Genomic DNA, 44,110 nt, shown 5'->3' with positions numbered 1-44,110 from the left:
AACCCCCAGCTAACTCATGGTCGGGGCGACAGGATTCGAACCTGCGGCCTCTTGGTCCCGAACCAAGCACGCTACCAAACTGCGCCACGCCCCGAACACAAAGGTAATTCTACACAAATACCTAAAGGAAGTCAAGCAGAGGACAAATGAAAACTGCTGAACAAAGATAGACATAACTCAACAGTTTATTTTATACAGCCTATCAAATCGCTTTCTCACTTCCTCCGAGATGCAGCAGGTTTGGCTTTTATCCAACCTAATTCCTCGGAGATTTTCATTGCTGTCAACCGTACTTGATAGATCATTTCAGGCATGCGCGACTTTTGAAAGCGCAGTTCTGGTCCGGCGAGGCTTAGTGAACCTACCACTTTGTTCTCCCACGAAAAAATCGCTACAGCCAGCCCGACCGTTCCTTCCGTCGTTTCTCCGTAGCTGACTGCATAACCTTGGTCTCTAACCGATACCAATTCTTCGGTGATCCGCTCCACTTCATCGCATCGAAAAACCTCAGGGATTTGGCGGAAGACCTCCTGCTGGGTTCGTAACGGGAGGTGAGCTAAAATCACTTTTTTAGAAGCTCCCCGGTATAAGGGGAGTCGCATACCGATCGGTTCCATTACTCGCAATGCGTGCGGAGAGTTAACTGCTTCCACGTAAACCCCGTAGAGGTCTTCTCGTACAGTGAGATAAACGCTTTCTTTTGTGGTTCGAGCCAGTTCCTTCATAAAAGGCTTGGCTAGAAGGCGAAGGGAGAGGTTATTCCAGACGATAAACCCAAGTTGTACCAGCGTAAGCCCCAGTTTATATTTTCGGTTTTGTTTGTTTTTATGAACGAGACCATGTTAAGCCAATGTGGCCAAGATACGACAGCCATGGCGGGGGCTAACAGGAAAAAAGGAGGTTAGCCACATGTGCGGCATTGCCGGTGTGTTATATAAAAAACCGTTTGGGCCCCGTAGGGAGAGCTGCTGAATCTGGTTTTTGGAATCCGCCACAGGGGCGAGGACTCCTGCGGAGTCGCTCTTTTTGAAGCACCTCAAGCCGACAAATCAGCGTCTTTTGACAGGGCAAAAAAGGGCTTGGAACGAAACCTAGAAGTTCGCTGTGACTCCTTACTTCCCGACGCAACAGAGACTTCCATCACTAAAGTATCTCCCCACATCTCTGCAGGAGTCGAAGCTTTGATCGATCTCATTGACCACGTCCTAAAGGCACGTTCTGGACGTATCTACAATTGTCACAGACAGGGGAACGGACTGAGCTTTCGCATCGAATATGGCGGTTCCCTGACCGAATTATGCTATGCCCTCGAAGCAGCACAGGTGCAAACCATCAGTCTAGGACGGCAGCTTCGAATTCATAAAGATCTGGGAACCGCCGATCGGCTCAATCAATTATACAGTTTTCAGGAACGCATCGACTCCCACGGCATCGGACACGCCCGATTGGCTACGGAAAGCCGTGTGTCCCCAGATCGTTCCCATCCCTTTTGGGCTTACGGTTTCTCCGATGTAGATGTACATAACGGACAATTGACGAACTATTGCAAACTGCGGCGCCGTTTTCAGCACCTCGGTTACCGATTTCGAACCGATAACGATTCAGAACTTATCGCGATCTACTGCCGCCCACTACCTGCAGAAGGGATTAGAACTGTTCTCCGTCTTAGAGCGCAGTCTATTTGAATTGGACGGGACCTTCACTTTCCCGGTGGCCACTTCAGAGCATATTGGTTTCGCCAAAGATAATTTGGCGGCTAAACCACTGGTCTACATGGAGATGGAGGACCGGGTCCTTTTAGCTTCAGAAGAAACATCTCTGCGCACAGTTGTCCCTGATCTGAATGTTCCTGTAGAAGAGCCGCCGCCATTTTCCATCGGCGCCTGGTCAGTGACGGGAGAAAAAGCTGTATATAAAGTACCGAACCGGGCGGTGATATAGAGATGAAAATGCTTGATGCCAACCAGATGAGCATCACCAATATCAACCGAAGCCTTCGCGAGGCCGGAAAGAAGGGGGAGCCTGTCCTTGTAAGCAACACCCTTGCCCGGCATCACCTGGCCGTGGGTATCTTGGCACCTGTACAAGTCACCTTTGTAGGGAGTGTCGGATACTATTCCGCCAGCCTCTCTGACGGTCCCTCTATTAGGGTAAAAGGCAGTGCCGGTTGGTTTGCCGCTGATAATTTCATGGCCGGCCAAATCGTCGTCGAAAAAGACGTGGGCAATTGCGCCGCCCCGGGCATGCGCGGCGGCAGTCTTATCGTACGGGGAAATTTAGGCTCCCGGGCCGGACAAGTGATGAAATCAGGCACCATACTTGTCGGCGGCAACGCCGGGTTTATGACCGGTTTTATGCTTTTTGACGGACGTATCGTCATCGTAGGTGACACCGGGGAGCTCTTAGGCCACTACATGATCGGCGGTCAGATTTTTGTAGCCGGTCAGATCGCGAGTTTGGGTACCGATGCTGTAGAAGCGGAGGTAACGGCTGAAGATAGTGATTTTCTCTCCGAAATTTTAGAACGATATGAGTTCCCTCATCCCGGCCGATTTCGCAAAATTATCTCCGGCCGGAAATACCACCACATCAAAAGGGGGTGACTTCCTCGGGGGAGACCTGGAACAAAGAGATCATCCGGCAAATCTGAGCGAAGGCCGCCACCGGTCACCATCAGGTCTCCGGCTTCGGCGCAAGGCGGTCCTTGCCGTCATTCAATGATCTAACTTTTCTACCGGCCGGACTTAGCCGCATGGTCATCGACGCCTATAAAGAAGAGTGCCGCACCCACACGGTTTTGGGTGCCCGTTTTGCCAACAAACCTCTTTAGTTGGATCGAGACGCTTTAGTACGGAACGTACATATACACCAGTCGTTAGGGATTCCCGTTCAACTTCTTGACCCGCAGCAAGTTAAAGAAATGGTCCCGCAAATCAATGTGGACGACGTGGTGGTTGCTGCCTACGAGCCTGAATCGGGGTACGGAGATCCAGTCCTGACGACCAACGCTGTGGCCGATGCCGCACGCCTCCTCGGTGTCGAATTTCGGCTGCAGACAGAAGTGACCGGGATTTTACAAAAAAGTGATGGTTCTGTACGGGGTGTTGTCACTGCATCCGGGGAAAAGATCATGTTGCCTATCGTTATCGACACGGCCGGTGCATGGGCCGGAAAAGTGGCCGCATTAGCCGGCAAAGAGATTCCTATCCGTCCTACCCGGGAACAAAAGCATGGCCGCCCTATCGCCCTTTGGCCATATCCAGCCTCGGAAACAGCCCGCTTATGGCCAAAGTGAGCTATATAGGACTCGCTGAAAGAGGAACTGCTGAGAATTATCGGATACTAGAGGATGTCATCGGCCATATCGCCAAAGGGATGCCTCTGGAAGAGGCCGAAATTATCGTATCTGGTGGACGAGGCATAGGCGGAGCGGAGCAGTTTTCGCTCGTCTTTGATCTGGCCCGTGTCCTCGGTGCTCATGTAGGAGCGAGTCGGGCTGCAGTTGATTCCGGTTGGATTGCTTATGAGCATCAAGTGGGACAGACCGGAAAGACGGTACACCCCAAGGTTTATATCGCTTGCGGCATTTCCGGTTCTGTCCAGCATCAAGCCAGCATGAAAGACTCCGAAGTGATCATTGCCGTCAATAAGGATCCATTGGCACCTATTTTTCAAATTGCTACATATGGGATCGTTGGCGATGTCCATGAAGTCTTACCAAGATTGACGAAAGCTTTTCGTTCGGAGAAAGAAATGTAAACTTCCCTCCCGATATGGTATGATAACCGGGAAAAGAGGAGGGAGTACTTTGACCCAACATCCGGAATGTTACGTCGCTTTATTTACAGCTGACCCGGTTAAAGTGGAGACCTATACTGATACATACGAAATGGATGTCACTGTGGAAGTGTCCGGCCAAGGTTATCAACGCCAGCCGGTTAAGTTTGAGTTTACCCAAACCGGTGACGGATTTATGGCACGAAATCTGGATTCGATTCTCTTTCCAGAAGCCCTGACCGACTGGGGCGTCGTCACCCATATGTCCGTCCTGTTTGAGGAAGATCGCGGGTTTTGTACCCCTTTGGCCCAGGGATTGGAAATCATCGCCGGTGATACCATAGAGATACGCCCTGGAGAGCTGGCCTTACTCATTCCCCAGCATACCTGCAAGCATTGCCAACAGAAGGCCTCCCAAGCTAATCAAGAGTGAGGAGTGTCTAGTGGATATAATAGAAGTCACCCTTGTCGATGAACTAAAGGAATGCCTGGCCATCCGCAAAGACGTCTTTATCCTGGAACAAGCCGTCCCGGAAGAACTGGAAGTGGACGATCACGATCGCTCTCCCTTGTCCTGTAAACACCTGTTGATCCGCTTGGACAGGAAGGGTGTCGCCACGGGTCGGCTCTGCCCTTATGACGAGGAAACAGCGAAGTTGCAGCGCATAGCCGTAAGGAAGGAACACCGAGGCAAAGGGATGGGGGCGATCATCGTCCAAGCCTTGGAGGAGAATGCCCAACGGGAGGGATACCACCGGACTCTCCTTGATGCCCAATTGCATGCACAAGCTTTTTATGAGAAATTGGGCTACGAAAAAGTATCCTCTGAGTCCTTCTTAGACGCCGGCATATGGCACGTTCGCATGGTGAAGGTCTTGCCTTCCCAAGAAATATAATAAAAAAAAGCGGGCTGGCCCACTACGCGGGTCAGCCCCTTTCTAAATCCTCCGTTCGAAAGATGAAGTGCTCCAAAATGATCACCGCCAGCACACCGATGACAAAACCGTTGCCCAAGATAGGCCGGACCAAAGCTGGGAAGCTAGCTGTAACCGCAGGCGGCAAAAAAGAAACGACTGTCGCCAACATCATCGGCAGGCCAACGATATAACCGTTGTCCATGCTCAAGGGGTCTGTCGACTCGAAGACGATCCTCAATCCCGTCGCCACTTGGGAACACATGATATATAGAAGCAAAGTGCCGATCACAACCGGTGGGATGTTACCGAGGTATTGAATCAGCTTCGGCGAAAAAGCAATGACGAAGAGGAAAACACCTGCCGGTACGAGTGTGAATCGGGAGGCACAGCTTGTCGAGGCGATGACACCAGGGCTTAAAGAAAAGTTGACGGGACCGATAATGCCTAAAAAACCGGAAAGCACATTCACCAAACCGGTCACCGTTACACCTCGGGAAATGCGCACCGGCATCCTGTCGGCCAGAATCATCTTGCCAACCGATTGTATAGACCCCAGATCATTGATCACCAAGGCAACGTAACATAGCAGCATAGATACAATCAAAGCCGGTTCCAACGAAACATGAAGAGTCACATCGCGAAAGAAAGAGGCCACGAAGGGTACTTGTGCAGACTCGGAAGGAACTTGAGGAAACAGTAGGTAATAAATCAAAGAACCGCCGAGCATCGCCCAGATAATGAGCGTCGATTTCCAAAGCCCAGACAGCCTTTGACTCACCGCCACCACAACCAGCAAAAGCAGCAAAGAAAACAGCAGATGTTGGAGGGGAGAGCCTTCGGCTTCAGGGGCAATGACGAGGTTAATTATGGTGGGGATAAGTGTAAAGGCGATGAGCAACAAGATAACCGCCACGACCCGAGGCGTAAATAGATTCTTTAGATAGGTAAACCAGCCGGTTGCACTGAGTACAGTCAGCAGAAATCCACAGATCATCATCGATGAATAGATTGCATCCATGGGACTTCCTGTGTTCGTTATAATGCCTACAAGTAAAATCGCTGCAGGCCCGGTGACCAGTGGTAGTTGATGTCCCCAATAGACCTGTATGAGGAGCATCACTGCAGTGATAAAAAACAATTTTTGCAGATAGGTGATTTGGTCCATGGGATCGGTAAAATGAATTTGGGCAACGATCTTTCCCAGAATGATGATCAACGGCACCGTAATGGCCAGCCACTGAAGGCCATAGATCAGGTTTTGCCAGCGGGGAGGACGATCTTCTAATCCATAGCGGTACGAAGGTACATTCAATAAGGTCATCTCCAAATCAATTACTTCATGAGCGATCATGACTTTTTTATTATACCTTACCGGAGGCAAGGATTATATTACCTAATCATCTGTCCTGTTTTGGTTAAATGATGATCCACATGGAAAAGGAGGAGCGTCAATGGGGATCACCGTGCGTACCTACACACTCGACGACTTTGAGGGACTCCTCGATCTGCAGAAGGAAGCCTTCCCGCCGCCCTTTCCAGAAGAGTTATGGTGGAAGCGGGATCAAATCGCCGCTCATGTGAGCACGTTTCCCGAAGGAGCCATGGTGGCTGAACTGGATGGAAAAATCGTCGGATCGGCTACGTCTTTGCTGATCCACCATGAAGGCAAACCTCATACCTGGGCAGAAGTCGCTGACGACGGATACATTCGCGGCAGCCATGATCCGCATGGGGACAGCCTCTACGGCATTGACGTCTGTGTTCGTCCCGCCTACCGGGGCCGCGGCGTTGCCCGCGCCCTTTACGAATCCCGCAAAGAACTGGTCATCCGCCTTGGCTTGAAACGTTTTTTAGCCGGCTGCCGGATCCCGAACTTCCACGAGTATGCCTGTCGAATGTCCTGTGAGGAATATGTTCAGCAGGTGGTGCAGGGGGAAATCACTGATTTGGTGCTCACCTTTATGATACGGCAAGGCTTGCGACCCTTACAGGTGTTAGATGATTACTTAGACGATGAAGAATCGCTAAACAAAGCTGTGTTAGTGGAGTGGACGAATCCCCATCTTCCTGTTCCTGCAGGAAAACCCTCGAGATAAAGAGAATTTTGTAAGCTTATCCTGTAGCCTAAAATTGCACTAATGTATTCACACGGAGGTGACCCCATGCGCTGGGTCTTTCCCAAGCAGCAATCGATTCCCCCTTATCCAGGACTTTCTCCTTTTCAGTCGGCCCTGTTGTGGCGACGGGGTATCAAACCGGATGATGCGGAGGCCTTCATCCGCTCATCCATTGACGATATGCACGACTCCCTTCTATTAAAAGACGCCGGAAAAGCAGCGCAGTTGATCCGCCAGGCGATTGATAATCAAACGCCTATTACCGTATACGGCGATTACGATTGTGACGGTGTTACCGGGACCGCCTTGATGGTGGAAAGCTTACGCAAACTCGGCGCTCAGGTGGACTGGTATATCAACAGCCGCTTTGTTGACGGTTTTGGCATGCACCCGAATGGCGTTGAGGAGATCGCCCGGCGGGGAGGGACCCCTCGACTCATCGTCTCCGTCGATAACGGCATTTCTGCCGTCACTGCGGTCCGGCGGGCCAAAGAACTTGGCATGCAAGTCGTGGTGACCGATCACCATGAGCCGGGAAGCGAACTTCCTCCGGCTGACGCCATCGTCAATCCCCGGCAAGCCGATTGTCCCTATCCCTATAAAAGTCTCGCCGGCGTTGGTGTCGCCTTTAAGGTGTTGCAAATCTTGTTTAAAGAGGCCGGCTGCCCTCGTGAGTTGCTTCGCTCCCTCGATCTGGTGGCTATCGGCACCGTTGCTGATGTCATGCCGGTGACCGGAGAAAACCGGATTTTCATAAAAAACGGGCTGAAGCTGATCAACTGGGGAGAGCGGGCTCGGACGGGCTTACGGGCCATTAAGGAAGTGGCCGCTCTACACCGGGAAGTCAATGCGCACTATCACTTAGGCTTTATCTTTGGCCCGATGCTCAATGCGACGGGTCGGCTTGACGGCGTCCCGGAGACGGCGGTAGACCTGCTGCTCACCCTGGACTATGCACAAGCCCGGGCATTGGCGATGGAGTTAAAGGATGTAAATCAACAGCGGCAGGAAATGACTCGCCGGCAGACAGACAAGGCGACTCGGCTGGTCAATCAGCGGGATTCTTTTATCGTCGTCTATGACCCGGAATTTCATGAAGGCATCGTGGGCTTAATCGCCTCACGGCTCAAAGAGGAGTATTACCGGCCTGTGCTCATCCTCACCGACAGCGAGGATGCAGGCATATTGAAAGGTTCTGTCCGGAGCGTAAAAGGCTTTTCGGTTAAGGAACACCTGATCGACGACTGTGCCGACTTGCTGACGAAAGGCGGCGGTCATGAGATGGCCGCCGGCTGTTCGTTGCCTCGGGAAAACCTACCCCAATTGAGGGAGCGTTTAAACCGAGCCGCTGGCAGCGTTTCTCCGGAACTGTTCACACCCTTTGTGGAGATCGATTACCTCCTGCGACCGGAAGATTTGGATATGGTGCTGATCGAAGAGATCGAGCGATTCGCCCCTTATGGCGTTGGATGTCCCCGGCCCAACATCTTGCTGGCCCCCTTTTGGCCCGAACAGGTTCGGTTTATGGGCCGGGAAGGAAATCACTTGCGCCTGAGCGGAGGCGGAGTTCAAGTGATCGGCTTCAACCAAGCCGAAGAATACCGTCAGGCTGGCATTGATGGTCCCTTGGCCATTTTAGGCCTCCCTGAAATCAATGACTACGACGGCATGATTCAGTTTCGCATGCGCGATGAAGGTTGGCAGGCTTACGGGGAAGTTTTCGCGGCGAATCAATAAGCTCTTCACATATAATGACCGCCGATCTTTTCTGCCCGGTCTCGGGCCAACCCTGCTGCGGTTAAGGAAGAACCCCGTAGGATGGCCGATGTTCCGAAGGACTCTCGAATCTGGTCGATGACCCGGCTGGCTCGATCTTCCCGGTCCATATCGCGAAACAGTTCCTGTTGAAGCGTTCCGCCTTCGTTGAGTCCGGAAATGTCTACAGTAAGACTGCGCACAGGCCGGCCGTCCCAATGCTGCCGAAAAAGGGTTTGCACTTTCTCATAAACTTGACCTGATAAATTGGACGGCGCCGGCAGCGTCGTCTGCCGATAAAATCCGCGGGTTAGATCATAGGCCCGCACTCCGACGGAAACAGTCCGGCCCGCTTTGTTCAGTCGCCGCGTTCTTCGACAGACTTCATCGGTCAATTCCAGCAGGACCAGTTCAATATCGGAACTGTGGTGATAATCCCGAGGAAGAGTCACCGAATGGCCGACGCTTTTCGGTTCTTCCAAGGTTCGCTGGATAACCGGTGAACCATCGATTCCCCAGGCGAGATCATGATAAATTTCACCACGGATGCCAAAGCGCTTGATGAGGTAATGGACCGGATAGTGAGCTAGGTCACCAATAGTGATTAAGCCCATGTTGCGAAAATGGCGCTCCATGCGGGAACCCACCATGAACATTTTTCGGATCGGTAGAGGGTGAAGTTTCGTCTCGAGATCATCGCACGTCCAAAGCGCCACGCCGGAGGCGCTTTTCTTTGCTTCCACGTCGCAAGCCATTTTAGACAAGAATTTGTTCTGGCCGATACCGACAGAGCAGGGAACCTTCACCTCGTCCCAGACTCGTTGCCGAAATCGCCGGGCTGCTTCTACAGCGTCACCCCAAATGTGTTCCGTGCCCCGCACGTCGATAAAGAGTTCATCGACGCTGTAGGGCTCGACAAGGGGAGAGATAGTCCGAGCGATCTGCTGGATCTGCCAGGAAACTTCCATATAAAGACTCATACGGGGGCGGACACATATCGCCTCTGGACAGACAGCCCGAGCTTCCCCTACGGTCATAGCCGTCTTCACACCGTAAGCTTTGGCCTCCCGGGAAGCAGCCAGGATAATCCCGTGCCGTCGTTCCGGATCACCGCAGACGAGCACCGCTTTTCCCTGCAGAGAGGGGTTGTGGGCTACCTCCACGCTGGCGTAGAAAGAATTCATGTCTGCCAGCAGAACTGTAGGTTTCACGGCTCACTCACACCCATCGTCTCCTCTGTGTACGATTTCTTCTTTGGAACATATATTCCTAGAACATTAGTTTTATTATACGAACGTTCGTTGGGTTTGTCATGGAGATTTGTTCGGTTTTCAATTGCCAAATTATGGTGCATAGGGAAAATAAAAAGGGCGCCTCAAAGGCGCCCGGAAAAATCGGTAAACTATGAACGTTTGGAAAATGGCTTGTCCTATGCCGGAAGGTAGACGTACTCTTCGTGGTACCGCGGAAAGATGATCTCTTTACCAGCGAGGCGTCCATCGTTTGCGACGACGAGGACCTTGTCTTCCAAGTATTGAAGCACGGTCCAGGTCGTTTCGGTCCAGGGGATGAAAATTCGCATGGGAATCCTCCTTCTAGCTACACATGATGTCAAAAATGTTCCCAATAGAACCTGTACATTTATTGTACAAGCTTAGTGTAACACTGATAAAAGCATATGTAAATGATATGATTGGAAGTATTCCTATGAATCGGATATAATGGCGGTATAGAGGAAGGGAGGAGACGCTAATGGCTCTTTGTGACAAGTGTCACGAATGTCGCCGTGACAAACAGGACGAACTGGAGCGCTTTCGTGAAAAATTCGTCGAGGGCGGTGTCGTCGAAAAGTCGCCTGAATGTAAAGAATGCGACAATGTAGAAGGAGAAAATCTGGAGCTTTGCTTAATTTGCGGCGCACCGATTGACAAAAAGAAACAGTAAAAATCTAAAGGAGGCGACAGCCTCCTTCGTTTATTATTGATTTTCTTGCCATGCCAGGGGTAAGGAATTATAATGGCATGGAATCCTAAGGGCAAGGAGGGTGATGCATGAAAAAACCTACAAATCCCCGATTGACGCTTGGTTTGGGTTTATTTTTGTTGTTTATGTTGACGGCAGGGGTCTCATACGGATTATTTAGCTTACAATCTTCCGAGAATAACGGGGTTACCTCCGACGGCCCGCTAACACAGGCCGAATTAAAAAAGCGCATGAATGTGTTGCTGTTGGCTATCGATAAACGACCCGGTGAGAGTACCGGTCGGACCGATACTATGATACTGGCCAGCATCGACCGTCAGGATAAGAAGGTCTTCCTTTTATCGATCCCTCGTGACACACGCGTAAAAATTGATGGGCACGGTTTGGACAAGATCAATTCGGCCCACATGTACGGCGGCGTTCCTTTGGCGGAGAAGACTGTGGAAGATTTGTTAGGTATCCCTGTCGATTACTACGTGAAAACCGATTTTGACGGTTTTCGTGAAATCGTCGATACGCTCGGCGGTGTAGAAATTGACGTTGAAAAAAACATGTATCATAATGAAGGAGATTCTGGTGATTTAATTAATTTAAAAAAAGGCGTACAGACATTAAACGGCAAAGAAGCCTTGCAGTACGTTCGTTTTCGTTCGGACGAGCTCGGCGATATCAGCCGTACTCAACGGCAGCAAAAGTTCTTGCAGGCCTTGGCCAAATCGGCCCTTCAAATGAATACGGTATGGAAACTGCCAGCTTTGGTGCCGCAACTATCGAAAGTGGTGGAAACCGATCTCGGGGTCGGCGATATGGTTTCTCTGGCCATGATGGCCAAAGACTGGAAGTCTGAGAACATCATCGCACACACCTTGCCAGGCAACTTTATGACCTTAAACGGGATCAGTTACTGGTATGTTGACCCTGTAAAAGCCAAGCAGGCGGCTCTGGACTTTATGCGCGGCATCATTACGACGAAAGTGATCGACGAAGGGACTATTGTCTTAGAGGAAAAACCGCGGGCCAAATCGGATGACAGCGAAAAAGCCGACGATAAGAAAGCAGACGAGAAGGCCGATCCAACAGCTGCTTCTGACGGCAAAAAGACGACTGGCGAAGGCTCACTCAAGCCGGGAACGTCTAACGGGAAGACGGACAGCCTCAACGGAAAAACATCTCCTGAAAACCCGCTGAATCCGAAGAATCCGAAAGCGCCTCCCAGTAACCAGCCTCCGACGGGGAATCATTCAACAGGCACCGTTACGAATCCCCCGAACAATAGCAATGGCTATCCCGATATTAACATACCCTCCACGGGAACACCTTCTACAAATAGTCCTACTACCGGCAATTCCGTCGAGCCGACTAACCCCTCCACAGCGGCGCCCAACCGTGTCATCCCTGGCGCTCCCCCCGTTCCGTCAGGCGTTCAGTCCCCTGACAACGGATTAGTAAATGAATAATGACTTCAAGGAGGTTTCTTCTGTGGAATCGATGATCCGTGACATCTCTCTTGCTCCGAAAGGCCAGTTGAAAATTGACTGGGTGGCCCAACACATGCCCATCCTTAACCAGTTGAAGAAGGATTTTGAAAAGCGCAAGCCCTTAGCCGGTAAACGAGTGATCATCTGCCTGCACTTGGAAGCGAAAACGGCCTACCTGGCACTGACTGTTAAGGCAGCCGGTGCGGAAGTGGCTGTATGCGGCTCTAACCCACTGTCGACGCAAGACGATGTAGTAGCTGCACTCGTGCAAAACGGCGTCACCGCCTATGCCTGGTACGGAGCTACCGATGAAGAATATAAAATGCATCTAAATAAAGCCCTCGATTTTCAGCCGGACATTCTCATTGATGACGGCGGTGACTTAGTGGCTACGCTTCACGCCGAACGGCCTGAGCAAGCCAAAAAAATCGTCGGCGGAGCCGAAGAGACGACAACCGGTATTTTGCGATTGAAAGCGCTCGCTAAGGAAGGCCACTTGAGTTTCCCCATGATGGCCGTCAATGACGCCCAAATGAAGTACCTCTTTGATAATCGCTACGGAACCGGTCAGTCTGTATGGGATGCTATCATGCGGACGACTAACCTGGTCGTATGCGGGAAAGTCGTCGTCGTCGGCGGCTACGGCTGGTGTGGAAAAGGCGTGGCAGCCCGGGCTAGAGGCCTGAATGCCCGCATCGTCGTCACTGAAATCGATCCCGTTAAAGCAAACGAGGCGTTGATGGACGGTTTTGAAGTTATGCCGATGGTGGAAGCGGCGAAAATCGGTGATGTCTTTGTCACCGTCACCGGCAACCGGGATATTGTCCGTCGAGAACACTTGGAAGTCATCAAAGACAAGGCTATTCTCTGCAACGCCGGCCACTTTGACGTAGAAGTAAATAAAGAAGACCTTCGGGCCCTATCTACGAGCGTTCGTATCGCCCGGAACAACATTGAAGAGTACACCTTCCGCGATGGACGCAAAGTCTATCTCCTCGGGGAAGGTCGACTGGTGAACTTGGCTTGCGGAGACGGCCACCCTGCTGAAGTGATGGATTTAACCTTTGCCTTGCAAGCGATGTCTTTGGAATACGTCTTCACCAACCGGGAACAGTTGGAACCGAAAGTCTATCCCGTTCCCGAAGAAATCGACCGCAAAATCGCACAGCTTCGTTTACAAGCTCTCGGTGTATCCATCGACGAATTGACGGAAGTCCAATCGAAGTACCTGAACAGTTGGCAGGAATAACCTCGCCGACGTGGAATAAGAAAAAAGGCCGTCACTAGACGGCCTTTTCGCATGAGCCGAGGGAGAGGAGAACAACATGCTTGTATTCTTCGATGTGGACGGCACTCTAACGGAAGGACCTAACGTATGGGAGTATATTTACCGTCGCTTAGGGATTTGGGACAGAGTCGGAATCCCCATTCAAGAACGTTTTTTGCACGGTAAAATCACTTACGAAGAATTTGCCCAAAGGGATGCCGCCCATTTTGCCGATACTCCTGCCCGTCTACTTCAAGACTGGGTCTCACAGATTCCGGTTCGCCCTCAAGTGAACGAAGTGTTGCAGATGTTACAGTCACAGGGACACCGAATCGTCTTTTTATCAACCGGGTTGACCTTGTTGACAGACCGATTGGCCAAAGAATTTGGGGTATTCGACGCTGTAGCCAATGAACTGGAGATAGTGGAAGAGAAAGCTAGCGGAAAGGTTTTTGTCCATGTCTCTGCTGATGATATTCATCGGGATAAGGGAGCATGGGTTCGTCATTTTTGTAAAAAATATCGAGTGAGTACGGAACAGACCGTAGCTGTTGGCGATTCGGCAGGGGATATCCCGATGTTCCGTCAAGTAGAACTGCCCATATTATTAGCACCTGCTGACAGCGGCGTCGACCCAAAAGCCATTCAAAAAGGGATCCCCGGCATCGTCGTAACGGAAACATTGACGGAAACAGGCCAGGAAATACTTGATTTTGCCCAGCCGAGCCGTTACTGGCTGGGTTGGAGGAGATATGCCCGCTAGGACTCTTTGGCGTCATAAAACCTTTCCCCTGATCACCTTTCGATCGCCCCAAGAAGCGATGGCTACCGAGGATATCCTTAAAAGCATTGAACTTTGTTGCCTTGTCGTCCCGACGCCCCGTGAACTCGCTGAGGGGTGCGGCCTGTCGTTGCGTCTATTTCCACAGGATGTGGAACGATGCGGTGAGGTTTTAGCTCAGCAGACCATTCAAGCGAAATTTTACGAATGGAATGATAAGGAAAATAAATGGCAACCTTTCGTCGGAGCCGTAAAGATGATAGAATAAAGCTAAGTCCGTCATGCCCCTGGCAAAGCGTTGTACCATGGAGGTTTATTTGATGAATCATAAGGCGGCCATCCCCAATGCCTTTACACTGACGAACTTGCTGCTTGGTATTCTTTCCATCGTCTACACAATGGATCAAAATTACCGCATGTCCGCCATCATGATTCTGTTAGCAGCCATATTGGACGGCATGGACGGCAAGGTTGCCAGAAAACTGGATGTGGCCTCTCCCTTTGGGAAGGAATTGGACTCGCTCTCTGATCTAGTTTCCTTCGGTGTGGCCCCGGCGATCCTGATCTATGCGGCTCAACTCAATGAACCTTATGGGATCGTGGGATTGACCGTCGCCATCATTTTTGCCTTGTGCGGCGCGATCCGCTTGGCCCGTTTCAACATCCTTAACATTACGACCCATTTCCTCGGTATCCCTATCACTGTCGCCGGCCCCTTGATGGCTCTCTTCAGTTTAGCGGGAGATCATTTGCCCGACTTGTTTTTTCCGGTGGCCATGCTTCTCTTGGCGGGTCTGATGGTATCCAATCTCAAGGTGCCCAAGTTTTAGTACCATAAAAGTAAAACCCCTGGCCCAACACCAGGGGTTTCTTTTCAAGATCTATAAAGAGAAGGTGGAAGTCCCTCTTCGCTGGTTAGGCTAGTCGGGAAGGGACCATCTTGCCGACAGGGGACTTCCACAACCATAGTATGACCGTCGACAGGATCCTTCATACAGTGAGGTGAAAAAATTTTTCATGCAAATCCCTTATTGCGAACATTGTGGCTCCACCGACACGCAGGGAGCCATCTGTGGCCACTGTGATTCCATGTATTGTTACGACTGCATGGAAAAAAAGCAGATCAACATGTTTGTCTGCAAAAAGTGCGGCCGTTTTATCTGTGCCGCCTGCCGTACCGGTATGGATGATTGTACACAGGTTCCGACGAAAACTGAACGCTAGCATAATGAACAAGGCCGTCGCATAGACATTACTACCACATTCTGGGAGGAATTCTATGTTCACGGCCTTGGTGCTTTTTTGTTGCGCCTATTTGATGGGCGCCCTCCCTCTGGCATACTGGGTGGGGCGACTCGGTTACTCTCTGGCAGTGGACGATTACGGACCCGGTTCGGTTGGACCGGTTAAGTTGTTACGACTGGCCGGCGCTGAGGCGATGCTATTGGCTTTTCTTTTAGAAGCAGCCAAAGGCGTATTTATCGGTTGCCTAGCGACCTGGTTTCAAGTTCACGAAACCAATGGCTGGGTGGCCCTTTTGTTTCTTGCGCTCGGCCATGGCTGGTCACCGGTTCTGTCCGGCCGGGGAGGCAACATCTGGGTACCGCTCAATGGCTTTTTGCTTTGGCTTACTCCTGATTTGGGCCGTCTCTCGGTAGCGGTGGCGTTGTCCTTTCTTCTATTGACACGTTCACCTAGTTTGAGTGCTAGTGCAGCTATGGTGGCCTTGCTTCTGTTCGGCAGCCATTTGTCGACGCCCTTCTTCTTTGTGCTCTCCCTAACGGCTGCTGCTGTTTTTTTTCAAACTTGGCTGATCCGTTGTCACCAAATGCCCCTGTCCAAAATATGATATGAAAGGAATGGGAGTAGGAGGGACAATTAAAAGGAGTGAACCGACATGCGGGTATATTTTTTACGATTGCCCGGTTTCTTGCGTTCTTTGTTGCTGAAAATCATGGGATAGTCACACATGAAAACGGGGAGAGGCTTGGCCTCTTCCCGTTGGCTTTTTCTTGCCCCTGTGATAAGATACGAAGGGGCAGTTCATTCTTTCCAAGCAATTCCGGAAATACCGCCGACGGTTCCACCGACGAGCGCATAGGCGAGTTTTTTCCACCAAGTTGTTACCGTGTATGCAGGCTCAGGCACAAAATAGCCGATCGCGATGGTGACGAGATAAAAGCTCAGACCCGCGAGCAGACCATAAATCCATCCCTTTGCTCCCGCTCTCCGAGCAGCCGCCCAACCGGCACCTACTGAACAAAGACCATAGGCTGTATGTACAACGGTCATGTTCATGCTATGGTATTCGGATATTTTGGGTAATTGAGTCAATAAGACGAGCAGGATCGATATGCCGAGCGATGCGGCCACTGCATATCCGGTTCCGATAAGCACAGGAACCAAAGACAATGAACCAGACTCGTTCTGATCTGTCATCGAGTCCACCTCCTCGCCTACACTGTATTCATGATTTAGCCGATTTAGGACGAGATTTCCCGTATCGGAGGATTGATTGTGGCAAAACCCTTTTCAACAGCCAATAAAGTCGTCGTCGTTTTTCTTGGTGTTATCGTGCTCACGTCCTTTTATCTGTCAACACACCGGGTACCAGCACCGCCCTTAGAACAAGCCGTTGCGATCGATCCCCGGGATGTACATATTACGGTCACCGGCCAAAGCGCTTTGACGGCCTCGGAAGTTCGTTTGATCCTAGCGGTTCAACAGGGCGGACGGACAGCGAACGATGCACAACAGGCCATGAACAAATCCCTGGACAAACTCACCGCTAATCTTACCGATAATGGTATTCCCCAGGAAAACATTCACCTCGGCGATAGGCAAATCCAACCTCAATGGTCTGCCCCCGGTTCGTACCGCACGCCGATCACTCAGGGGTATATCGCATCGACGACTGTTGAAATCAGCGGCATCGCCGTCGATGAGCAGAATAACATCCTCAACGTGGCCTTAGCTAGCGGCGCGAATCAGTTAGTAAAAACAGTGGCTCTTCCTGGAACGGAAGCGAAGAAACAGGCCGTCAAAGCAGCTCTCAACGATGCTGGTGAAAAAGCCAAGGTGATCGCCACCTCTATGGGCAGGGAACTGGGGGAAACGGTTTCTATCGAACAGACGGAACAGGGAAACACCCTCCAATTGGTGGTGCAGTATCGTTTAAAATTTTGAGGTTTGACACACGATTCTCAAGATAAGTATAATGCCATTAAAACCACTTCACTGTGTCAGGGGGCCAATCAATTTGGACCGGTTTCACGATTTGTGCGATAGGCTCCACCAAAAAGAATACAAACTTACGCCGCAGAGAAAGATCATTCTTCAAGCCCTGCTCCTCGATGAAGACGGCCACCTTAGCGCCGAAGACCTTTACGGCATCGTGAAACAGCAGCATCCGGAAATCGGGCTCGCCACTGTCTACCGGACCTTAGAACTACTGGCAGACATGGATATCCTACAGAAAATGGATTTTGGTGATGGTCGACTTCGCTATGAACTTACCGGCGATGAAGCTCACCATCATCACCATCTTATCTGCACTCAATGCGGAAAGGTCTACGAATTTGAAGATGATCTGCTTGATTCGCTGGAACAAGCGATTCAGAAGCGAAAGAACTTCAAAATTGTCGATCATCAACTGAAGTTTTTTGGCATTTGCCATCACTGTCAAAACCAAGAAACCAGGGATTAATTCCCTGGTTTCTTTCCGTCTTTCATCCTTTGAATGAACTGTTCTCTCAACTCGTCTTCGTTGGTAAACCCCTGTACATCCGGAAAAACTTCCAAGGCCGCATCGAGTAAAGCCCGCAAAACCGTCTCCTTATCCATGAACTCTTTGGCCTCTTTGTAAGGGACAGTGCTGACTTTTTTCAGCCAATCGACTTCGTCTTCATAAAGCGTTACGGTGAATCGGATTTTGGGACCACTATGTTTTTTCGTTTTGACCACATTGGGAGCAGGGTGAACTGTTTTCTCATTGGTGGGATCTTGGACTTGGGCGACGACCGGAAGGATCGAGGAAGCGGAGAGAGGGGCTAGAGCCTCGTCTTCAGTTCCCGCCTTGGCTTGTTGCCTTGTCAGTTCCCACTGCTGCCGAGCTAACCGCTCGATTTCCGGTTCCTGTTTAACGGAGGGATTCGTCACTGCCCGAGAAAACCAGCGAATCGCGTCATTATAATGGCCTACTTGCCGGTGTAGTTCACCAATCAAATAGGTGATTGTCACCGTATTTGACTTGGTAGATCGATCATTTTCAAAAGCCTGTTCATAGTAATGGAGGGCCTGTTCCGTATACATCCGGTCTGTATCATGATCTCCTAACTCCCGGGCGATCCAGGCTGCACGCAGCGACAAGGCCCCTTGAACACTCTGAGAGTAGCCGCAGATTTGTGCGGTTCGAAGGGCTAATTGAAAGGAACGCAAGGCCACCTCCGCCGTGCGACAGCCTTGAAAATCAGGTTCCTGCTGTTGGGCGTCGAGAAGAGATCGGCGAATGGTCACCATGTTTCCGGTAAGGTTATCAAAACTGTTGTCGAGGGCCGCGTAGTTACAGGCCGGACAGACGTATACTTGATAATAGAGCGGGTTTACTCCCTCAAAGATCACACGAAAATCGGCTTGCCGCTCTTTCGCGCGAATCGAGGAACTGCGAGTTCGAGTAACTGAAAAAGATCTACCACAGACCGGGCAGGTCTTCTGTAATGAGAAAAAGGCGTTTTCCGTTGTCATCCCAATACCACCTTTGTTCTACGTAAAAGTACCTCCATGGATAGTTCGGGTTATAAAGGCCATTTCCTGCCGAAATTATATTTTCCCTCATCCTTTTTCAATGGTACAATGAAAAGATGAAGCAACGGTTGTTACAGGGAAGGAGTCGGAGTGGTGTTAAAGACCTATTTTTTTTCAGAACCCTTAGGCTATGATGGCACACAATTGCGTTCCCTTTGGGCCTATCGTCATTTTCATATCATGGGAGATAGTATCACAGCATTTCGCGGCCCTTGTAAGGTGGGCCTAGATAAAATGGTAGATTTGGAAGATGTCCTCGTCGGTGATACGATCTATAGTCCTGAAATGTTGCATTTTATTATCGAACATTTTGATATGGACCTGGAGAAAACAGTCTACCGTCAGCGGCTCTTCATGACTATCATCAAAGAAGATCTGGAAGAGGTATACGGTGGCTCTTTAATCCGGCGTGGAGATGACCTGTACTGGCGGGAGAAAAAGTTATCCGTGTCCATCGCTACGTTGACTCCAGTTTCGACAATGATTCATGTGGGATTGAACCTGCGTACTGAAGGTACTCCCGTCCCCACGGCTTCTTTGGAACAGATTGGCGAAAAAGACCCGGAGGCCTTTTCACGGCGGTTAATGAACCATTACGCCGCAGAGGTGGCTGATATCTATATGGCTCGGTGCAAAGTACGAGGAGTTGAATAAATCATTGCAAGCGGCCCACCTCGTAGAACTGATGACTTCTGCCCAAGGGGAAGGCCCTTGGATCGGTTGCCGCCAGATTTTCCTGCGCTTTTTCGGTTGTAATTTGGACTGTTCTTATTGTGACACTCCCGGAAGTGGACCGAGACCTTCCCACTGCCGGGTAGAAAGAGCACCGGGCAGCGGTCTGTTCGAATACTGGGAAAATCCCCTTTCTGTATCTCTAATCGAAGATTTTCTGGTTCAACAATGTTCCAAACCCGTTCACTCGGTTTGCTTGACCGGTGGCGAACCGCTTCTGCATGCTGAATTTATCAAGGAACTGATTACTCGAAGGAGATACCTAGGCATCCCTTTCTATCTCGAGACGAACGGAACGCTTCCGGACAAGTTAGCTGTTCTTATCGATCTTATCGGTTACGTCAGTATGGATATAAAAGTCCCCGAGTCAGAGGATTCGCCTCGTTGGGCTCTTCACCGAGATTTTTTACGACTCGCTGCCCGAAAACAGGGTTATGCCAAGATCGTCATAACTGACACGACAAGCGATAGGCAACTTTTACGAGCCTGTGAAATGGTTCGCCGGGAAGCCCCCGCATATCCAATCATCTTGCAGCCCCTCACAAACAATGACGGCACAATCTCACTTTTGCCTTCCCGCCTCTTAGCTTTACAAGAAAAGGCAATGCAAGTGCACAATGACGTTCGCCTTATCCCTCAAACCCACAAATTTTTAGGAATTTTATAAAGAATCGCAGGTGTTTAATAATGGACTTGAAAAAAATCGAAACAGCAGTCCAGATGATCCTCGAAGCGGTAGGGGAAGACCCGCAGCGCGAAGGCCTCGTAGACACGCCGAAACGGGTCGCCCGTATGTACCAGGAAATCCTTGGCGGATTGGAAGAAGACCCGTCCCGCCATTTGGACGTTCTCTTCATGGAAGAACATGAAGAAATGGTACTCGTCAAAAACATTCCCGTCTATTCCATGTGTGAACATCACTTACTGCCTTTTTACGGGCAAGCCCATGTCGCCTATATCCCACAGTCTGGTCGTGTCACCGGGTTGAGCAAGCTAGCCCGGGTTGTCGAAGGCTTTGCCCGGCGTCCTCAGCTTCAGGAGCGGCTCACTTCTCAGATCGCAGATACAATTATGCGAAAACTAGACCCGCAAGGGGTGTTGGTCGTCATCGAAGCTGAGCACATGTGCATGACGATGCGGGGCGTAAAAAAACCGGGCTCCCGAACGGTTACCTCAGCTGTGCGAGGTGTTTTTAAGTCGAGTAAAGCTACAAGAAGCGAAGCCTTTGCCTTGATTCGTGACTCCCGAGATCTTCCCTGAGGAAGGAGGAGCAAGGTTATGGCACACTCCCTCTTCGTCTATGGTACCCTCATGGATCGAGAAACGATCGAAGGACTTTTAGACCATAAAGCATGGGAACCCGTCCCGGCCTTCTTGACAGGCTACAAGCGGTACCCTTCGTCCTACGGCTACCCCTTTATTCTACCGATGCCAGAAGCTCTCGTGAAAGGAACCCTATGGGATGGCCTATCCGAGGACGATCTGCGGCGGATCGACGAGTACGAAGGATTATTTGATGACATTCCCATGTATTACCGGGAAAAAGTCACGATTCGGATAGACGATCAGCCTGTGGAGGCTTGGGTCTATGTAGGTAACCGAGAGGTTTTTGCTGATGATATTCCCGATCCGTCTAGGAAGGCAGGAGCTTCTGAGAAAAAGGAATGTCTCTTTACGGTTGAGCCGCTTCCGAACCTTGAATCCTATTCCAGTCCGAATCCGTTTCTCCTTGGTGAAATAGCTTCCACAGAGAAACTCCTGTCAGGTAAAGAACCTACTTTTAGCGGAAACAACGAAAAGGATATAGAGCCGATCGCTGAGGAAACATTGACGGCTCACCCTGACCTGTTTAAACTCGTGGATTTTTTAAATAACACCCTTTCTGATCGTTCTCTCCGGTTTACGCTGAGCGAAAATGGAGATACGATGACCATTTCCGTATTTGCGATATAAAAACGGCTCAGAATCACGAAAACTATCCTTCAACATTGCTACAACTTTTTGATTTATTCAACAAAAAGTATGTAAAATCAGTAGTTTTGGAACAAACTCCGGTAGATGAGGTATAAACTGTAGTAAAACTCTTCCATTTAAATGGCAACTGGAGGTCATAGTTATGATCCCCTTTGAGTTTTGCTTATGTTGTTACCTCGATTTACAACCGGAACAATGGGAAATCATAATGAAGCGGGAATCGGGACTGATTCTTCGATGCCCTCGGTGCCGCGCCTACCATTCCTGGGGACCTGGGACTCAACTTTGGGTCTCTCCTTGCAATAGGGGCTCCGGAGTGAATCGACTGGAGGAACAGCTTTGCGAATTCTACTGACCAACGATGATGGGATACATGCACCTGGAATCCATGCATTATGGCACATCCTGGAAGATTGGGCTGAGCTCTTTGTCGTAGCCCCTGATTCAGAGCGGAGCGCTACCGGGCACGGGATTACGGTGCATCAGCCCCTGCGAGTGGAAAAACTCACCTTTACAAACCCTCATTTTCACGGCTGGGCCGTCAACGGGACGCCGGCCGATTGTGTTAAGCTGGCGCTCGAAGAGCTCATGGACGCTCCTCCTGATATCATCATCTCAGGTATCAATCGAGGAGCAAACTTGGGAACAGATGTACTTTATTCCGGTACCGTGTCAGCGGCGATGGAAGGGGCCATCTACGGTTTCCCGGCTCTTGCCGTCTCCGTAACTGGGTGGAAAACGACCGATTACGGCCTAGCGGCAGAGACGACCCGTTTCTTATGTGAACAGCTCCTTGAAAAAGGCCTTACGCCAGAAACGTTTCTCAATGTGAATGTCCCTGATCTGCCTCGAGAGCAAATCCATGGCATCGGGGTCACGAAGCTGGGTAGCCGCCGCTACCAAAACATCTTTGACAAACGTACCGACCCCCGAGGGAGAACGTATTACTGGATGGCTGGTGAGGTGAAAGATGTCGATGCGGGGGAAGGGACCGATATTCGGGCCATCAACGACGGGATTATCTCGGTGACGCCGATCCATTTTGATTTAACAAATTACTCCATTATTCAAGAGGTCGATCAGTGGCTTGGCGAGACCCAGAGGCCCTTTTTGGAATGGATCAAAAAACGGGAAGGCCTGTAGCCTTCCCATCAAGTCAATTTATTCGCCTGGTCCTGAGCCAGAAGGGCTTCCGCTCGACGTACCATAGCTTTGACCATGTTGCCGCCGATTTTCCCGCCGACTCGGCCACAATCGGCCGCAGATAGGGCACCCCAGTATCCGTCCTGGATTTTCGGAGTTAGCCCCAGTTCTTCGGCGATCTCATACTTAAATTCATCGCGAACATTTTCGGAAAATATCTTTTCTCGAGGAAAAAACTGGGCCATCGTTATACCTCCTTTTTCCCAAAAATAGTGTCTACGACTTTGTAACCGTCTATAGCGAGTAAATCATGGTTCAAGGCCCCATTCCTAACATGGAATGGGGCCTTACTTTTTCCGAAAAAATCCAACGAGTAAGGTCCCCCCGGGAAACGTTTGCAGGTCTTCTTTGGTCAGGGATCCCAACGGGAACAAGAGAAGAAAATACAACAGCAATGCCAACAAACTTGAGAACCCTGACAAGAGCGGCGAGGTGCAGCCAACATAACTGGGTACATGCAAAAAGATATGGTACGTACCGACCATCGCCACTGCAGCTAGGACCGGTCTCAGCAGATGAAGCAAGTCTTGACAGGACATGCCCAATTTTTGACGGAACCACCAGATGTGCAAAAAAGCTGTCACCAGATTCGTCACGGTATATCCCAAGGCAATGCCGTTTATACCGAAGGACGGTAGGGAAGCGACGTAGATGAACAGGAAAATCCGTAAGGCCGAAGTAATTACCGTAACCACCAATGGAAACATGACCTGCCCCATGCCTTGCAGGATTCCGGTTGTTGTGCTGTAAACGTACAGAAAAAAGGCGCCTACCGTCAGTATCTGCAGTGGTAGACTCATCCCATGGATGCCAAAAAGGGATGCTGTGACCTCTTCACCGACCAGTAAAATGATTGCCACACAAGGCCAGCCGATAACCGCTGTCAGGCGCAGCGCTTTTACCGTGCGGTATCTGACAGCCTCAGTTTGTCGTAAAGCCCAGCTTTCGGCTATCCCCGAAACGAGACTGGTTGACAGCGGGATAGTGAATACAGTGGGAATCGTAATCAGCGGTGCCAATCCACCTACAAGGCTGCCAAAGGCGGAAGTCGCTTCGGAAAGGGTCATGCCGGATAATTGCAGACAACGAGGAATCAAAAAGGCGTCTAATGTCAGCATCAAGCAGCCGATGATCCGTGAACCAGCGACTGGATAGGCCAGCGGCCAAAGTGAACGCAGCGCAAAACGGCGACCAAAGGTAGCCGGCATTGACTTGCTGTGCCAAAAACGCTTTAATCGCTGGAAGAAAAAAGGGCCTGATAACCAGAGCAATGCGGCCAATCCGAACAATTCACCGAGTGTAATCCCTAGAGCGATACCAGCAGCGGCATAGGCGATCCCCCGAGGGAGCAGCCACAAAGCCAGCGATAAACCACTGGCAATCCGGACCACTTGCTCGACCATCGACGCGATGGAGGGAGGTTCCATAGATTGCATCCCTTGGCAGAAGGCACGAAGACCCGATGCTAGACAGATAAAAAATATACTAGGGATAAGCACCCAAAAGGCCGCTTCGGCACGGCGGTCAGCGACGACGCCGGGAAACAAAAGCGGAGGCAGGATTGTCGCTGCCCCGGTAATGATCACTCCTCCTACAGCAAGCAATACCATTGATGTGCTGACCATCTGCCGGACATTGCCCCATTGACCGCGAGCTGCTTCCTCGGCGACACGCTTGGTCAAAGCCACGGGTATTCCTGCCGTAGCCACAACGAGCAGCAATATGTACATGGGATATATCATCTGAAAGAGTCCGACCGTTTCCGGGCCAATATATTTCATCATCACAATCTGGTTAAAAAATGCCAAAAACCGGTTTAAAAGGGTCGCTCCAAAGAGGATTAGCGTCCCGTAGGTGAGTGCGGTGGCCATAATCATCCCCCTCAAAAAAATTCCACCAAGGCCAGCCACCGGGAAAGGAGTTTCAAGCTTTACGTGTAATTAATAAAATAGTTCGAATTATTGCAAGCAAAGGAGGGTCCAGTTTTGACGACACCGAGGGAAGCCATCCGCAATATAGCTGTACTCGCCCACAACGGAGCAGGAAAAACCTCTTTGGTGGAATCGATGCTGTTCAACGCAGGGCTCATTACCCGCAAGGGTAAGGTGGAAGACGGGAACACGATCACCGATTTTTTGCCCGAAGAGACCAAGCGTAAAGTCAGTATTCAAGCTGCGCTAGCACCAGTAAAATGGAACGGCGCCAAGCTCAACATCATCGATACGCCCGGCTACAGCGACTTCTTCGGGGAAGTGGCTGGTGCCATCTCGGTCGTCGAAGGGGTTTTGGTAGTCCTTTGTGCAGTGAGCGGTGTACAAGTACAGACAGAAGTAGCCTGGAAGCAATGCCAAGAAAAAGGTCGAGTTCCCCTCATCTTCATCAACAAACTGGATCGGGAAAACGCAAACTTTGACAGAGTCTTAGATCAGATGCGTGAGTTAGGCGGCCCCCAAATCCTGCCGTTACAATGGCCCGTGGGATCTGGACCGCAATGGCAAGGAATGGTGAGCATCCTCGACGGCGCCTTTATTCCAGCTAATCCTAAATTCAAAGATATGCCTGCCCTATCCTCGGAAGAATCGAACTCTCTAACCCAGTGGCGAGAAAAGTTAATCGAAGCGGCCGTGGAGATCGATGAAGAGCTAATGATGCGCTATCTGGAAGGGGAAGAACTGACCGTCGAAGAGATCCGCCCTGCCTTGGTCGAATCGATCAAAAACGGAAAAATCGTACCCCTTTTAGGGGGTTCCATCCATGCCGACAACACCATTAAGGTTTTGCTGGATAAACTGGTGGAACTACTTCCGTCGCCTCTTGACGAACGAGGAGAGGTCCCTGCCGAGAAAGCGCCCCTAAAAGCACAAGTCTATAAGACTGTCATCGATCCCTATTTGGGCAAAGTTAACTATGTACGGATTTACCAGGGTGTCCTAAAAAGCGATACGCCCCTATATAACATAACGGCACAGAAAGATGAAAAACCGATTCCACCGTTGAGCATGATGGGAAAAAGCCAGCACTCGCTCGATTCAGCTGGTCCCGGAGAGATCATCGCCCTGGCGAAACTGCAACATACCCACACGGGCGACACCTTGTCCGCCAAAGGTGCATCGATGGAACCGCTGCCCGCCATTATTTTTCCCTCTCCCGGCTTGTCCATGGCTTTTCACCCCGCTACCAAAGCCGATGAAGATAAATTGGGCAGCGGATTGCAGCGCCTCTTAGAGGAAGATCCTTGTATCAAAATCCACCGGAATACGGAAACTAAAGAGACGATCCTGACCGGGATGGGTACATTGCATTTAGAAGTTTGTGTGGAACGACTGCAACGAAAATACAGTGTCAATGTTACAACCAGTTGGCCGAAAGTGGCTTACCGGGAGTCCATCCGTAAAACAGCAAAAGCAGAGGGAAAACATAAAAAGCAAACGGGCGGTCACGGTCAGTACGGCCACGTCTGGCTGGTGATGGAGCCTACGTTAAAAGGTGATTTTGAGTTTACCGAGTCAATTTTCGGTGGAGTTGTTCCTCGGAATTTTATCCCTGCTGTCGAAAAAGGGGTCCGTGAAAGTTTGGCCGAAGGCGTTCTGGCTGGTTACCCTGTCACGAACATCAAAGTAAACCTGGTGGACGGTTCATACCACCCTGTCGATTCGTCAGAACTTGCCTTCAAAATGGCGGCCCATTTAGCCTTCAAAAAGGGGATGGAGATGGCCGACCCTTATCTGCTCGAACCGGTCATGCAGGTGGAAATCGACGTACCTGAGTATTATCTCGGCGACATTCTCGGCGACATCAATGGCCGGCGCGGCAGGGTCCTAGGCAGCGACATGGTTGGCAACCGACAAGTGATTCAAGCACTCGTACCCCAGCAAGAACTGGTTCAATTCCCATTACAACTGCAGGCCATTACCCACGGTCGAGGAACTCATCGTGCTGAATTCCACTCTTACCAGGAAGTTCCGGCGCGGCTTGCCCAAACGATCAAAGAATCTACCAAGAAACACTAGAGTGCGAAACTAAAATAAGTTCTCCCTAGGGAAGCCCTGGCCTCGGACCGGCAAGGCTTCCTTTTTTATGCTATTCTTTTTTCCAATCCCCTTTTTCCCGTAGAAAAAGGGTTTTTTAATGCAAACATTGAATACTGTGTAGAAAACTCCGTCATGGGACAGGGGAAAAGGATATGAAAATAGATCTCCATCTCCACACAAGGGCCTCCGACGGTCTTCACTCGCCGCTCGAACTGCTCGATATGGCGGCGAAGGCTGGCTTAACTCATATATCCATTACTGACCATGAATCTGTGAACGGCTGTCTCGAAATTATAGCGGCAGCGCAACATCGTGGAGTCCGTGTCATCCCTGGCGTGGAACTGTTGGTCACCTATCAAAGCGAAGAGGTACATCTGCTCGGCTATGGCGTTAATCTGCGTTGTGAGTCCTTCAAGAGCCGCCTAACAGAACTACGAGAGGCTCGAACCGGTGTGGCGAGACAGATGGTGCAAAAACTACAGGAACAAGGAGTCGCCCTGTCTTGGCAAGACGTGCTCGACGTGGCCAACCCCGGAGTTGCGGTGAGCAAAGGACACATCGTCTACGCCTTATATAAGTGCGGATTGTTAAACCGACCCGGTTCAGAATTTATCAAACATTATTTGAATCCTAAGGGTTTAGCCCATGTGGAGTATTTATCTCATTCCCTCGCCGAAGGGGTTGAACTCATCCGGTCTGCCGGGGGAGTGGCTGTCATCGCCCACCCTGGGCTTATATCGAATCAATTGATTCTACCGGACATGCTCGAACGCTATCCCGTCGGTTTAGAAGTCTTTTACGGTTACTATGGGCCAAACCGGGAAAAGTGGGTTCAGCAATACCACGATTTGGCATTGGAAAAAGGGGTACTGATGACCGGAGGAACGGACTACCACGGACCCTACGCCCCCTTTAAACCGGGAGGTGTCCCAATACCTGATTGGGTAATAACTGATTTAGAAGCGGCCATAGCTCGTAACCCCTATACACCTGCTTGATTAGAACCGCAGGAGTGTGACCTGCCTTTGGAACTACGTCAGATTAAATGGGCGATTATATCCATTGTCAGCTTTATGGTCTTTGGAACGGTCGGCTTTATGTGGCTTGAAAAAGACTTTACCATGCTCGATGCGGCCTGGCTGACTGAGACAACCTTGTTGACCGTGGGATATGGCGATCGTTTACCCAAAACGGTGAGCGGCCAGATGTTTGCCTTACTGATCATGCCGCTCGGTGTAGGCATCGTCGCTTATGCTATCGGTATCATCGCCGGTTCGGTGGTGGAAGGTCAGTTGTTAAACTTTTTGGGGAGACGTGCGATGGAAACAAAAATCTCCAAATTGAAAAATCACATCATCGTCTGTGGTGCCGGCCGGGTTGGATGGCAGGTAGCAGAGCAATTGGCCAAAGACGATGTCCCATTCGTGATCATCGATTCCCATATCGACATACTGCAGCAATATGGCCAACAGAATTTGCTTTTTATTCAAGGTGACGCCCGGGAAGACGACATCCTTCGGCAGGCCGGCATTGACCATGCCCGCGGAGTCGTAGCGGCTTTGCCGACCGACGCAGATAATGTCTATATCGCCTTGACGGCCAAAGGTTTAAATCCTGATATTCTTGTTGTTGCCCGGGCAGACCGCTTGGAGTCGGAAGATAAGTTGTACCGCGCCGGGGCCGATAAGGTCGTCTCGCCGGCCGTCATCGGCGGTAGGCGAATGGCCATGTCCATTCTTAAACCGGCCAGTGTCGAATATGTCGATACGGTGCTGCATGACAAAGAGCACGAAATTGACCTAGAGGAAATCGTGCTCAGAGAGCATTCTCCCTTAACCAATAAAACGTTAGCTGAAGCGCAGCTTCGGGAAAAAACGGGAGCCATGGTGGTCGCCATTCGCCGAGGTCAAGAACTGATTTCCAACCCCCGAGCCTCCCAAATGTTACTTCCCGGTGATTTGCTCATCGTCTTCGGGACTCGAAACCAACTGACATCTTTTGAACGGTTGGCTTCGGCGCCGAAGAAACTATAATACTAAACAAACTAGTTGAGATTAGAGCGAGGAGAGTGCGAGATGATCTGGAATCGCCCCATGGAAGCGATGAAACGAGCAGACTTAGAGAAACTACAAATTGAACGCCTAAAAAAGACGGTAGAACGGGTATACCACAATGTACCCGCCTATCGTGAGAAAATGCAGGCTGCCGGTCTGACTCCGATGGATGTTCAAAGTTTGGAAGACCTTCGACGGCTTCCCTTTACAGTAAAACAGGACCTTCGTGACCATTATCCTTTCGGACTCTTTGCCTCTCCGATGAGAGATATCGTTCGGTTACACGCCTCCTCGGGGACAACCGGAAACCCCATCGTCGTCGGTTATACACGGCGCGATTTAGATAATTGGTCTGAATTGATGGCTCGTACTCTGACCTGTGCCGGCGCCGACACCGATTCAGTGGTGCAAGTGGGATACGGCTACGGGCTTTTCACAGGCGGTCTGGGGGCTCACTACGGTGCTGAAAAAGTCGGAGCCACCGTCGTACCTATCTCCGGCGGCAATACGAAACGACAGATCAAACTGATGCAAGACTTCGGTACGACGATTTTGGCCTGCACACCGTCGTACGCCTTATTCCTCGCCGAAACTCTGCAGGAGTCTGGAATCCCCCGGGACAAGCTTCGCTTAAAAGCAGGCATCTTCGGTGCTGAACCTTGGACCGAAGAGATGCGTCGGGAACTAGAGTACCGTCTGCAGATCACGGCTATCGACATTTATGGGCTCAGCGAAGTTATGGGACCGGGTGTAGCCAGCGAATGTCCCGTGAAAAATGGGTTACATATCTTTGAAGATCACTTTATTCCGGAGATCATCGACCCCGTAACCGAAGAACCCCTGCCTTACGGGGAGAAAGGCGAACTTGTTTTCACGACGATTACCAAAGAAGGTTTTCCGGTCATTCGTTATCGGACCCGGGACATTTCGGTCTTACATGTGGAACCTTGTGCCTGCGGCCGAACTCATGTCCGCATGTCCAAGGTCAGCGGACGGACGGACGATATGGTCATCATTCGCGGTGTCAACGTCTTCCCGTCACAGGTGGAAAGCGTTCTGCTCAGCTTAGGGCTTACAGAGCCGCACTATGTGCTGGTCATTGACCGGGTAGGTACACTAGATACACTCGAAGTGTGGGTGGAAGTATCGGAGAAGATGTTCTCCGACGAAATCAGAAGTATGGAACGGATCGAACGCACCATCCAGCGAGAATTGGAAAGCCTCCTAGGACTTACGGCGCGAGTCCGTCTCGTCGAACCCAAATCGATTGAGCGCAGTGAAGGAAAGGCCAAACGAGTCATTGATCGCCGTAAGCTATCATAACCTGAATATCTGAGTATACTAGAAAGGGGACAATCTTATGAAAGTTCAACAGATTTCTGTCTTCTTGGAAAATAAATCAGGACGTCTCGCCACCTTGACCCGTACACTTGCGAACGAAAACATCAATATTCGGGCTTTATCGATAGCCGATACGACTGATTTCGGTATCCTACGCCTGATCGTAGATAAGCCGGACGCCGCTTACCTTGCCTTGAAACGGTCCGGTTTCACCGTCAGCGAGACCTCCGTCATCGCCGTTGCCATTCCTGACCATCCCGGCGGTTTGGCTGGCATCATGGATGTTTTGGCAGGAGCAAAAATTAACATCGAATACCTTTATGCCTTGCCCGAAAAGACACCTGATAAAGCGTTAGTGATTTTCCGCGTGGAGCGCCTTGATGACGCGATTCAGGTGCTGCAATCACACGGTATCGGCGTATTGAAAGGCGAAGAAGTTTACGGTTTATAATGGAGTCAGCCCGTTTCAACGGGCTTTCTCTTTTTACTCTGAACTAAAATTCTCTCTGACGATTCGAGAAAGGGGACTATTAAAACTAGTGAACAAGCGGCGATACTTGGGATTCTTAGTATTGTTCGTGCTATTCGTTGTCTTGCCTATACTCACATCGATATTAAAGCTCTATGTAGACTGGCTTTGGTTTAGCTCGGAAGGCTATTCCGGTGTATTTACAACCCGTTTTCTAACGTCCTGGGGGTTGTCCCTTGCTGTTGGCACAGCGGCTTTTCTCTTCTTTTATGTCAATCTGCGCTTGACCAGGGAAGTGGTCAGCAAAGCTCTGCAATTCGCCCGAAACATGGAATCTCATCCACGGCTGTTTTCCTTAAGTGATTGGCTAAAACCTGAGTACCTCAACAAAATCTTTTTGCTCATCAGCTTTCTGGCAGCTCTAGTCGTGACTCAGTTGACTTCTGGCGAGTGGCAGAGCCTTTTGCTAGCGTTGCAAAGTGAGAGTTTTGGCATCGCCGATCCCTTGTTTCAGCGGGATGTAGGATTTTATCTATTCCAGTTACCCTTCTGGGAATTGATTTACCACATCGCCCAAGCGACTCTGCTGCTGACCGCCTTTTCGTTATTCATCGTATACCAGGTGTCCAACACACTCGGTTTTGGCAAAGTAGGGTGGGGTGAACTTCCCCGCGCCCGTTTTCACTTGGCTGGTATCGGGGCTCTGTTTTTCCTCGGCAAAGCTTTGGGCTATCAATTAGATATGTGTAATCTCGTCTATTCCCCCCGAGGGGTTGTTGTCGGCGCCAGCTATACCGATGTACACGCTCAACTGCCTGCGTACCAGATACTCACTGTTGCTGCGGTGGTTACGGCGGCCCTGCTGCTTTTTGCTGTGGTCAGACGGAGGATCCGGTGGGCCCTCTACGGTGTCGGTACACTCGTGGCACTGTCTCTCGTGGTGGGTCAGATTTATCCCGCCTTGGTTCAGCGGTTCAAGGTAGAGCCGAATGAATTCGTCATGGAAAAACCCTATATTGATATGAATATCCAGTACACCAAGTTGGCCTTTGGACTCGATCGCATTCAGCATGTGCCTTTTTTGATGAAAAACGACTTGAGTGCTGCCGATATCAATGCGAATAATGATACCTTTTCCAGTATCCGCTTATGGGACTGGAGACCTCTTCAACAGACCTACAGCCAACTTCAGGAGATTCGCCTGTACTATAAGTTCAAAGGTATCGATATCGACCGGTATATGGTCGATGGACAAAAACGGCAAGTCATGTTGGCGGCTCGAGAGTTAGATACTACGGCACTGCCCGATTCGGCAAAAACCTGGATCAATCAACGTCTGCTCTACACGCATGGTTATGGAGTGGCCATGAGTCCCGTCAATGAAGCGACCTCTGAGGGACTGCCGAAATTCTTCTTAAAGGACGTTCCACCGAAAGCGACGTCAGAGAGCCTGCAGATAAACCGCCCGGAGATCTATTTTGGTGAAACGACCGGCGACTATGTGATCGTTAAAACGGCAACCAAAGAATTCGATTATCCCTCCGGTGACGATAATGTCTACTCAACCTATCAAGCCGATGCCGGTCTGCCCGTAGGCTCTTTTTGGCAAAAACTCGTCTACGCTGCCTATTTCGGTGACCTGAAACTGCTGTTGTCATCGGAGATCTTACCGGAAAGCCGGGTGCTCATGGAGCGGAATATCGTCGATCGCTTGCAACAAGTGGCTCCCTTTTTACGTTTTGACGATGATCCTTACTTGGTTATTCAGGACGGCCGTCTTGTCTGGGTGGCTGACGCTTATACCGCATCGAACCGCTACCCTTTTTCTCAACCGGCTGCTGGGGCAGGCAATTATATTCGTAACTCAGTCAAAGCGACTGTTGATGCCTACACCGGCAAAATGACCTTTTATTTAAGCGATCCGGAAGATCCGATCATTCGCAGCTTTACGGCTATCTTCCCAGGCATGTTCCAGCCAATGGAAAGCATGTCTCCGTCGTTGCGGGAACACATTCGCTACCCGGAAGAGTTGCTTAAGATTCAAAGCCGTGTATACGCCACCTATCACATGGAGGACACTGGCGTATTTTATAACCGGGAGGATGAATGGCATCTCCCGCAAGTTCGGTCTGGAGAAAAGGAACAACGGGAGATTGAGCCTTACTACACCTTGTTAAAATTACCTGGTGACAATCGTCCAGAATTCACCTTGATGACCCCCTATACACCTTCACGGAAAGACAATATGGTCGCCTGGATGGCTGCTCGTTCTGACGGTGAGAATTACGGAAAACTTCTTGTCTATACCTTTCCCAAACAAGAGTTGATTTACGGACCGGCCCAAATCGAGGCAAGGATCGATCAGGACTCCGAAATTTCCCAAAAACTCACCCTTTGGAATCAGCGAGGGTCATCGGTGATTCGCGGTAACTTGCTGGTGTTGCCTGTGAACAATTCGCTCCTGTACATTGAACCGCTCTTCCTTCAGTCGGAGCAGGGAAAACTACCGGCCTTGCGACGAGTCATCGTCGTCTTCGGTGAACGAGTTGTCATGGAGGAAAACTTAAATACGGCGTTACAACGAATCTTTGGCAAAGGCATATCAACAGGAACCACGGGAGAGGTCGTCCCGGGGCAGCAAGCCCAGCCGGGGCCTGACATTGTGGTCCCGGGACAACCAGCGTTACCTCCATCGGGGGATAATCGGACCGTAGCTGAACTCGCTACCCAAGCCCGTCAACTCTATGACGAGGCAAACGAACGGCTCAAAGCGGGCGACTGGAATGGGTACGGGGAAAAGTTGCGGGAACTGCGTAATTCTCTGGAGACACTGGAGAAAAAGACTCGATAGACTTGGAGGCATATTTTCCATTTCACAATCGCCACTGAGAGTGGTATAATGACGACAAAGCAATGTACCTGCGATGTACGTAAGCCCCTGAATGTTTCTAACCTACATGAAACATTAGGGATTCAAGACCAGCCGCAGCTGTCAAGCCAACTTTTGCTTGGAAGGCAAAAGCGACTGTGAGATGCCCACCTGCGAGTAGCAGGTTTAGAAACCACGGCGCGACGGCATAGGCGGGTACATTGCTCTAATACAAATGGAATCAATAGGAAAAGCAGGTCTGTGGGACCTGCTTTTTTTACGTTCTGCTCGATATGAACATACAAAAAGTCATTGCGATGGAACCATAACCCCGAATAAGGGACATCCTAATCTACGGAGGTGATGGGCTATCTTTGAACAACGGCGGAAGAGTCGGGAGCGGCAGGAGGCAGAAGACCTGGTAATGCTGTGTTCTATTCACGATAGCTATGAACAATCGTCGCGAGACCTATGGTTATTCTTACGACGAGTAACTGCCGCAGCTATTCCTATGCCGGCAGAAGTTCATGAGCTTTTGGAAGACCGGTTGGAGACAGCGATGGTGGTAGCCGAATCAGCGAGGAACGAGCTCGAACGTCGGAGAACCCATTAACCTTCCCTCAGGCGATTTCGTCAGTCGACGAAATCGCTCTTTAAATGGCTCCCTAAACTGTATGTTTACGGAGGAATTAAATCTCGAGCCCTGCTTCTAATTCGACCGGCAGCCAAACATAAAAGGTGGTCCCCTTACCGATAGTGCTTGTCACTGTGATTTTACCGCCTTGGAGTTCTACAAACTCCTTAGCAATCGCCAGACCTAGACCGGAACCGCCCGTTTGACGACTGCGGCTTTGGTCTCCCCGGTAGAAGCGATCAAAAATATGGGGCATATGTTCCGGGGCAATACCGGTACCTGTATCGGAGACAGCGAGTTCGATGCCGTCTTTGTTCATTTCCCTCTGGAAGCGGACTATGATTCGAATGGTCCCACCGGTCGGGGTGTAACGGACTGCGTTATGAAGCAAATTCAAAAAGATTTGTACAGTACGGTCTGGATCGAGATAGAGAAGGGCAGACCTCTCTGTAAGGGGTAAATCGACTAGGAAATCGAGGTTCGATAGTTTTGCTGTTTTTTGAAAAGATTCCTCGATCCTTTCGAGAAGATCGCCCGCATAGATCAACTCTTTTTGGATGGAGAGTTGACGTGTCTCTGCTTTACTCAAGTCATGAAGGTCTGTAACGAGACGGTTCATCCGGCCAATCTCCTCCTGTAAGGAAGAAAGGGAATTGGAATCCCAAGGGATAAATCCGCTCTCCAACGAATCCAGAATACCTTGACTGACCGCTAAAGGAGTTCGCAATTCATGGACCACATCAGCTTGCAGTTGCCGTCGGAGTTGCCTGTCCTTTTGTAGGCGATCGGCCATCGTATTGAAATCAGCGGCCAATTTACCCAGAACTTCTTCTGACCGCACAGGTACACGGTATTCCAAATTCCCTAGGGCAATGTTATGTGCCGCTTGGGCTAGCGTTTCGATTTTTGATGAGAAGAAACGAGATACCAAATAGGCGAATATGAAAGCGATAACAGAAGAAAGGAATGCCGCTAGAAGGTTATTGCGAGTCACTGGCAACAAGAGAAAGCTATGCGTGATCTCAAGTAAACTGTTCGCTTTCGGAATGAGCCAAAAGGTACCCATCTGTTTTCCGTCTACGTTGATAGGATAGCCTTCATCTTTCCTATTGTTTTTCAGTTCTTCTCCTATCAAGGTGTGGCCTTGATCATCTACTAAAACCACATCCCACCAACCATCACCAGCTAAGGTGAAAGAATGATTATGGTTTGAGTCTATCGGTGACCATAGGGGACCATGGGCATGGGGTTCTGTAAATACGAGCTGAAGTTCTCGAGGTAAGATCATTGGCTCAGCCACACCACCAAAAGAGCCCTCTTTTCTGTAATAGTCCTGTAGATTTTTTGTTACCGATTCAGAAAGAGAGTTCTTAAAAGTTGAATTAAAATGTTCCAATACTTGTTCCGTCGAGTAATGACTGATCACAATATTAAGCAACGAAGTCAACAGGATGAAAAGAAAAAAAGACATCAGTATTCGGCGTAGGATCATGGTCTTTCTCCAAAACGATAGCCGATGCCGAAAACCGTCTGTATATAACGCGGTTTTCCCGTTTGGGCTTCGATTTTCTTGCGTAAGTTAAAAATGTGTGTATCTACCGTACGTTCGTAATTCTCAAAAGCCTCTCCGATAGCACCTTCGAGAAGCTGTAATCTCGTAAAAGCGCGACCGGGTTGACGGGCCATCATCGATAAGAGCTTAAATTCGGTTGGCGTCAACGGAATTTCTTGCCCGTTTTTCTCTAAGCGAACGGCATCCAAGTCGAGCGCTAAGTCGCCGTAATGGAGCATATTTCCACTGACTGGTGCGGCTCGATGTCGGCGCAAAACGGCTCGTATACGGGCAACCAATTCTCGCATACGAAAAGGCTTAACGATATAATCGTCAGCACCTTGTTCTAGACCTGACAACACATTTTCTTCATCGCCTAAGGCTGTTAGCATGATGACCGGCACAGCACTTTCCTGACGAACGATTTTGCAGATTTGAATGCCATTTAGCTCAGGCAGCATGATGTCCAACAGCAGGAGGTCAGGGCTTTCTTCCCGTACTATCTTCAGCGCCTCGAGACCGTCGGCGGCCGTAATAACCGAAAATCCTTCACTGGCGAGGAAATGACTGATGTTATCGCGCAGCTTTACCTCATCTTCTACGATTAATAGTTTCGTCAACTGACTCCCCCCGAACTCGTGATAGTGCCTTCGATTTGATATGCGTTTTAGATCTGTATAGACAAAGTTTCTAGTATTTTTAGTATAAACCAAATGGCGGAAATATGGAGTGGATTTGTTTAGCCGTACTTGAATCTAATACCCGTGGGGGTATATAATAATGGCCAAATGGCATCCGTTGATTTCATTGCAATTACGAGGAAAAATAAGATTATACCCCTGATAATAGCTAAGTTTGTCGTCGCCATTTGAGAAAACATGAAGGAGTGGTACCCCATGTCAAAAGATTCTTCGTTTGTAGTTACACTGGGCTTTAACAAAAACAATGAAAATTACGTCACTGTAGCCTTAACGGTGGCCTTAGCCGCCCAGAAAAAAGGGGAACAAGCGTGCCTGTTGTTGCTGGTTGACGGTGTTCATTTAGGGAAAGAAGGCTATGTGGACGATATCAATATCGGCGAACCTTTCCGCCCGGTCCGCGATCTTCTCGCAGACTTCCTGGAATCGGGCGGTCAATTAAAAATCTGCGGTGCCTGTTTGCATCACAACAAGATTGCCAATGATGAACTGCTTGCGTCCGCTGAAATCATCACCGGCAGTGATATCGTCGACCTGCTGAACAATGCTAAGTCGACACTTCAACTGAACTAAGAACATAACTTTCCTGCCATAGTACGAAAGAAAGGCTGGCCCGAAGCCAGCCTTTTTCCTTTTTTAGTATCTGTTTAGATCATCCTGTATTCTGTACGATGTTAGCTTTCTTCCGCTAAGAGAGATTCTGTTTGCTTTCGCCCGATTAACTTATATCGCTCAGCCAGCTTACCATACCAAGCGGCAGCTTGCACCTGCAGGATGAAGGCCAATGTTACGACGAGAGCAGCCTGAGGACCGAAGGCGGTAATTGCTAATCCGAGAGCGATAGAAAGGTTTCTCATTACGGTGCCGTAAATCAAGGCAACGCCATCGCTATAGTTGAAAAACAACCGGGTTGCTAAGGTGCTCAAGGTGAAGTTAATGATGTAGAACACCAGTAGTGCGATAAGAATACCGCCGATCAATTGGGGTTGAGCGAGGACGGCTTTTGATTTCATCGAGATGGAAGAGAAGATAACCGCCAACATAGCCCAGAAGCTAACCGCTGGCAGGTAGGGTTTGATGACTTTTTGGAAATGTTCTCTTCCGTAGCGGTTCAGAATTTGTTTGAAGGTAAGGTGTCCTAAAATTAATGGGAGGAAGACGACAATTGCGATAGTGATGAAGGTTTTCATCAGATCGACGTGTACATACTTGCCTACCATCAGCAACAAGTAAAATGGTGCCAGCAATGAGCCAATCACAAGGCTGAGTGCCGTCATTTTTACGGCGGCTGGAACATTGCCTTTAAACATCATCGTCCAGGAAATGGTCATACCGCTTGTCGGAAGTAATCCTGCGATAGCCAGCCCGGCCATCATGGTAGGATCTGATACAAGAAAAGCCTTTCCTAATCCCCAAGCGAGCAGAGGAATCAACAGGAAGTTTATCACTAATGAGACTCCTACGACTTTTGCATGGCTGAAATCAAAAGATTCCTTGAGATTCAACCCAATCATCGTAGGATAAATCATTAAAAAGGTGCAAATCAGAATAAAGTCACTTAGAAAACGGGTATCCACCCACAAGCCCGTGACAAAACCGAGGCTTAACGCAATGGGGATACTCAATACGGGGTTTTTGGAAGGCCAAAATAACATTTTTTTACCCATTTGAATCTCCCTTTGCTTTAATGAAAATCCTTGCTTGATTTCCCTACGATATAACTACTTTGTGGGCGACGAAACCGGCAATTACAACGAGGGTTGCTAAACGGTGTAACACAGGTTGTGATTTTTGGAAACCAGTGTAGGCGACAACGGCGATAGCCATTGCGGCAATCATACCTGTGGCATTTGCGACCGGTTTATCAAAGCCCATTTGCATCAACGCGTAGATGGCGTGTCCGAATACTCCTAAACCGGCAATTAATCCGAGACCACGGTGAAGGCCGTAGATAGTACCATTTTTACTGAAACGGGCGACGACAGCCAGCAGAAGGGAGACAGCGAGCAGGGGAACGATAATTTTACCGCTTACATCAACCTGCTGAGCGATAGGGTCTTTCAGGGGACCGTCGGCCCAAGCCGCTGTCGGGCTGAGCATGAGAAGTGAGATGGCCGGAAGTAACGAACGAACGTTCATTAAAAAAACTCCTTTCAAATTCCCTTGAGATAAATGGTTTACATCGACTAGGATAAACTAGGAAAAACCAAAACTAATTGAGGAAATATCAAGAAGTTGTCAAGAATTTGAGCAGAACATTGCCATTCTATCGGTGCAACCCTCATTAAGCGAGCACTGATCCGAGCTGAAACGAAGAAACCCGCATCCCTTATATGACAAGGGGTGCGGGTTTCTTCATGATGTGACAAAATCCAAATGCGTTATGATTGGTTTGCAATTTTGGAAGGTATAGACTTACCGAGTTCCTTACCAATTGAATTGAAGTTAGACATGAATACGTTCAAGAGTTCATCACTCGGTTCCACGATAAACCATTGATCATCGACTTTTGCAAGCTTAATATCTATCGTTTGATCGGTGAATGATTCCACGTTGGTTTCCTTTTGCTTCTTTATCGCCGTGACAATCATCTGTTTCGTTTCTTCCTCGGTCATTTTAACGCCTGAGAAGGCGCCAGTTAATGCCTTGGTAAAAACGTTTCCGAGAGTCGCCTTGAGAAGGGGAGTACCATCGACGAATTTAAAGTTAACCGTTACGGTGGCGTTATTGTTCTTTACTTGTGCGTTCGTTATGGTGTATGTAATTTTGCCTGCGTTTTCTTTGAAATAGTCGAGGAAATAGGTTTGGTACTGATTTTCATTACCGAGTTCCGAAATCTTTTCTTTGCCGTTTGCGTCAGAGTTCGCGACCAACGCAGACATTTTGGTGAGGTCATATTTTTTCCCCGCTTCAAGAAAATAAGAGACTGTGGTTTCCGGTTTGGGAGAAAGAGAGCAACCTGCTAGAAAAAACAATCCGACCACAACGAGCAGACTAATGAGTTTTCGCAACTTCACACACTCCTTTTACATAATTTTACAATCGACACTTAGATTATATTCGTTTTGGGAGAGGAATTAAATCCCTTTTTCTAAAAAATGTATTTTTGTGCCAAAACAAACCCTCTAAGGTAGATCGCCAGAGGGTTTGTTTTGGTTTATTCTTTGTGATAATTCTAGCGGTGCATCTTACCGAGAAAGATGGAAAGTATGTCGCGGCATATAGATTTCTGATTAAAAGGATGCTCAATGAGAAGACTCGTATTGAGTAGCTCCTTTCTCCTTGCCCTATCATTTGCTATGTGGTAGTATAATCATATACAACTTGGTAGTAAATAAAGTGGGGAATGAAGAATATGCTTACGGTCGTAGAAGCCGTAGCCATACTGACGGAAGCCGGTATCACTAACAGCCCCGAGATTCTTCGACGATGGCTTCGACAGGGTAAAATCAAAGGAGAGTGTCTTCATCGAGCGGCTGGCTGGAAGGTGGATGAGACAGACCTTCACCGTTTTATTAAGGAGCATTCTAATATAACCCGGCTGAAGTTATCAGCGTTAGAAGCGGAGGTCGAACGATTATTGGGAAAACTTGCCGAGGTAACAGCGGAGAGAGATGAACTACGAGCACGACTAACAACTATACTTGAAACTGCTAAACGGAAGCGTTTTCCTTGACAGGTAGCAGTCTTATCTCCCCCAAGAATCCACATCGACGGGGAGGTTTGGCACCTCGACGTTGGCTCATCGCATCTTGGAGGTGAACTTCTTAGATTTGAACAGAGAGTAAGATGAGGGATATTAGGTCTGCATTGGTTGGGGGAATAAGGGATTAGTTTAAGGGGACAGAACATTGAAAGCCCGCCAGTTATGGCGAGCTAAAAACTTACCTGCATAAATCTCTGACTAATCTGGTTCGCCCTCGATAAGAATGTGAGTGACCTAGATTAAAAGTCGTACTTCCGCTCATTCTGTGATAATGTCTGCGACCTTGAACATAGACCGCCGGTCCAGTTACACCACCATAAAAATGAATGTGGTTAACACTTACCGAAGTACTACCAAAATAGCGATGCCTGTGCCCTCTAATATTGGGTTGACATGATGTGGTACCACACATACGGTGTCGATGCCCTCTGGATCGTCTGGTGAGAAACGAATATCTGTGGTTATGAATTTTAACCCCCTCCTTCAAGACTAATAACCCTGATACACCATATTCTGGAAGGCAATGCAAGGTGATAGTTGAAACGCTACACGAAACTATGAGTTCGGGTGGAAGTAAATAAGAAGATTTGCTGTTTATAGAGTGCGAGGGAACTGTTATGAAGAATCGATTTAACATCGCTAGCAGATGCCCCCCCATAACGGCAGCTCGTACGAAACAGAAAAAGCCCGCTGGTGAAGGCGAGCATTTTTTGGTTTCATGTCCTGAGTTCGGCAGCACTACAGTTACACTTCAATTTTGACGGGTATTCGACCGAAAATCACGGTTGCCCACCGGGGGTACAGAAGATGAGCGAGGATAGAAGGATGAGTGGCAGTTTTGGGGGCAGTGTTGCCGGTGGGGGGTATGGTGGAGGGAGGGGGCGTAGAAGGGATTTTGGGGAAGGTAGGGGTTACGATTAATTGTTAGTTGAGATTTGTATCACTGGATCGTTTTCATCCCAAGAAACGTTTGCACTGAGTAACTCTTGAATAAAACTGAGGGGAACCATCGTTTGGCCGTCTAAATTTTTAGGGGGATGACTAAGACTTATTTCTTTACCGTTTTTCCATGCCATATACGAATCAATAGAAAATTGATATGTTGAATCTTTATCAATTACAGTAATTGATTGAGTCCTCCCATCCCATTGAATGTTTGCTCCCATGGCATTAAGTATTCCTCGGATGGGTAGATAAGTCTGATCAATATACCATGACGGTTTTTGGTTGATATCCAACTTCTGACCATTTACAGAAATCTGCTGTGCTATTGCTTCTTCGTTTGGCACAATACGAATTTCAAAATCCTTCGAAAAACCCCCACAATGAAGAGTTAAAACAGTAGAGCCTTCTGAAATGGGGAGTATTGTACCTCTTCTTCCTAGCCTTGCAATCTGTTCATCCGAAAAAGCATATTCCGCCGCAAATAAAGTTTCACGAGCTCCATTGGTTAAAATTCCAATTTCGTAAGGATAAATATGGGAATTGAAGGGAATGAGATATGCTCCATCTTTCTTGAAAATAGGATACGGGTCACCTAAAGCGACCATCATGCTTTCCCGGAATGAAAGCTCGACGTCTTTAATTGGTCTAACGTGCACGTTTATCTTAGCTGTATGTCCTTTGTAAATTGCGTTAATTACAGTATTACCCTCGAAAATACCTGTAATTACACCAGCTGTACTTTCTTCTTGACCTACGCTAACGATAGAGAAATTATCGGACATCCAAAACGACCGATAATCTACATTCGTTTCTAATCCATTGTTATCAACAACTATAAAATCAAGTTTCTTTAACTCACCAGGGTAGAGAGATAAAACATTATCGGCTGGTAATGGCTGCGTCGAATAACAATCTCTTAAGAAGACCGAAGATATAAATTCATTTTCTTCATTAGCCATTACTGAATTGGGTAGTAAAGTTATAGAAATTGCTATAGCGATTATTAGAAATGAAATCTGAATAAACCGTTGATTTAATAAGCCCATGCTAAGCCTCCTCAAATCATGGAAAAACACATTCTATCATTACCATCATCGTACCACTATGTAACTCATTTCTCCATAATATCCATTAGCCCCAATATGATTTTACTATTGATTGGATATAGGTTTATTGAGTGGCCCACTATGACCAAATTGATTCATCTCGGTTACTTCATGGAGATAGCCCTTAATCTCGAAATATGGTGTCTCACTATCTAAGAATGGATTATTTTCGTAATACTCTTTCGGAATAAAAGCTGTTAGGGGTACAACATCATTAGGTTTAATATTCAGCTTATTATCACTTGCCTCGATTTTGGCGTTGTTCATCGTTCGCCCGTTCGATATTTTTATTAGATAGCTGACATAAACAACGTTTTGCTTAATGACGTGAGAGCTACCGTTTGTTAAACGCAGTGAATACGAAGTACCCTCGGGTAACGTAGTGACGTTAGTGATCTCTATGGTGATTTTATCAACTTCAGCAGAAATATCAGAAGATACCTCATTTTTCGGTGGCAAAGACGAACATCCGGCGATATTCAAGAATGATAGAGTAATAAAGATTCCTGAGATAGCAAAATATCTTCGGAAAGTATGTTTCTTAATGACAATCAATCCTCCAATTTCTTTATGTTGGAAGTTGATTCGACTAATGATTTACTTTTCCTTTAATTTAAACGGAAAAAGGCGGTAACACTTCGTTAAAACCCCCCACGTGCGGCGTACCCGGTTTGTTGAACACACAGGAGTGAGATAAAATAACTCTTGTGGAGGCGAAGGAAATGGCGAAAACGGGTAAACGATACTCAGCAGAATTTAAAGCGGATACAATACGGATGATTACGGAAAAAGGCCGAAGCGTCACCAGTGTAGCCAAGGACCTGGGTGTAAGTGAGCAGACCATCTACCGCTGGATGGAAGGTGAAAAAGTGAAGGAACATCCGGACCAGGCACGGATCATCGAACTCGAATCCGAACTAAAAGCCGCCCAGCGGAGGATTCTCGAACTGGAGGACTCGGTGACCATCCTAAAAAAGGCCACGGCACTCTTCGTAATGCAACCCCGGAAGTAAGGTACCGGTTTATCCGGGACCACCGCTCCGAACATCCGGTGAAGAAGATGTGCCAGTTATTTGAGGTCTCTCGGAGCAATTATTACGCTTGGAAAAACCGTAAGCCCAGCCAAAGAAAACAGACAGACGCGCAATTGGTCGAAGCCATTAAAGAGAGCCATCAAGCCAGCGGTGGCATATATGGAGTCGACAAGATCTTGGCGGATGTACGGGAACAACAACCGTGCAGCCGAAAGCGTGTACACCGGCTCATGCGTGAAAATGGTATCCGGTCCATCCGGCTCCGGAAATATAAAGCGACAACGAACTCAAATCATAAACTTCCCGTAGCCGAAAACCTTCTGAATCAAAATTTCAAGGTAGACGCACCGAATAAAGTATGGGTAAGCGACATTACCTATATCCCCACCGAAGAAGGGTGGTCCTATGTAGCTACCGTAAAAGACCTGTTTCATAAAGGCATTGTGGGCTGGGCTATCGGGAGTACAATGACACGGGAATTAGTGATTCAGGCACTAAAGAGTGCGATTCAAAGACATCGACCCACTGCGGGCCTTATCCATCACTCCGATCGCGGCAGCCAATATTGCAGCAAAGAATATCAAGCCCTGTTGAGCCAACATCACATGAAAGCCAGTATGAGCCGGAAAGGAAACTGCTATGACAATGCCTGTGCAGAAACCTTTTTCAGCACCATGAAGAATGAACTCATTCACCTGAGGAGATTTACGACTCGCGATGAGGTACGCGAGGCAATATTTGAATACATCGAAATATTCTATAATCGCAGACGAAGACATCAGAGCTTGGATTATATGACACCAGAAGCGGTTTAACCCCATTATTTTTGAGCCGATCGCCCTTATTCAAATGAATGCGTAAGATCTCATTTTAGAGAAGGCAAA

Annotated in this window: 50 protein-coding genes, 1 tRNA gene and 1 other RNA gene; 35 read left to right on the top strand and 17 right to left on the bottom strand. The window is 49.0% G+C overall.

The window, feature by feature from the left end:
* Positions 1-17: 17 nt before the first annotated feature.
* A tRNA-Pro gene (locus tag H1S01_RS16055) sits at positions 18-94 on the bottom strand.
* A 121-nt stretch (positions 95-215) separates the two neighbouring features.
* Positions 216-770, bottom strand: coding sequence for an IclR family transcriptional regulator (locus H1S01_RS16050; protein ID WP_423751931.1), 555 nt, complete (start codon positions 768-770; stop codon positions 216-218).
* A gap of 309 nt (positions 771-1,079) precedes the next feature.
* On the opposite strand from H1S01_RS16050, the gene H1S01_RS16045 reads away from it, so the two are divergent.
* The 7 genes from H1S01_RS16045 to H1S01_RS16020 all read left to right on the top strand — a co-directional run bounded on the left by H1S01_RS16045 (position 1,080) and on the right by H1S01_RS16020 (position 4,673).
* Positions 1,080-1,685, top strand: a complete 606-nt coding sequence (locus H1S01_RS16045) for a class II glutamine amidotransferase domain-containing protein (protein ID WP_188041429.1) — start codon at positions 1,080-1,082, stop codon at positions 1,683-1,685.
* Between the two features lies 1 nt (position 1,686).
* Positions 1,687-1,941, top strand: a complete 255-nt coding sequence (locus tag H1S01_RS16040; RefSeq protein ID WP_188041428.1) for a class II glutamine amidotransferase domain-containing protein — start codon at positions 1,687-1,689, stop codon at positions 1,939-1,941.
* Positions 1,942-1,943: 2 nt separating this feature from the next.
* Positions 1,944-2,603 carry a GltB/FmdC/FwdC-like GXGXG domain-containing protein gene (locus H1S01_RS16035; protein WP_188041427.1) on the top strand — a complete coding sequence of 220 codons (660 nt, stop codon included), beginning with the start codon at positions 1,944-1,946 and terminating at the stop codon, positions 2,601-2,603.
* Positions 2,604-2,830: 227 nt separating this feature from the next.
* On the top strand, positions 2,831-3,295 hold the full coding sequence (locus tag H1S01_RS21645; RefSeq protein WP_243237379.1) for an NAD(P)/FAD-dependent oxidoreductase: 465 nt from the start codon (positions 2,831-2,833) through the stop codon (positions 3,293-3,295).
* Entirely contained in the window at positions 3,283-3,759 is a 477-nt protein-coding gene (locus tag H1S01_RS16030; protein ID WP_341479119.1) for an electron transfer flavoprotein subunit alpha/FixB family protein, read from the top strand. Before H1S01_RS21645 ends, H1S01_RS16030 begins: the two co-directional genes overlap by 13 nt.
* 49 nt (positions 3,760-3,808) lie before the next feature.
* Entirely contained in the window at positions 3,809-4,210 is a 402-nt protein-coding gene (locus H1S01_RS16025) for a phage tail fiber protein (RefSeq protein WP_188041425.1), read from the top strand.
* 10 nt (positions 4,211-4,220) lie between these two features.
* Positions 4,221-4,673: a GNAT family N-acetyltransferase gene (locus tag H1S01_RS16020; RefSeq protein ID WP_341479118.1), complete on the top strand. Its 453-nt coding sequence runs from the start codon at positions 4,221-4,223 to the stop codon at positions 4,671-4,673.
* A 31-nt stretch (positions 4,674-4,704) separates the two neighbouring features.
* Here the strand turns inward: H1S01_RS16020 and H1S01_RS16015 are convergent, their stop codons facing one another.
* Entirely contained in the window at positions 4,705-6,075 is a 1,371-nt protein-coding gene (locus H1S01_RS16015; RefSeq protein WP_243237378.1) for a uracil-xanthine permease family protein, read from the bottom strand.
* Between the two features lie 70 nt (positions 6,076-6,145).
* Here H1S01_RS16015 and H1S01_RS16010 point away from each other — a divergent pair, with 70 nt between their 5' ends.
* The gene (locus tag H1S01_RS16010) at positions 6,146-6,790 is read left to right on the top strand and encodes a GNAT family N-acetyltransferase (RefSeq protein WP_188041424.1); all 645 of its coding nucleotides are present in this window, start codon (positions 6,146-6,148) and stop codon (positions 6,788-6,790) included.
* A gap of 66 nt (positions 6,791-6,856) precedes the next feature.
* Positions 6,857-8,548, top strand: coding sequence for a single-stranded-DNA-specific exonuclease RecJ (recJ, locus tag H1S01_RS16005; protein WP_188041423.1), 1,692 nt, complete (start codon positions 6,857-6,859; stop codon positions 8,546-8,548).
* A gap of 5 nt (positions 8,549-8,553) precedes the next feature.
* On the opposite strand, the gene H1S01_RS16000 is transcribed toward recJ, so the two are convergent.
* Together H1S01_RS16000 and H1S01_RS15995 are read right to left on the bottom strand one after the other, a co-directional pair.
* The gene (locus H1S01_RS16000; RefSeq protein ID WP_207732376.1) at positions 8,554-9,777 is read right to left on the bottom strand and encodes a DNA polymerase IV; all 1,224 of its coding nucleotides are present in this window, start codon (positions 9,775-9,777) and stop codon (positions 8,554-8,556) included.
* 218 nt (positions 9,778-9,995) lie between these two features.
* Positions 9,996-10,148, bottom strand: a complete 153-nt coding sequence (locus H1S01_RS15995; protein WP_188041422.1) for a hypothetical protein — start codon at positions 10,146-10,148, stop codon at positions 9,996-9,998.
* Positions 10,149-10,318: 170 nt separating this feature from the next.
* Here H1S01_RS15995 and H1S01_RS15990 point away from each other — a divergent pair, with 170 nt between their 5' ends.
* From H1S01_RS15990 to H1S01_RS15955, 8 genes are all read left to right on the top strand, one after another.
* Positions 10,319-10,510 carry a hypothetical protein gene (locus tag H1S01_RS15990; RefSeq protein WP_188041421.1) on the top strand — a complete coding sequence of 64 codons (192 nt, stop codon included), beginning with the start codon at positions 10,319-10,321 and terminating at the stop codon, positions 10,508-10,510.
* A 107-nt stretch (positions 10,511-10,617) separates the two neighbouring features.
* Entirely contained in the window at positions 10,618-12,006 is a 1,389-nt protein-coding gene (locus tag H1S01_RS15985) for an LCP family protein (RefSeq protein ID WP_188041420.1), read from the top strand.
* 31 nt (positions 12,007-12,037) lie between these two features.
* Entirely contained in the window at positions 12,038-13,276 is a 1,239-nt protein-coding gene (locus H1S01_RS15980) for an adenosylhomocysteinase (RefSeq protein ID WP_243237383.1), read from the top strand.
* 76 nt (positions 13,277-13,352) lie between these two features.
* Positions 13,353-14,057, top strand: coding sequence for an HAD family hydrolase (locus H1S01_RS15975; protein ID WP_188041418.1), 705 nt, complete (start codon positions 13,353-13,355; stop codon positions 14,055-14,057).
* Positions 14,047-14,343, top strand: a complete 297-nt coding sequence (locus H1S01_RS15970; protein WP_188041417.1) for a putative Se/S carrier protein — start codon at positions 14,047-14,049, stop codon at positions 14,341-14,343. Before H1S01_RS15975 ends, H1S01_RS15970 begins: the two co-directional genes overlap by 11 nt.
* A gap of 52 nt (positions 14,344-14,395) precedes the next feature.
* Positions 14,396-14,905 carry a CDP-diacylglycerol--serine O-phosphatidyltransferase gene (gene pssA / locus H1S01_RS15965; RefSeq protein WP_188041416.1) on the top strand — a complete coding sequence of 170 codons (510 nt, stop codon included), beginning with the start codon at positions 14,396-14,398 and terminating at the stop codon, positions 14,903-14,905.
* Positions 14,906-15,092: 187 nt separating this feature from the next.
* Complete coding sequence (locus H1S01_RS15960; protein WP_188041415.1) at positions 15,093-15,299, top strand: hypothetical protein; 207 nt, start codon at positions 15,093-15,095, stop codon at positions 15,297-15,299.
* A gap of 55 nt (positions 15,300-15,354) precedes the next feature.
* The gene (locus H1S01_RS15955) at positions 15,355-15,924 is read left to right on the top strand and encodes a glycerol-3-phosphate acyltransferase (RefSeq protein ID WP_188041414.1); all 570 of its coding nucleotides are present in this window, start codon (positions 15,355-15,357) and stop codon (positions 15,922-15,924) included.
* Between the two features lie 194 nt (positions 15,925-16,118).
* On the opposite strand, the gene H1S01_RS15950 is transcribed toward H1S01_RS15955, so the two are convergent.
* The gene (locus H1S01_RS15950; protein ID WP_188041413.1) at positions 16,119-16,514 is read right to left on the bottom strand and encodes a TIGR04086 family membrane protein; all 396 of its coding nucleotides are present in this window, start codon (positions 16,512-16,514) and stop codon (positions 16,119-16,121) included.
* 78 nt (positions 16,515-16,592) lie between these two features.
* On the opposite strand from H1S01_RS15950, the gene H1S01_RS15945 reads away from it, so the two are divergent.
* Together H1S01_RS15945 and H1S01_RS15940 are read left to right on the top strand one after the other, a co-directional pair.
* Positions 16,593-17,261, top strand: a complete 669-nt coding sequence (locus H1S01_RS15945; protein ID WP_188041412.1) for an SIMPL domain-containing protein — start codon at positions 16,593-16,595, stop codon at positions 17,259-17,261.
* A gap of 73 nt (positions 17,262-17,334) precedes the next feature.
* On the top strand, positions 17,335-17,781 hold the full coding sequence (locus tag H1S01_RS15940) for a Fur family transcriptional regulator (protein ID WP_243237377.1): 447 nt from the start codon (positions 17,335-17,337) through the stop codon (positions 17,779-17,781).
* On the opposite strand, the gene H1S01_RS15935 is transcribed toward H1S01_RS15940, so the two are convergent.
* Positions 17,778-18,818: a DUF2225 domain-containing protein gene (locus H1S01_RS15935; protein WP_188041410.1), complete on the bottom strand. Its 1,041-nt coding sequence runs from the start codon at positions 18,816-18,818 to the stop codon at positions 17,778-17,780. The two genes, H1S01_RS15940 and H1S01_RS15935, sit on opposite strands and share 4 nt — an antisense overlap.
* A gap of 153 nt (positions 18,819-18,971) precedes the next feature.
* On the opposite strand from H1S01_RS15935, the gene H1S01_RS15930 reads away from it, so the two are divergent.
* The 5 genes from H1S01_RS15930 to surE all read left to right on the top strand — a co-directional run bounded on the left by H1S01_RS15930 (position 18,972) and on the right by surE (position 22,727).
* Positions 18,972-19,532, top strand: a complete 561-nt coding sequence (locus tag H1S01_RS15930; RefSeq protein ID WP_188041409.1) for a DUF366 family protein — start codon at positions 18,972-18,974, stop codon at positions 19,530-19,532.
* 4 nt (positions 19,533-19,536) lie between these two features.
* The gene (locus H1S01_RS15925; protein ID WP_188041408.1) at positions 19,537-20,277 is read left to right on the top strand and encodes a 7-carboxy-7-deazaguanine synthase QueE; all 741 of its coding nucleotides are present in this window, start codon (positions 19,537-19,539) and stop codon (positions 20,275-20,277) included.
* A gap of 20 nt (positions 20,278-20,297) precedes the next feature.
* Positions 20,298-20,870, top strand: a complete 573-nt coding sequence (gene folE / locus H1S01_RS15920; protein ID WP_188041407.1) for a GTP cyclohydrolase I FolE — start codon at positions 20,298-20,300, stop codon at positions 20,868-20,870.
* An 18-nt stretch (positions 20,871-20,888) separates the two neighbouring features.
* Positions 20,889-21,563 (top strand): gamma-glutamylcyclotransferase family protein, encoded by a 675-nt coding sequence (locus tag H1S01_RS21640; RefSeq protein WP_243237376.1) that lies wholly within the window; start codon positions 20,889-20,891, stop codon positions 21,561-21,563.
* A 360-nt stretch (positions 21,564-21,923) separates the two neighbouring features.
* Positions 21,924-22,727 carry a 5'/3'-nucleotidase SurE gene (gene surE / locus H1S01_RS15910; protein ID WP_188041406.1) on the top strand — a complete coding sequence of 268 codons (804 nt, stop codon included), beginning with the start codon at positions 21,924-21,926 and terminating at the stop codon, positions 22,725-22,727.
* 8 nt (positions 22,728-22,735) lie between these two features.
* On the opposite strand, the gene H1S01_RS15905 is transcribed toward surE, so the two are convergent.
* Positions 22,736-22,972, bottom strand: coding sequence for an alpha/beta-type small acid-soluble spore protein (locus tag H1S01_RS15905; protein ID WP_188041405.1), 237 nt, complete (start codon positions 22,970-22,972; stop codon positions 22,736-22,738).
* Positions 22,973-23,074: 102 nt separating this feature from the next.
* Complete coding sequence (locus tag H1S01_RS15900; protein ID WP_188041404.1) at positions 23,075-24,658, bottom strand: putative polysaccharide biosynthesis protein; 1,584 nt, start codon at positions 24,656-24,658, stop codon at positions 23,075-23,077.
* A 114-nt stretch (positions 24,659-24,772) separates the two neighbouring features.
* On the opposite strand from H1S01_RS15900, the gene fusA reads away from it, so the two are divergent.
* The 8 genes from fusA to H1S01_RS15860 all read left to right on the top strand — a co-directional run bounded on the left by fusA (position 24,773) and on the right by H1S01_RS15860 (position 34,164).
* Positions 24,773-26,797 carry an elongation factor G gene (fusA, locus tag H1S01_RS15895; RefSeq protein ID WP_188041403.1) on the top strand — a complete coding sequence of 675 codons (2,025 nt, stop codon included), beginning with the start codon at positions 24,773-24,775 and terminating at the stop codon, positions 26,795-26,797.
* Positions 26,798-26,970: 173 nt separating this feature from the next.
* On the top strand, positions 26,971-27,816 hold the full coding sequence (locus tag H1S01_RS15890) for a PHP domain-containing protein (protein ID WP_188041402.1): 846 nt from the start codon (positions 26,971-26,973) through the stop codon (positions 27,814-27,816).
* A 27-nt stretch (positions 27,817-27,843) separates the two neighbouring features.
* Entirely contained in the window at positions 27,844-28,851 is a 1,008-nt protein-coding gene (locus tag H1S01_RS15885) for a potassium channel family protein (RefSeq protein WP_188041401.1), read from the top strand.
* Between the two features lie 42 nt (positions 28,852-28,893).
* A complete protein-coding gene (locus H1S01_RS15880) occupies positions 28,894-30,195 on the top strand; it encodes a phenylacetate--CoA ligase family protein (protein WP_188041400.1) in 1,302 nt (433 codons plus the stop codon).
* A 37-nt stretch (positions 30,196-30,232) separates the two neighbouring features.
* On the top strand, positions 30,233-30,664 hold the full coding sequence (locus tag H1S01_RS15875) for an ACT domain-containing protein (RefSeq protein WP_155475035.1): 432 nt from the start codon (positions 30,233-30,235) through the stop codon (positions 30,662-30,664).
* Between the two features lie 88 nt (positions 30,665-30,752).
* Complete coding sequence (locus H1S01_RS15870; protein ID WP_188041399.1) at positions 30,753-33,533, top strand: UPF0182 family protein; 2,781 nt, start codon at positions 30,753-30,755, stop codon at positions 33,531-33,533.
* A gap of 62 nt (positions 33,534-33,595) precedes the next feature.
* A non-coding RNA gene (gene ssrS / locus H1S01_RS15865) (6S RNA) lies at positions 33,596-33,774 on the top strand.
* A gap of 201 nt (positions 33,775-33,975) precedes the next feature.
* On the top strand, positions 33,976-34,164 hold the full coding sequence (locus H1S01_RS15860) for a hypothetical protein (RefSeq protein ID WP_188041398.1): 189 nt from the start codon (positions 33,976-33,978) through the stop codon (positions 34,162-34,164).
* A gap of 76 nt (positions 34,165-34,240) precedes the next feature.
* Here the strand turns inward: H1S01_RS15860 and H1S01_RS15855 are convergent, their stop codons facing one another.
* Both H1S01_RS15855 and H1S01_RS15850 read right to left on the bottom strand, forming a co-directional pair.
* Positions 34,241-35,251 (bottom strand): sensor histidine kinase, encoded by a 1,011-nt coding sequence (locus H1S01_RS15855; RefSeq protein ID WP_423751930.1) that lies wholly within the window; start codon positions 35,249-35,251, stop codon positions 34,241-34,243.
* A gap of 422 nt (positions 35,252-35,673) precedes the next feature.
* On the bottom strand, positions 35,674-36,357 hold the full coding sequence (locus H1S01_RS15850; protein WP_188041396.1) for a response regulator transcription factor: 684 nt from the start codon (positions 36,355-36,357) through the stop codon (positions 35,674-35,676).
* Between the two features lie 276 nt (positions 36,358-36,633).
* On the opposite strand from H1S01_RS15850, the gene H1S01_RS15845 reads away from it, so the two are divergent.
* Positions 36,634-37,008 (top strand): DsrE family protein, encoded by a 375-nt coding sequence (locus H1S01_RS15845; RefSeq protein ID WP_188041395.1) that lies wholly within the window; start codon positions 36,634-36,636, stop codon positions 37,006-37,008.
* A gap of 101 nt (positions 37,009-37,109) precedes the next feature.
* On the opposite strand, the gene H1S01_RS15840 is transcribed toward H1S01_RS15845, so the two are convergent.
* The 3 genes from H1S01_RS15840 to H1S01_RS15830 form a co-directional block, all read right to left on the bottom strand.
* Complete coding sequence (locus H1S01_RS15840; RefSeq protein WP_279287025.1) at positions 37,110-38,090, bottom strand: arsenic resistance protein; 981 nt, start codon at positions 38,088-38,090, stop codon at positions 37,110-37,112.
* A 55-nt stretch (positions 38,091-38,145) separates the two neighbouring features.
* Positions 38,146-38,574 (bottom strand): hypothetical protein, encoded by a 429-nt coding sequence (locus H1S01_RS15835; protein ID WP_188041393.1) that lies wholly within the window; start codon positions 38,572-38,574, stop codon positions 38,146-38,148.
* A gap of 242 nt (positions 38,575-38,816) precedes the next feature.
* On the bottom strand, positions 38,817-39,446 hold the full coding sequence (locus tag H1S01_RS15830; RefSeq protein ID WP_188041392.1) for a hypothetical protein: 630 nt from the start codon (positions 39,444-39,446) through the stop codon (positions 38,817-38,819).
* A gap of 344 nt (positions 39,447-39,790) precedes the next feature.
* Between H1S01_RS15830 and H1S01_RS15825 the strand changes: the two genes are divergently transcribed.
* Positions 39,791-40,111, top strand: coding sequence for a hypothetical protein (locus H1S01_RS15825; protein WP_188041391.1), 321 nt, complete (start codon positions 39,791-39,793; stop codon positions 40,109-40,111).
* A 208-nt stretch (positions 40,112-40,319) separates the two neighbouring features.
* On the opposite strand, the gene H1S01_RS22575 is transcribed toward H1S01_RS15825, so the two are convergent.
* The 3 genes from H1S01_RS22575 to H1S01_RS15810 form a co-directional block, all read right to left on the bottom strand.
* Positions 40,320-40,778 carry a YmaF family protein gene (locus H1S01_RS22575; protein WP_188041390.1) on the bottom strand — a complete coding sequence of 153 codons (459 nt, stop codon included), beginning with the start codon at positions 40,776-40,778 and terminating at the stop codon, positions 40,320-40,322.
* Positions 40,779-41,058: 280 nt separating this feature from the next.
* Positions 41,059-42,132, bottom strand: a complete 1,074-nt coding sequence (locus tag H1S01_RS15815) for a stalk domain-containing protein (protein ID WP_188041389.1) — start codon at positions 42,130-42,132, stop codon at positions 41,059-41,061.
* A gap of 105 nt (positions 42,133-42,237) precedes the next feature.
* Positions 42,238-42,747, bottom strand: a complete 510-nt coding sequence (locus H1S01_RS15810) for a hypothetical protein (RefSeq protein ID WP_188041388.1) — start codon at positions 42,745-42,747, stop codon at positions 42,238-42,240.
* Positions 42,748-42,914: 167 nt separating this feature from the next.
* On the opposite strand from H1S01_RS15810, the gene H1S01_RS15805 reads away from it, so the two are divergent.
* A protein-coding gene (locus H1S01_RS15805; protein WP_188041387.1) for an IS3 family transposase occupies positions 42,915-44,041 on the top strand; the annotation gives its coding sequence in 2 pieces (ribosomal slippage) (positions 42,915-43,161 and positions 43,161-44,041; 1,128 coding nt in all).
* Positions 44,042-44,110: the final 69 nt, after the last annotated feature.

The organism is Heliobacterium chlorum (assembly GCF_014502795.1).
GTDB classification, from domain to species: domain Bacteria; phylum Bacillota; class Desulfitobacteriia; order Heliobacteriales; family Heliobacteriaceae; genus Heliobacterium; species Heliobacterium chlorum.
The sequence above is the reverse complement of the archived record's forward strand: the minus strand, read 5'-3'. Positions and strand labels throughout refer to the sequence as shown.

Excerpts from the sequence above, each read along its gene's own strand:
- H1S01_RS16035 (WP_188041427.1), top strand. The coding sequence starts at position 1,944 with ATGAAAATGCTTGATGCCAACCAGATGAGCATCACCAATATCAACCGA.
- H1S01_RS16030 (WP_341479119.1), top strand. The coding sequence starts at position 3,283 with ATGGCCAAAGTGAGCTATATAGGACTCGCTGAAAGAGGAACTGCTGAG.
- H1S01_RS16010 (WP_188041424.1), top strand. The coding sequence starts at position 6,146 with ATGGGGATCACCGTGCGTACCTACACACTCGACGACTTTGAGGGACTC.
- recJ (WP_188041423.1), top strand. The coding sequence starts at position 6,857 with ATGCGCTGGGTCTTTCCCAAGCAGCAATCGATTCCCCCTTATCCAGGA.
- H1S01_RS15995 (WP_188041422.1), bottom strand. The coding sequence starts at position 10,148 with ATGCGAATTTTCATCCCCTGGACCGAAACGACCTGGACCGTGCTTCAA.
- H1S01_RS15990 (WP_188041421.1), top strand. The coding sequence starts at position 10,319 with ATGGCTCTTTGTGACAAGTGTCACGAATGTCGCCGTGACAAACAGGAC.
- H1S01_RS15985 (WP_188041420.1), top strand. The coding sequence starts at position 10,618 with ATGAAAAAACCTACAAATCCCCGATTGACGCTTGGTTTGGGTTTATTT.
- H1S01_RS15980 (WP_243237383.1), top strand. The coding sequence starts at position 12,038 with ATGATCCGTGACATCTCTCTTGCTCCGAAAGGCCAGTTGAAAATTGAC.
- H1S01_RS15975 (WP_188041418.1), top strand. The coding sequence starts at position 13,353 with ATGCTTGTATTCTTCGATGTGGACGGCACTCTAACGGAAGGACCTAAC.
- H1S01_RS15970 (WP_188041417.1), top strand. The coding sequence starts at position 14,047 with ATGCCCGCTAGGACTCTTTGGCGTCATAAAACCTTTCCCCTGATCACC.
- pssA (WP_188041416.1), top strand. The coding sequence starts at position 14,396 with ATGAATCATAAGGCGGCCATCCCCAATGCCTTTACACTGACGAACTTG.
- H1S01_RS15960 (WP_188041415.1), top strand. The coding sequence starts at position 15,093 with ATGCAAATCCCTTATTGCGAACATTGTGGCTCCACCGACACGCAGGGA.
- H1S01_RS15955 (WP_188041414.1), top strand. The coding sequence starts at position 15,355 with ATGTTCACGGCCTTGGTGCTTTTTTGTTGCGCCTATTTGATGGGCGCC.
- H1S01_RS15950 (WP_188041413.1), bottom strand. The coding sequence starts at position 16,514 with ATGACAGATCAGAACGAGTCTGGTTCATTGTCTTTGGTTCCTGTGCTT.
- H1S01_RS15935 (WP_188041410.1), bottom strand. The coding sequence starts at position 18,818 with ATGACAACGGAAAACGCCTTTTTCTCATTACAGAAGACCTGCCCGGTC.
- folE (WP_188041407.1), top strand. The coding sequence starts at position 20,298 with ATGGACTTGAAAAAAATCGAAACAGCAGTCCAGATGATCCTCGAAGCG.
- H1S01_RS21640 (WP_243237376.1), top strand. The coding sequence starts at position 20,889 with ATGGCACACTCCCTCTTCGTCTATGGTACCCTCATGGATCGAGAAACG.
- H1S01_RS15905 (WP_188041405.1), bottom strand. The coding sequence starts at position 22,972 with ATGGCCCAGTTTTTTCCTCGAGAAAAGATATTTTCCGAAAATGTTCGC.
- H1S01_RS15900 (WP_188041404.1), bottom strand. The coding sequence starts at position 24,658 with ATGGCCACCGCACTCACCTACGGGACGCTAATCCTCTTTGGAGCGACC.
- H1S01_RS15890 (WP_188041402.1), top strand. The coding sequence starts at position 26,971 with ATGAAAATAGATCTCCATCTCCACACAAGGGCCTCCGACGGTCTTCAC.
- H1S01_RS15880 (WP_188041400.1), top strand. The coding sequence starts at position 28,894 with ATGATCTGGAATCGCCCCATGGAAGCGATGAAACGAGCAGACTTAGAG.
- H1S01_RS15875 (WP_155475035.1), top strand. The coding sequence starts at position 30,233 with ATGAAAGTTCAACAGATTTCTGTCTTCTTGGAAAATAAATCAGGACGT.
- H1S01_RS15860 (WP_188041398.1), top strand. The coding sequence starts at position 33,976 with ATGCTGTGTTCTATTCACGATAGCTATGAACAATCGTCGCGAGACCTA.
- H1S01_RS15855 (WP_423751930.1), bottom strand. The coding sequence starts at position 35,251 with ATGGGTACCTTTTGGCTCATTCCGAAAGCGAACAGTTTACTTGAGATC.
- H1S01_RS15845 (WP_188041395.1), top strand. The coding sequence starts at position 36,634 with ATGTCAAAAGATTCTTCGTTTGTAGTTACACTGGGCTTTAACAAAAAC.
- H1S01_RS15840 (WP_279287025.1), bottom strand. The coding sequence starts at position 38,090 with ATGTTATTTTGGCCTTCCAAAAACCCCGTATTGAGTATCCCCATTGCG.
- H1S01_RS15835 (WP_188041393.1), bottom strand. The coding sequence starts at position 38,574 with ATGAACGTTCGTTCGTTACTTCCGGCCATCTCACTTCTCATGCTCAGC.
- H1S01_RS15825 (WP_188041391.1), top strand. The coding sequence starts at position 39,791 with ATGCTTACGGTCGTAGAAGCCGTAGCCATACTGACGGAAGCCGGTATC.
- H1S01_RS22575 (WP_188041390.1), bottom strand. The coding sequence starts at position 40,778 with ATGTTAAATCGATTCTTCATAACAGTTCCCTCGCACTCTATAAACAGC.
- H1S01_RS15815 (WP_188041389.1), bottom strand. The coding sequence starts at position 42,132 with ATGGGCTTATTAAATCAACGGTTTATTCAGATTTCATTTCTAATAATC.